This window comes from Streptomyces daqingensis (assembly GCF_014645895.1).
Taxonomy (GTDB): domain Bacteria; phylum Actinomycetota; class Actinomycetes; order Streptomycetales; family Streptomycetaceae; genus Streptomyces; species Streptomyces daqingensis.
Map to the genome: position 1 here is coordinate 1 of NZ_BMMP01000025.1, position 57,671 is coordinate 57,671.

The window sequence follows — 57,671 nt, forward strand, 5'->3', positions numbered from 1 at the left end:
CTTGCACCCGCACGCACCAGACGACGCGAGCCCCGCCCTCCGGGCGAACGGCGCCATTTGTCAGACAGCCCCTAGCGCGTGCGTTTGGATCTTCGTTGATCAGCCCGGGACGCCGGATGCGGTGCATCACAAGGCGGAGGGATCGTCCTCGTACTCGGGGTCCCCCATGCCGAAGGCCAGGGGGTACTCGGATGACTCCGACAACGCAGCAGATGGGCGTGCTGGGCGTCGCGAGCCCGCGAAGATCCAAACGACGTGCGCTAGTCCCCCGCCGAGGCGGCCGCGGCCGTCGACGTGGCCGGTGCCGCGGCCGTCGTCCCGGCGGCCCGCGCCGCGTCCCGTACGGCTCCTGCGACGGCGCCGGAGACCTTCTCGTTGAAGACGCTCGGAATGATGTAGTTCGGGTTGAGCTCGTCCTCCAGCACGACGTCGGCGAGGGCGCGCGCGGCGGCCAGCATCATGTCGTCGTTGACCGTGCGGGACTGGGCGTCCAGCAGGCCGCGGAAGACACCGGGGAAGACGAGAACGTTGTTGATCTGGTTCGGGAAGTCGGAGCGCCCCGTCGCGACCACCGCGGCCGTCTCCCGCGCCACGGCGGGATCGACCTCCGGATCGGGATTGGCGAGCGCGAAGACGATGGCGCCCTCTGCCATCCGTGCGACGTCCGGGCCGGCGAGCACGTTCGGCGCGGAGACGCCGATGAAGACGTCCGCACCGACGACGGCGTCCTTCAACGTGCCCGTCATGCCCTCGGGGTTGGTGTTGTCCGCGATCCACCTCAGCGGCGAGCCCTCGGCCTCCCCCTGCAGATCGGTCCGCCCCTCGTGCACGACGCCGTGGATGTCGGCGACGACGGCGTGCTTGACGCCCGCCTCCAGCAGCAGCTTCAGGATGGCCGTTCCGGCGGCGCCCGCGCCCGACATGACCACGCGGATGTCCTCGATCCGCTTGTCCACGACGCGCAGCGCGTTGTAGAGCGACGCGAGCACCACGATCGCCGTTCCGTGCTGGTCGTCGTGGAAGACGGGGATGTCGACGGCCTCGCGGAGCCGGGCCTCGATCTCGAAGCAGCGGGGCGCGGAGATGTCCTCGAGGTTGATGCCGGCGAAGCCGGGGGCCAGGGCGCGGACGATCTCCACGATCGTGTCGGTGTCCTGCGTGTCCAGGCAGATCGGCCAGGCGTCGATGCCGGCGAAGCGCTTGAAGAGGGCCGCCTTGCCCTCCATCACGGGAAGGGCTGCCTGCGGGCCGATGTTCCCCAGGCCCAGCACCGCGGAACCGTCCGTGACGACGGCGACGCTGTTGCGCTTGATCGTCAATCGCCGGGCGTCCTCGGGGTTTTCGGCGATCTGCGTGCACACACGGGCGACGCCCGGGGTGTAGATCATGGAAAGGTCGTCGCGATTGCGAATGGGATGCTTCGACGACATCTCGATCTTGCCGCCCAGGTGCATCAGGAACGTACGGTCCGAGACCTTGCCCAGGGCGACGCCCTCGATCTCGCGCAGCTGGGCGACGATCTCGTCCGCGTGCGCGGTCGAGGAGGCCGCGATAGTGACGTCTATGCGCAGGCGCTCGTGGCCCGAGGCGGTGACGTCGAGGCCGGTGACCGAGCCGCCCGACGACTCCACGACCGTGGTGATCTGGCTGACCGCGGACCCCCCGGCGGGGACCTCCAACCGGACAGTCATCGAGTAGGAGACGCTTGGCGCCGTCATTGCCGACTTCCCTCTGCTTTCGCTTGTCCCGAGTACCGCGCACGACCCGCGGCGCCGAAGTATCGGCTCCCAGGGGCGGGGCACGTCAACAGATCGTCCCACCTACCCCCCGGTACGCGTTAACGCCGATGGAGTCGGCCGCCGGAGGGCGGAAAGAGCTTTCCACAGTACGAGACGGCCGCAAAGGGCCGTCTACCGGCCCCGTTCTCCACCCCCGGCGCGAAAATCTGTGTCTACGCCCCAAATCACTTCAAAGCGCCCCATCTCATCCTAGGATCACCCCGCAAACGCCATATGCATACAGGGAGACCAGGAATGGCTCAGGGCACCGTCAAGTGGTTCAACGCCGAGAAGGGCTACGGCTTCATCGCCCAGGAGGACGGCGGACCGGACGTCTTCGTCCACTACAGCTCGATCCACGGGGAGGGCTACCGCAGTCTGCAGGACACCCAGCGCGTCGAGTTCGAGATCGCGCAAGGCCGCAAGGGCCCGCAAGCGGAAGGGGTCCGCATCATCGGCTGAACGCCGGGACGCGAACCCCTGCGCGGAACCTCGAAGAGTCTCGGAGAGAACCGCGTTGCTCGTGAAGACTTAGTGACACCGACCCGCCAGCTCGCCTCGCGGCAAGTGGTCGCTCGTAGCGACAATGGTTGGGCCCGGGGGCATGGATCGGGCCGGTGCCACATCCAAGGTAACAAACAGCCCCAGGAAGCGATTCCCCTCCCAGTCGGCCGGTCAGGTCAGTCCCTGAGCAGATGCGGGACATCCCCGGCATCCGGCAGGTCCCCCTCAGCCGACAGCACCGTCAACCGCTGCGTCGCCCGCGTCAGGGCCACGTACAGCACCCTCAGTCCCGCCGGCGACGCCTCCTCCAGCGCGTCGTCCAAGGAAGCGCCCTCACCGGCGGATTCGCCGCCGGTGGGGGGCTCCCCGGCGATCTGGGCGGGAGCGACGACCACTGTCGCGTCGTACTCCAGGCCCTTCGCCTCCAGGCTCCCCAGCGGCACGACGCGGCCGCCCAGGCCGGCGAGCCACTCCCGTGCCTCCTCGCGGCGGCGCATGGGGACCACCACGCCCACCGTGCCGTCCACCTCCTCCAGCGCCCGTTCCGCCTCCGCGCGCACCGCCGCGCCCAAGTCACCCCGCGCGACGGCGAAGCGGGGGCGCAGCCCCGTCGAGCGCACCGCCTTCGGCGGCACCACGCCGGGCATCGCCCTTGCCAGAACGCGGTCGGCGAGCTCCGCGATCTCCGCGGGATTGCGGTAGTTGACGGTCAGTTCGAAACGGCGGCGGGGGCGGCTGCCCAGGGCCTCGGCGCGTGCCTCGGCCGCTTCCTCCGGGGCGGGCCACGAGCTCTGCGCCGGATCGCCGACGACCGTCCAGGTGGCGTGCCGGCCGCGGCGCCCGACCATCCGCCACTGCATGGGCGTCAGATCCTGCGCCTCGTCGACGATGACGTGCGCGTAGTCCGTGCGCTCCTCCGCCAGCCGTTCGGCCCGTCCCCGACGGGCCGTCTCGCGGTCGGCCGCGGTGGTCAGCTCCTCCAGTCCGGTCAGCTGGTCCAGCGGGTCTCCGAGCGAGGGGTCCGCGGCGCGGCGGGGCTTCGCGAGGGTGCCGAGCTGTACGCGCAGCTCGTCCAGCAGCGCGACGTCGTGCACGGAGAGCGGGCCCTCGCCGCCGGGGCCGAGCCTGCTCAGGGACCGTGCGATCGCCCGCACCTCGCCGGGTGTGAGCAACTGCCCGCGGCGGGACCGTCCGCGACGGCTCCTCCCGGACCGGTCCGGCCCGCCCGCGGCGCCCCTGCCGCGGGCGGCTCCCGCGAAGACCGACAGCCGGTCCTCGTCGGCGAGCGACGCCAGTACCTGGCGCGGGGTCAGCTCCGGCCACCACGCGTCGAGGAAGTCGGTGAAGGCGTCCTCCGCGGAGACGTCCTCGTCGAAGCCCTCCCGGGCCTCGGCCGCCAGTTCCGGGTCGGTGTAGTGGCGCAGGGCGCCGGACTTCTCCCACAGGGCGTCGAGGAGGAACTTGCGGGCGCGCGGGCGCATGAGGTTGACGGGCGCCGTGCCTCCGAGCACCTGCTGCCGGATGTGGCGCAGCTCCTCGCCGTCGAGTTCGACGCGGTTGCGGAAGGCGACGACGCGCAGCCGCTGCGGCACCTCCCCCGCCTCCAGCCCGCCGCGCGCCGCCCGGTGCAGCACCTTGACCATCCGGCCCGACCCCTTGACGCGGGCGACGCCCTGCTCGTCGTACGTGCCGGCCTCGGCGCCCTCCACCAGGGAGCCCAGGGCGCGGATCGCGACCTGGCCCTCCTCTCCCAGCGACGGCAGCACGCCCTCCGTGTAGGACACCAGCAGGGGCGTCGGGCTGACGATGAGGATGCCGCCCGCGTATCTGCGCCTGTCCTGGTAGAGCAGGTATGCGGCGCGGTGCAGCGCCACCGCCGTCTTGCCGGTGCCGGGGCCGCCCTCGACCTCCGTGACCGACGCGGCGGGCGCGCGGATGACGAGGTCCTGCTCGGCCTGGATCGAGGAGACGATGTCGCGCATCGTGTGGCTGCGGGCCTGGCCGAGCGCCGCCATCAGGGCGCCGTCCCCGATGACGGGCAGCTCCTCGCCGTCGAGCCGTGCGGTGATCTGCGGACGCAGCAGGTCGTCCTCGACTCCGAGGACCCTGCGGCCCTTGCTGCGGATCACCCGACGCCGCACGACGCGCCCCGGCGCGACGGGTGTCGCGCGGTAGAAGGGTGCGGCGGCCGGTGCGCGCCAGTCGATGACGAGCGGGGAGTAGCCGGCGTCCAGCACGCCGATGCGGCCGATGTGCAGCGTCTCGGCGATGTCCGCGGTGCCGTCGGGGCGGACGGCGCCTTCGGCGGGTTCGGAGGAGATGTACGCGCCGTCGGGGCCGCGCTCGGCGTCCGCGCCCTCGAGGAGGTCGATGCGCCCGAAGAGGAAGTCCTCGAACTCGCTGTTGAGGCGGTTCAGATGGACACCGGCGCGGAAGACCTGCGCGTCCCGCTCCGCGAGCGCTCCGGGAGTGCCCACCTGCGCCCGCTTGGACGCGTCGTCCATGAGGAACTCGGCCTCGTGGATCTTCTCCTCGAGCCTGCGGTAGACGCCGTCCAGGTGCGCCTGCTCCCTGCGGATCTCCCGCTCACGGGCACTGTCGTGCTGCGCAGCCAACGCCGCGGCCCCCTTCTGCTCGTCAAGGCCCCCTGCCTGCACAGGGCAGCCGTCAACCGTACGCGACCCGCGGCCTGCGGCGCACTCGCCGCGACCCCCGCGCGCCCGCGGATCCGGCCGGGGCGCACGCCGGAGGAGTAACGACCCGGAAGCGGGGCAGGCACTGCCTGCTGACGACAGCGGAGCCGGGAAGGCGGAGGACGGCCAATGACATCGCCCCAGAGCTGGGACCAGGCGCACTACGGGTCGGCAGGCCCGGGAGGCCCCTACGGGACGGGAGGTCAGCAGGGACCGCCGCGCAACGGCATGGGCGTCGCCGCCCTCACGCTGGGGCTGATCGGCGCCGTGCTGTTCTGGACGCTGATCGGCGGCATCGTGCTGGGGCTGCTGGCACTGATCTTCGGCATCGTCGGATACCGCCGGGGCAAGCGGGGAGAGGCGACCAACGGCACCCTCGCGATGGTCGGCGCGGTCATCGGCGGTCTCGCCCTGGTCGGGTCGACGATCGTGCTCGCGCTGGTCGCCTCCGTGGTCAGCTCCGGCGACTACGGCGAGCTCGAGGACTGCTTGAACAGGGCCGGCACGCAGAGCGAACAGCAGCAGTGCGAGGACGACTTCGTGGACAGCCTCGTCGGCTGACCGGCGGCGCCGAACGGTGGGCTGCCCCTGACGGGAGCCGCAGCCGCGGCGGGCCGGCTGAGCGGCCGGTCGCGGTCGCCTCCGCGTCTCACTCCGCTCCGGACGTTCCTCCCGCGTCGTACTTGCTCCCCTGCGGGGCGGGGTCGAGGGAGAGCCGGTACCCCCGCTTGACGACCGTCTGGATCAGCTTCGGGACGCCGAGGGCCGCGCGCAGCCGCGCCATCGCCGTCTCGACGGCGTGTTCGTCGCGTCCGTCGCCCGGGAGGGCGCGCAGCAGATCCGCGCGGGAGACGACCCGGCCCGGGCGACGCGCGAGGGCCCTCAGGAGGGCCATGCCGGCCGGGCTGACGCCGCGCAGCCCGCCGTCGACGACGGCCGCGCGGCCCCGGACCTCCAGCCGGTGACCCGCGACGGGCAACGTCCGTGTCCGCTGCGGGAGTTCGGCGCAGAGCACCTGCACGAGAGGGCCGAGACGGAACCTCTCCGGCTGCACGGTCGGGACGTCGTGCCCCTCCAGGGGGAGGGCCGTGACGGGGCCGACGCACGCGACCAGGAGGTCCTGCCGCATGGTGTGCAGCAACTCCCGCCCGAGGCCGCGGTGTTCGGCACGGCTGAGCAGCGACGCCGCGGCGGGGGCGCTGGTGAAGGTCAGAGCGTCCAGCCCGCCGGCGAGCGTCACGTCGATCAGCCGGTCCAGGGGCGCGACGTCCTCCGGCGGCATCCACCGGTAGACCGGTACTCCCACGACCTCGGCGCCCGCCTGGCGCAGCGACTCGATGAACCCGGGGAGCGGTTCGCCGTGGAGTTGCAGTGCGATGCGGCGGCCGTCGACGCCCTGCTCCAGGAGGCGGTCGAGCACCTCTGCCATCGACTCCGACGCGGGCGACCAGCTCTCCTTCAGCCCGGCGGCCCGTACGGCGCCGCGCACCTTGGGACCGCGGGCCAGGACCTCCACCTCACTGAGGCGTTCGCGCAGGTCGCTGCCGTGGCCCCAGCCCTCGGCGGCCTCGATCCAGCCGCGGAAGCCGATGGCCGTCGTGGCGATCACGGTGTCCGGCGGCTGCTGGATCAGGGCCCTGGTGGCATCGAGGAGTTCGGTGTCGTCGGCGAGCGGGACGATGCGGAGTGCCGGCGCGTGCAGCACCTGCGCGCCGCGGCGTTCGAGAAGGGCGCCCAGCTCCTCGGCACGGCGAGCGGCCGTGACGCCGACCGTGAAGCCGGCCAGCGGTTCGACGGGCTGTGCCCGGCGGCGCCGCGCTCCGGCGCGCTCCGCCGGCGCTTCTTCCGCCTGCGGCGCCTCCGCCTGCGGTTCTTCCGCCTGCCCCCTCCGGTTCGCCTGCTCCATCGGCCCTCTCGCTCCGCCCGCGCTCATTCGAGGAGCCGAGCCTGCCAGCAGCGGGTGACGGGCCCGGTTCCCGGGGGTTTCCCCGGTGTTACGCCGTAGGGCCGGCGGCGCGCGGCGCCTCGGCTCACACCCCGGCGTGCGCCGAGGGCCTGTCCGCGCTCTGTGCCTCCCGGGAGGGTTCCGTCCCGCCCGGACGCGGCGCGGGCGACGCCGCGCCCCTCAGATACACGGCCCATGTCACCGCGCAGCACAACCCGTAGAAGGCCAGGAAGGTGAGGTACGCCGCCGTCCCTGACCCCACCGTCTCAAACGACTGCCGGAAGGCGACGTTGACTCCGAGGCCGCCGAGGGCTCCCACCGCACCGATCAGGCCCATCGACGCACCCGAGAGCCGCCGGGCGGACGCGGCGGCGGCCTCTCCGCGCAGGCCGCTCGCCTCTGCCCTGCGCTGGAAGACGGCGGGGATCATCCTGTACGTCGAGCCGTTGCCGACCCCGCTCAGCAGGAACAGCGCGATGAAGCCCGACACGAAGAGCGGCAGGGACTCGCCGCGTGAGGCCGCGACCACCAGCAGCGTCGCGCCGCCCATCGCCGCGAACGTCCACAGGGTGATGCGCGCCCCGCCGTACACGTCGGCCAGCCGTCCGCCCACCGGCCGGACGAGCGAGCCCAGCAGCGGGCCGAGGAAGGTGAGAGAGGCGGCCTCCAGGGGTGTGCGGGCGAACTGCGTCTGGAGGACCAGTCCGAAGGCGAAGCCGAACCCGATGAAGGAGCCGAAGGTGCCGACGTAGAGCAGCGACATGATCCAGGTGTGCGGGTCCCGCGCGGCCGCTCCCGCCGCACCGGTGTCGTTCCGTACGGGGGCCAGGTTGTCCATCCAGCGGGCCGAGCAGACCGCGGCGAGCACGACGAGCGGGATGTAGAGACCCAGCAGCACGCGCGGATGCCCGGCTCCGGCAGTGCCGATGACCGCGAGGCCGGCCAGCTGCACCACCGGGACGCCGATGTTGCCGCCGCCGGCGTTCACACCGAGGGCCCAGCCTTTGCGGCTCAGCGGGAAGAAGGAGTTGACGTTGGTCATGGACGAGGCGAAGTTGCCGCCTCCGAGGCCGGTGCAGAGCGCCACCGCCATGAACGTCGCGTAGGACGTTCCCGGCTCCATGACCACCCATGCCGCGACGGTCGGCACGAGAAGCACCGCGGCGCTGACGACCGTCCAGTTGCGGCCGCCGAAGCGGGCGACGGCGAAGGTGTACGGCACGCGTGCGACGGCGCCGGTCAGCGTCGCCGCCGAGATCAGCAGGAACTTGCCGGCCGGGTCGACGCCGTACTCCGGACCCATGAAGAGGACCAGGACCGGCCACAGCGTCCACACCGAGAATCCGACGTGCTCGGAGAAGACGGAGAGCAGGAGGTTGCGGTGCGCGATGCGCGCTCCGCGCTCCCTCCAGAACGTCTCGTCCTCCGGCTCCCACCTGTCGATCCAGCGTCGTCCTCGGCGCGCGCGTCCTCCTCGGCTTTCGCCGCTCTCGGCGGACGGAGCAGTCATGGCGTCTCCACGGTTCGGGTGTCACGGGCGGGTGCCACCTGAAGGTAGGGACGCCGGGTTTCAACGCTGTGGCGCGAGGTGTCCTCCGCGAAACTCTCCGCTCACCCGGGGGTGCGGGGTGCGGTGAGCGCCACCGGGGAATCCGGGGCACCGCCCTGCGCGGCTCCGGGCGCGGACGGTTCCGAAGTGGCGGGGTCCTCGGGCGCGTTGCGGGGATTCGGAGGCTTCGGCGGCGCCGTGCGCGGCCACAGGCGGGGCCTGCGGCGGGCGGCGGCGTCCTCGGCCCAGCCGAACACCGCGATCAGCAGCGCGACCAGCGGCCACACCGCCAGGAACATCAGCACGTCGTACGAGCTCTCCGCGGCCTCCGACAGCCACGCCGAGTCCTCGACGGCGGGGATGCGCCACAGCAGGTCGAGCAGCGGCACGGCCGCGATCAGCGCCGGCTGGTGCCACAGGTAGAGCGTGACGGCGCGGGAGTTGGCGAGCGTCACGGGCCTCTCCAGACGCGCCACCGGCCGGGGCAGGCGCTCCCATGACGGGCTGACGCGCAGCAGCGCCAGGCAGAAGCCGAAGGACCACATCGCCTGTGCGAGCGGGATGCCGTTGAGGTCCCAGCCGTCCTCGCCGGGGTGGCCGCTCGCCCACCAGAAGCCGGCGCCCGCTGCCGTCGAGGAGACCACCGCGACGGACCAGGCGGGCAGCCGCCGCAGGAGGCCGTCGTGGTGGGCGAAGCCGAGCACCCAGCAGGACCCGTAGACGGCGAAGTCGACGACAGCTTCCCCCGTTTCGCCCGGCACGGCGGCGACTCCCGTCCCCACGACGGCGGTCAGCGCCATCGGAGCGGCGAGCACCGCCCAGGGAAGCCGCCGGAACGCGCGCAGCAGAAGCGGGGAGAGCAGCACGAACCACAGGTAGGCACGCAGGTACCACAGCGGGCCCGCCGCCTCGACGGCCCAGCCCTGCTCCAGCAGGCCGCCCTCACTGCCGGCGCTCTCGGGGTACGGAGGGCTGCCGACGGGGAACAGCCAGCACGCCAGGCGCAGCCAGCCGCCGGAGCCGGGGCGCCACCCCTGTGCGAAGAGGACCGTCAGCAGTACGGCCCCGTACAGCCAGAGCGGCAGCAGCAGGCGGCGGATCCGGCTGCGCACGACGCCCGGGGCGGGACGTCCCAGCGAGCGCGCCATCAGCGATCCGGCGAGCGCGAACATCACGCCCATGGACGGGAAGACGAACGTCAGCCAGGCCCAGTTGAAGGTGTGGTAGACGACGACGCGCAGCAGGGCCACCGCCCGCAGGAGGTCGAGATAGCGGTCCCGCACGGGCCCGGGGCCCCGGGGCGCCGGGCCCCGGGGCGCCGGAGTGCGCGCCGCCGCGCGGCGCCCGGTCATGTCGCCGTCCGCCCGCTGCTGCTGTCCGGGCGGCGCGGATCGGCCCGTGGTCCCGCGTGCACGCGCGTGGTGTGGTGCGGCGACGCGATCGTCGCGCTGAGCGGCGCGCCGGGAGGAGTGAGAGCGCGGGTGTCCGACGGTGCTCCGGGCGGCGCCGCCCCCAACTGGCCGGTGCGGCGCAGCTTCTGCCACTTGAGGCGTCCGCCCGTCAGTGCCGTGATCCACGACTGCATCAGCACCATGTACATCAGCTGCCGGTACCACAGCTGCTGCAGCGGCAGCGTGAGCAGCGGCGTCAGGCGCTCCCCGTCCAGGCGGAACGCGTACGCCGCGCACAGCCCCTGCACCGCCAGCACGGCCAGCCAGGCCCCCGCGGTACGCAGAGTCGGCCCGAACAGCAGCCCGTAGACCAGGAACACGTCGATCAGCGGGGCCAGGAGCGGCGCGAAGACGGTGAACAGCGACACCAGCGGCAGTCCTACCCGCCCGAAGTGCCCGGACGGACCGCGCTCCACCACGGCCCGCCGGTGCTTCCAGATGGCCTGCATCGTGCCGTAACTCCAGCGGTAGCGCTGCGACCAGAGCTGCCGCGCGGTCTGCGGGGCCTCCGTCCAGGCGCGGGCCCGCTCCGCGTAGACGACCTGCCAGCCGTCGCGGTGGAGCGCCATGGTGACGTCGGTGTCCTCGGCGAGGGTGTCGTCGCTCATCCCGCCGACCCGCCACAGGGCGGAGCGCCTGAACGCGCCGACCGCGCCGGGGATGGTGGGCATGCAGCGCAGGACGTCGTACATGCGCCGGTCGAGGTTGAAGCCCATGACGTACTCGATGTGCTGCCACGCGCCGATCAGCTTCTGCCTGTTGCCGACCTTCGCGTTGCCTGCGACGGCGCCGACGCGCGGATCGGCGAAGGGCTGCACGAGCTCCCGCACGGTGGAGGGTTCGAAGACCGTGTCGCCGTCCATCATCACGATCAGCTCGTGAGAGGCGTGCTGCAGCCCGTAGTTGAGGGCCACCGGCTTGCCCGAGTTGGGCTGCCGCAGCACCCGTACGCCCGGCAGGCCGAGGGATTCGACGATCTGGGCGGTGCCGTCCGAGGAGCCGTCGTCGATGACGATGACTTCGAGCGGGTGGTCGCTCGCGGCGAGGGAGCGCACCGTGTTCTCGATGCACTCGCGTTCGTCGAACGCGGGGACGAGGACCGTGACGGGCTCGGTGACCGGCGGTGCGTGCGGGTGCGCTCCGCCCCGCCGCGCTCCGCGGTGCCGGCGTCGCGCCCGCCCCGCGTGCACGGCGGACAGCGCGAGCATCAGCGCGAACCGCGCTATGACCAGCACCCCGGCCACCACGAGCGCCCAGACGAGGACGCCCGTGACGCCCTCGGAGACGCCGACGGCCGCGACGAACGCCTTGCCCTTCCACAACCGCGCGCCGTACACGGCGGAGTGGGGGCTCGGCGCGCCGAGCGCCTCGGTCAGGCGCGGGAACGCGTAACCCTGCTCCTGCAGCCGGGGGATCATCCGGTCCAGCGCCGCGACGGTCTGCGAGCGGTCGCCGCCGGAGTCGTGCATGAGGACGACGGCGCCCTCGCCCGGCTGCCGGGGCATGGAGCGGCGGACGATCTCGTCGACACCCGGTCTGGCCCAGTCCTCGCTGTCGTTGTCGATGAACGCCGTGATGTAGCCGCGCCGCGCCACCTCGCGTACGACGGGCCAGGACTGGTCGTCTAGTGCGTCGGCGGTCGAGGAGTACGGCGGCCGGAACAGCGACGTGTGGACGCCCGCGGCCCCCGCCAGCGCGAGCTGGCTCTGGGCCAGTTCGCGCTGGACGCGGTCCGGCGGCTGGTAGGAGAGGTCGGGGTGGTTGAAGGTGTGCAGCCCGACCTCGTGGCCCTCCTCGACCATCCGCCGCACGAGGTCCGGATGGCGGGCGGTCATGGTGCCGGTGACGAAGAAGACGGCGTGGGCGCCGTGCTGGGCGAGCTTGTCGAGGATCTTCGGCGTCCACTCCGGGTCGGGGCCGTCGTCGAAGGTCAGCACGATGTTGCGGTCGGGGACGCGGTGGCTGACGGGTTCGGAGCCTCGGGCGTCCAGCACCGGCCCTCCGTCGAGGACCTTCTGCGGAACGGTGCCGGTGGCGGCCGGCGGCCGCACCCGGTGGTCGGCGAGGAATTCGCTGTGCACGTAGCCGCGCAGCAGCAGCATCACGACGACGACGGCGAGCAGCACCGACGGAAGCAGGTAACGGAGCGGCAGCCGGGGCCGCTTGGGCCGCCGGGCGCCCGCGGGGCCCCGCCTCACTCGGCACCCGTCGCGGATGCGCCGCCGCCGAGGACGGGGCCGAGGATGTCTTCGAGCAGCCCGCCGCCGGAGGGCGGTTCGGAGGGTTCCTGCCCGCCCTGGCCGTCGCCGGGCTCGTCCGGGGTGCCGCCGTCCGCGGAGCCCGCGGCTCCTCCGGCGCCCGCTTCGGCGGGCGGGCTGTCCGGGGTGGGCGCGGACCCGCCCTGGCCGCCGGACGTGCCGCCGGAGCCGGCCGAACCGCCGGAGGTGCCCGAAGCGGCTTTGCCGCGCGTCGCGGACGTCTTCCCCTCCGCCGCGGTGGCCGGGCCGTCCGCAGGCTGTTCCTTGTCCGGACTTCCCTGCGTACGGGGCCTGTCGGCGCCCGCGGGGGCGGACGGGGCGGAGGCGCTCGCCTCCGGCGCGGCCGTGCCCGCCGACGCCCCCGGCGCCTGCTCCCGCGCGTCCTCTTCCCGCTCCGGGACGACGCGCACGGCGCCGGATCCGCCGTCGCCCGACCCCGGGATCAGCACGCCCCAGGGTGCGTCGGAGCTCCCGCCGATCACGCTCACCGCGACGACGAGGGCGTAGCCGCCGCCGGCCATCCCCATCGCGAGGCCGAGCCGTCGCCAAGTGCGGCGCCGTCCGCCGCTGTTGTCCACGAAGACCGGGGCCGCGCCGCCGGCCTGCTGCCCCTCGGAGTGCTCTGCCATCTTCCGCTCCGCGCCCTGCCACCCTGGCGAGCGCGCCCCCTCCTGGTTGAAGGTGAAAATGTAGCGGAAATGTGAAGGCATAAATGTGATTAGTCCACTTTTTTACGTACTCATTGGACAGTGTTGTGACGAGGTAGTGACAGGGACCGCTCAACCTCGTCCTCGGCGACGGGAGTTACCGCAGTAGCTCTCCGTGAAGGGAGTGCCGGGAGGGACAAGCCGGCGACTCCACGGAGCGACCGTCCCGACAGCAACCGCAACAGCCCGTGATGTCGGCGACCGGGAAGCCACACCGGCCGAAAGTCCGGGCCTCACGGCGTGGTTGGCCGCATCCAGGGGTGGACCGCTCGACGCTCCGAGGACACGTTCGGCACGGCGCACCACCCCGCGCAGGGTCGCTCCGGGTAGCAGCACGCGGTCACGGAGAGCAGCAGCGGACGCCGGCCCATCGAGCGGACCGTCGCCATCCGCTTGTGCGCGGCTCGTCGGGCCTGCGACCGGGCGCGGCGAGCCGGTTCACGTGAGGGCACTCGTAACGGTCTCGCGGAGCGCTGCCCTCCGGCATAGCCTGGACCGTCGCGCGTAGCGTCCGCTCGACGGAGGAGCATCCGGCATGGCCGTCATCCACCGCACGACCGTCGAGCCGTCCATGCTCGAACTCCTCACCTCCTGGCTGCCCTCACGTCCGTGGTACCGCGGCGGGACGAGCGGTCCGGAGCTGTCCCGAGTCGGCGGCTTCCGGCTGGACGATCCGCGAGGCGAGGTGGGGATCGAGTTCATGGTCATCACCGACACCTCGGGCGCGGCCCCGGTGCCCTACCTCGTACCGCTCACTTATCGCGGCGCCCCGCTCGACGGGGCGGACGGCGCTCTCGTCGGCACCGCACAGCACGGTGTGCTGGGGCAGCGGTGGGCGTACGACGGCTGCCACGACCCCGTGCTCGTCACGCAGCTGCTCGCGCTGATCGGCGGCCGCGCCGAGGCCCAGGCCCAGAGCGTCAGCGACACTCCCGACACCGAGATCAGCCGCTCCTTCGCCGGCACCCGCGTGCCCGAGGGCGTCGCGACGACGGTCACCGACCACCAGGGCGGCACCGACCTGGTGATGACCTCCGGGGCGAGCCTCCGCGTACGGCGGGAGCTGTGGGCCGACCCGGACGGCGGGCCCCGGTTGCCCGAGGGGGCGAGCGGCCATGTCGGCGGCCCCTGGGACATGCCGGACGGCACCCGCCCGCGGGGGCTGTTCGCCGTACTGCACACCGAGCCCCCGGCGTGAACGGGCCGGCGGACCCCGGCAGCAGCGCGGCGGCCCGTCCCCGTGCGTGAGCCGCGACGAAAAGGACGTGCGGTCCTGGGGGCCGGTTGACAGGCTGAGCCCCATGAATGCCCCATACGACGACTCCGCCGGCTCCTCCAGCTCCCGGACGCGCCTGATCACGACGCCCCTCACTCCGGAGCTGTTGCGCGGCGCGCTCGAACTGGAGCGTACCGAGCACGGGTTGCTGCCGCACCGGCTCCCGGCCCGTGCCCGCGCCCAGAGCGAGGACGGGCAGCTCGCCGCGGCGGAGGCGAAGCCGTCCGGGGTGCGGCTCGTCCTGCGCACCCGGGCGACCACCGTCGAGCTGGACACGCTCCCCACGAAGACGGACTACCGGGGCGCCCCTCCACGCCCCGACGGCGTGTACGACCTGATCGTCGACGGCGTTCTCGCCGCGCAGGCGAACGCGTCCGGCGGAAACGTCATGACCGTGGACATCTCCACCGGCGCCTCGGAGTTCCGGCCCGGCCCGGCCGGCACCGTACGCTTCACCGGCCTGGACGACCGCATGAAGCACGTCGAACTCTGGCTGCCGCACAACGAGATGACCGAGCTGGTCGCCCTGCGCACCGACGCTCCCGTCGAGCCCGTCCCGCCCGGTGGCCGCAAGGTGTGGCTGCACCACGGCAGTTCGATCAGCCACGGCTCGGACGCCGCGAGTCCGAGCACGACCTGGCCCGCCCTGGCCTCTGCGCTCGGCGGCGTGGACCTCGTCAACCTCGGCCTGGGCGGAAGCGCCATGCTGGACGCCTTCACCGCCCGCGCGATGCGGGACACCCCCGCGGACCTGATCAGCGTCAAGATCGGCATCAACCTGGTCAACGGCGACGTGATGCGGCTGCGGGCCTTCACGCCCGCCGTGCACGGCTTCCTCGACACCATCCGCGAGGGGCATCCCGAGGTGCCGCTGCTGGTCGTCTCGCCCATCCTGTGCCCCATGCACGAGGACACGCCCGGCCCCGGCGCGTTCGACTTCGCCGCTCTCGGCGAGGGCCGGCTGCGGTTCCGGGCGACGGGCGACCCGGCGGAACGCGCCGCCGGGAAGCTGACGCTCAACGTCATCCGGGACGAACTCTCCCGCATCGTCGAGCAGCGCTCCGCCGACGACCCCCGGCTGCACCTCCTCGACGGACGCGAGCTGTACGGCCGGGCGGACTTCGAGACGTATCCCCTGCCCGACGAGCTCCACCCCGACGCGGCCGCGCACCGCCTCATCGGCGAACGCTTCGCCGAACGGGCCTTCGGCGCAGGCGGCCCGTTCGCCGCGGACGACTAGTCAGGTACGGGCGCTTACAGGCAGGGGCCCCTGCTCGAAGGCCCGGCCCGGGCCGGGGCACGGCCGCCGCACCGCTGCTCGGCGCCGCTGCTCCGGGCCGGCGGCGGGGCGGCGACCGTCCCGTTCCCTACTTCTCGGCCGCCTGCTTCAGCGCCTCCGCGCCGGCCTTGTAGGCGGCTTCGAGGGCCGTCCGGTGCTCGGCGAGCACGGCCTCGGCCATGGAGCCCTCGAAGGTCTCCTCGTCGGTGAAGTCGGTGCCCTCCGCTGCCTGGGCGAGGGTGAAGCGGTGGCGTCCGAAGAAGTGCTCGGGGTCGCCGCCTTCCCACGCGAGCACGGTGGGGGCCGTCAACTCGGTGACGGTGACGTCGAATTCGCGCTCCGCCGGAGTGCCGCGATCGGCCCGCAGCCGCAGGACGCTCCCCTTGGCCATCTCCGCGGCGGGCGGCCCGTCGACCAGTTCGACGCTGGGGTGCCACTGCTCGTAGCCGTGGAGATCGGTGAGGACCTGCCACACCCGTTCCACGGGAGCGGCGACGTTGGCCGTGGCGCGCACGGCGAGATTATTTTCCTGCATGGTCATTCAAGTGTAATGACGGAGCCGCCGTCCCGGGCCCCAATAGACTGGATTCATCGCTGGGATCAAAGGTCAGGTGCAGAAGCGCGGCGAGCAGCGCCGTCGCGCCATCGTCGATGCCGCGACGGAGCTCTTCGGCCGGCACGGATACCGGGGCACGGGGCTGGCCGTGATCGCGGAGCAGGCCGGCATCACGCCGTCGGCGGTCATCCACCACTTCGGCAGCAAGGAGGGGCTGCTGCGGGCGGTCCTCGACGCGCACGACGCCCGCGCGGCGGCGCGGCTCTCGCGCCACGTCGGCAAGGGCGTCCGGGGACTCGTCGACGCCCTCCTCGACGACGCCGAGGACACGCAGCGCCACATGCACCTCTCCACCCTGCACGCCACCCTGCAGGCGGAACACCTCACGGCCGGCCCCGGCGACGAGGTGCGCGAACGGTTCCTGCAGCGCAGCAGGATCCTGCGGCAGGCCATGGCCGACGTGCTCCGCGGCGGCATCGACAGCGGGGAGATCACCGACTGCCCCGATCCGGACGCCACGGCCGCCGAACTGCTCGCCTTCCAGGAAGGCGCGCTGATCGTCTGGCGGCTCGACCCGGAGAGGACGGATCTCCGCGCCCTCTACGAGACGCACCTGCGGCATCTCATCGCGCAGACCGGCGGCTGACGCGCCGCGTCCCGCCGGTACCGGGCGACGCCGGGGACGCGGCGGCGGGGCACCGCCGGAGAAAACGGGTGGCCGAGCGTGCCGTCCGACGGGAAGGCTGGCCCGCATGCCCAGCGCCGCCGCTCCCCGACCGCACCCCGTGCGGAGCCGACTCGCCCCCTACAGGCGGCTGTTCGCCGAACCGGGAACGGGTGCGTTCACCGCCGGCAGCATGCTCGCGCGGCTGCCCATGGGCATGTTCACGGTCTCCGCCGTCATCATGATCGCCTCCGCTCGCGGCTCGTACGCGCTGGCGGGAGCCGTCACTGCGACGGGACTTGCCGCCACCGCCGTGGTGGGACCGCTGACGGCGCGGCTCATCGACCGGTACGGGCAGTCACGGATCGCTCTGCCCGCGACACTGATCGCCGCGGGAGGCGCCGTGTCGCTCGCGGCGTGCGTGCGGTTCGGGGCACCCGACTGGACCCTGTTCGCCTCGTACGCCGCCACGGCGACGACGCCCAACACCGGCGGCATGTCCCGGGCACGCTGGGCGCACCTCTTCCGGCACGACTCCGGGCCCCGGCACACCGCCAACTCCTTCGAACAAGCCGCCGACGAGCTGTGCTTCATGACCGGGCCGCCCGTCGCCGCAGTCCTGTGCACGCAGCTCCTCCCGGAGTCGGGCACGTTAACGGCGGCTGGGCTGCTGCTCCTGGGCATGCTGATCTTCCTGCGGGAGCGCCGCACCGAGCCGCCGGTGACGGCGAGGGCGGCGGGAGGGCGCCCCGCCCCTCTGAGGCTGCCCGCCCTCGCCCCGCTGCTGGCGTCGTTCCTGTGCATCGGCGCGGTCTTCGGCTCGATGGAGATCGCGACGATCGCCTTCGCCGGCGACCGCGGGCAGCAGGCGGCGGCCGGCGTGGTGCTGGCCTTCCACGCGGCGGGCTCGGCGGTCGCCGGGCTCCTCGTCGGCACCGTACGTCCCCCGTCGGGCCCGCTCGTCCGGCGGTTCGCGCTGTGCGTGTGCGTGATGGCCCTCCTGGCGCTGGTGTCGTTCGCCGCCGCGAGCACGGGGAGTCTCGTGCTTCTCGCGGCGGCCCTGCTCGTCGCGGGCATGGGAACGGCACCCGCGATGGTGACGGGCATGACGCTCATCCAGGAGACCGTCCCGCCGGTCCGCCTGAACGAGGGCATGACGTGGGCCGTCACGGCCCTGCTGACCGGCATCGCCGGCGGTTCGGCCGCGGCGGGCTGGACCGCCGAACACCTGCCGGGCCAGGCCCCGTTCGCGCTGCCGCCGGCCGCGGCCGTTCTGGCCGCGGCGGCGGCCTCCTCCGCGGCGCTCCGCTTCGCGTGGGCGCGGCGTACGGAGCGGAGGGCCGGGCTCCCGAAGGTGCCGCTCCGCGGCTGACCGTCCCCCGGCACCGGCGCGGGTCTCGGCACCGGCACCGGCACGCGCGGACGGCGAGGCACCCGGGAGAACTGCGCCCCGCCGTCAGACCACGGACGGGGCCGCCCGGGCCGCGTAGCGGCTGCCGGGACGGGGCAGTCCGTAGTGCTCCCGCAGGGTGCTGCCGGTGTAGGCGTGGCGGAACAGCCCGCGCCGCCGCAGGATGGGGACGACCTCGTCCGCGAACACCTCGAACCCGCCCGGCAGCCAGGGCGGCATGACGTTGAAGCCGTCGGCCGCTCCCTGCTCGAACCACTGCGAGAGCTGATCGGCGACCTGCTCGGGCGTGCCGGCGATGACGCGGTGTCCCCGGGCGCCCGCCAGCCGGTGGAGCAGCTGCCGGACGGTGAGCTCCTCACGCTCGATGATGCCGAGGACGAGGCGGAAACGGCTGTGGTCGCCGCGTTCGCCCTCCGTCCCGATCAGCTCGCGCGGTACCGGACCGTCCAGCTCCTCCTGCGAGAGCCGGATTCCCAGCAGCCGGTGCAGCAGCTCCAGCGAATACTCGGGCTGCGTCAGCGAGTTGAACTGCTCGTGCAGACGCCTCGCCTCAGCCTCCGTGGAAGCGACGAACGGGCTGATACCGGGCAGCACCAGCAACTGCCCCGGATCGCGGCCGAGTCGGGCCGCGCGCCGCTTCAGGTCGGCGTAGAACTCCTGGGCGCTCTCCAGCGTCTGATGCGCGGTGAAGACGGTCTCCGCGTACCGCGCCGCCAGCGCACGCCCGTCCGGAGACGATCCCGCCTGTACGTATACGGGCCTCCCCTGCGGCGATCGGGGGATGTTGAGAGGCCCCTTCACGCTCAGCAGGGGCCCCTCGTGGTCGACGGCGTGGATCCTGTCGGTGTCGGCGAAGAGGCCGCCTGCCTGGTCCGCGACGAGGGCGCCGTCCTCCCAGCTGTCCCAGAGCTTGGTGACGGCTTCGAGGAAGTCGCGGGCGCGCTCGTACCGTTCGGCGTGCACGGGGTGGGCGTCGAGGCCGAAGTTCGCCGCGGCCTGCGGAGCACCCGTGGTGACGATGTTCCACCCCGCCCTGCCCGCGCTCAGATGGTCGAGCGAGGCGAACTGCCGGGCCAGGTTGTAGGGCTCCGTGTACGTGGTGGACGCGGTGCCGATGAGGCCGATCCGCTCCGTCGCCGCGGCGACGGCCGACAGCCACGTCAGGGGCTCCAGCCGGAACCTGCTGGCGTAGCGCACGTTGTCCGCGAGAGCCGGACCGTCCGCGAGGAAGATTCCGTCGAAAGCGGCGGCCTCCGCACGGCGCGCGAGGTCCTGGTAGAAGCGGATGTCCAGAAGCCGCGCGGTGTCCGAACTCCCGTGCCGCCGGGCTGCCTCGTGATGGCCTCCCGGGTAGATGAACAGGTTCAGGTGGAGTTCACGGGCGCCGGTCATACGAGCACCTCCTCCCGCTTGGATGCCGCTGCCGCCCCGAGACCGAGCCGGGCCAGCAACTCGCCGCGCAGTGCGGCGTGTTCCGGCGTGCCGGGGCGCGGCGGCCCGTCGGTCACGCTGGGGAGGTCCGCGATGAGGCGTCCCTGCTCCAGCACTACGACGCGGTCGGCGAGTTCGATCGCCTCGTCGACGTCGTGCGTCACGAGGAGCACGGCCGGGCGGTGTGCCGCGCACAGCTTCCGCAGCAACTCGTGCATGCGGATACGGGTCAGTGCGTCGAGTGCGCCGAACGGCTCGTCCGCCAGCAGGAGTCGAGGCTCGCGCACGAGCGACCGGGCGAGGGACACCCGCTGCTGCTCGCCGCCCGACAGCTCCACGGGCCACGCCGACTCCCGCTCGGCGAGGCCGACTTCGGCCAGAGCCGCACGTCCGCGCTCCCTGGCGCCGGGACCGTCGAGTCCGAGGACGACGTTGTCCAGCACCGGCTTCCAGGGCAGCAGCCGGGCGTCCTGGAAGACGACCGAGACATCGTCGGGCGCGTCCGGCACGCCCTTGCCCGTCACGTCGTGGTCCAGACCCGCCAAGGCCCGCAGCAGCGTCGACTTGCCCGAACCGCTGCGTCCGAGGAGCGCCACGAACTCCCCCGGTGCGATGTCGAGTTCGAGCCCGTCGAGGATCTTCCGCGGCCCGAAGGAGCGCTCCAGCCCCCTGATGCGGACGGCTGCCCGCCCTCGTCCCGCCGCGCTCAGTTCGCGAGTGTCCGTCGCCATGACAGCACCCTCCTCTCGGTGTACCGCACCAGCCCGTCGGAGAGGAGACCCAGCAGCCCGTACACGACCAGTCCGACGATGATGATCTCGGTCTGCCCGTACGTACGCGCCAGCTCCATCATGTAGCCGAGTCCGCTGGTGGCGTTGACTTGTTCCACGACGACGAGCGCCAGCCAGGCCGCCGTCACGGCGAACCGCATCCCCAGCAGGAAGCCGGGGAGCGCGCCGGGCAGCACCACGTGGCGTACGAACCGCCGGCGGCTGAGCCGCACCGTCTCCGACAGTTCGACGTAGCGGCTGTCGATGGTGCGCAGGCCGTTGTGCGTGTGGATGTAGACGGGCACGAAGACGGCGAGCGCGACGGTGACGACCTTCATCGTCTCGCCGATGCCGAACCACAGGACCAGCAGCGGCACGAGCGCCAGCGACGGCAGCGCCCGCTTCATCTGCACCGGCCCGTCGATGAGCCCCTCACCGATGCGGCTGAGCCCGGCGGCGACCGCGAGCAGCAGGCCCGCAGCCGTTCCGAAGACCAGGCCCAGCAGGGCCCGTTGGGCCGAGGCAGCGAGATGCCCCTGGAGCCTGCCGTCGGCGATGAGGTCTCCCGCCGTGGCCACGACGGTCCAGGGCGGCGACAGCAGACGCGGCTCTATGAGGCCCGCCGCGGACCCGGCCGACCAGAGGGCGACCAGCACCACGGGCCCGAGCGCCTTGCCGAAGCGGCGCGGACGGCCCGGAGCGAGACGCGGGCCCCGCGTCCCGGGCGCGCGCCCCGGCCGGTCCGCGCCGGCGGCGCGCTCCGGGGCGGGTTTCTTCGTCAGGGTGCTCACGGCGTCAACTCCCCTTTCGCGCGCAGGGCGTTCGCCGCCACGGGCTCGAAACGACGGTCGTAGAGCGTCGCCGCGTCGAAGCTGTCCTGGCCGGTCTCCCGCGCCAGCAGGTCGATCGTCTTCTGGTGCCGTCCGATGACCTCGTCCCAGCCGGCGGGAATCTCCGGGGCACCGTTGTGCTTGTGCAGGTAGGCACCGTCGGCACGGCTCAGGCCCTGGTCCCGCACCGCGTACTCCTCGACCCACTCCCCGGGGTGCTCGTAGGCCCACACCTGGGCCCGCGCCCAGTGCTTGACGAACTCCCGTACGGCCGCGGCCTTCCGGGGATCGGAGACGGTCTCCGTCGGCGCCCACAGGTGCGAGGCGTCGTCACGTATCCCGTGCGGGATCGTCCTGCCTCCCTCTCTGCCGTACTTGGCCGGGTAGCGCTTGAGGTTGACCGCGCCCAGCGGCGCGGCGTCGACCTGGCGCTCGCCGAGAGCTGTGGAGTAGACGTCGCCGGTGCTGGGAATCTCGACGAGCTTCACGTCACTCTTCTCCAGACCGGCCTTCGCGAGGATGCGCAGCACCAGCGCGCCCTGGGCCTGGCCCGGGCTGAACGCGATCTTCTTCCCGCGCAGGTCCTTCAGCGAGTCGATGCCCGCTCCCGGGGCGATCCCCAGCCGGTAGACGGGGTTCCGCAGAGGGTGCTTCCGTACCTCCGCGGCGACGAGTTTCGTGTCCAGTCCGGTCCAGCGGGCGTGTACGGACGGCACTTCGGCGGACGCGCACAGGTCGAGCGAGTGCGCCCGGAAGGCCTCGGAGCACTGCGGGCCGCCGCTGATGTTCGCCCACTTCACCTTGAAGCCGAGCTTCTTCACGGCTCCGGTGAGCCGGAGGAGGACGCGGTCCTCGGGCGCTCCGACGGTGAGTGTCGTCCTGGGCGAGACCTTCGGGGGGATCTCGGTCTTCGCGAGCTTCGCGTCGCTGACGCCGCCGTCCTCCTGCTGGGCGCAACTGACGAGCGCGGCAGGGAGGGTGAGAGCGGCGAGCAGTACGAGAGGACGCCGTACGCGGGTCTGTTCACGGCGACGGCGCTGTCGGCGGGCAGAGGGAGGCCTGGGCATGTCGATGTCCCGGTTCGTTCTGGTGCGGCTGATCGGGGAACGCGCTCGATCCGCCCCGGTCACGGGAAGGAGAACGCGCGAACTACCTGCGGAACGGCAGGAGTTGGACGCAGAAGACGCGGAGGCACGGCGAAAGGCGTGCCTCCGGGAAGAGATCAGCTACACAGCGCCGAGGCGACGCGCCGGAGATCCACAGCGCGCCGCTGTGTGAGACGGGATCTGCGCATGGCGTCGAAGCTAACGACGCCCCTGACCAGGGTCAACAGCCCGCACCCCAGGCTGATGTAACGCAACGCGGACTTCGTACGCAGGCCATCCGCCCGCAACAGAGCAGCCTCAGCGCACCTACTGCTGCCGGCGCCCGGCCCGCCAACCTCCCGGCGGCGCATAGTGCTTGGGCGAGTCACGTTCGTCCGGGAGCGGCGCGTACCGCTCAGGGGACTCGACGCGAGGCGCGTCCGCTGACCGCCGTCCCGCCTCGCGCTCCCAGCCCGCCCTGGCCCGCGGGTGGTAGCGGAACCTGAAGGGCACCAGCCGCCACACGTGGTGCACGGCCCGGCCGATACGCCGCAGCCGGCGCTCGTCCCGCACGGTCCACCGGTAACCGAGGCGCTCCCGCACCGCGGGCGGGAAGAGACCGACCGTGAACCAGACGGTGAAGCGTGCCTGCGGCCCGCGAAGCGCCCGCCACACCAAGTGCGGCATCCACGACAGGGCCGGGGGCCTGGCGATACGGCGGATGTCGAGGACGTCACGCGCGGGCTGGTTGTCCTCCAGCACCTCGGACGCCATCCGGTCCCAGTACGCGAGGAAGCCGGGCCAGCTCTCCGGCACCGGGCGCGTGCTCATCCCGTAGAGCCGCCACCACGTGACGTGCTCGTCGAAGAGCCGGCTCTTCTCTGCTTCGCTCAGGCCTGGGCCGAAACGGTCGGCCACGAGCAGCGTGAGCATGAAGAACGTGGAGTGCGCCCAGTAGAAGGTGTCGGGGTCGAGCGCGTGGTACGGACGCCCCCGGTCGTCCACGCCCTTGATCGCGTCGTGGTACCCGCGGACCTGCCGCGCGGTCTCCGCGGCCCCCGGACCGTCGTAGACGACGCCGCCGATCGGATAGAGCGAGCGGAAGAGCCGCTGCCACCGCTCCTCGAAGAAGCGCGAGTGCCCGGCAACGCCGGCGCCCAGACCGGGGTGCATGTTCTGCATCGCACCCGCCCAGGGCGCGAGCAGCACCCCGCGCCAGTCCCCGAAGTACTTCCACGTCAGCGACCCGGGGCCGAGCGGCTCCACGTCCGCCGCGCGGGAGACCGGCCGGGCGCGCGGCTCGTCGGCCATACGGCTCCTCCCGCCCCCGTCAGCTGGAACCCGCGGAGATGGCGGCACCCACGGCGATCATGGTGGCCACCTGCATGTCGTTCAGCGCCTTCTTCAGCGCGGGACCCGCCTCTCCGGCGCGCTCCGTCAGCGCCTTGATGCGCTCCTTGTACTTGCGCTGGTCCTTGCCGGAGATGACGGTCGGGAACTGACCGGCGGCGGCGAGCGCGGCCAGCGCGGCCTGGCGAGTGCTGTAGTCCTTCACGGGCCGCCCGCTCGTCAGCGTCTCGCCGACCTCCGCTTGCAGCCGCTTCACGAGGGCCTGGTCCTTGACCACGATCCGGTCGTACCGCCAGGTGCGGCGCTCGATGGCGATGAGACGCGCGCGTTCGAGCTGCTCCTCGACGGTCTTGAAATGGTGCTTGCGTTGCAGCTGCACCTGGGCCTTCCACTTGCGGGGCTTGTCTTCCGCTATCCCGCGCAGGGCCGCGTCGAGCAACGGGTCGCCGGTGCGCCGGTCACCGACTGGGCGGGCCTTGCCCCCGTCGTCGGTGAGGCATCCGCGGTCGGTCAGTTCCACGAGCACCGCCGCACGCAGGACGTTCCCCATGACGTCCCGCTTCGTGAGCTTCTCGGTCTCCATATCGCAGGCGAGGAGGTAGAGCTCCTCCGGGAGGGTGAGCTGGCTGTTGCTGTCCGTACGTTCCATGAGCCCATCACAGCACGAAAGCCGTGACGACCGAAGGGCCAAGTCCCGTCCTTCCGTCCCGGCCCCTTCGACGAACGCCGCTCAAGCGACAACCGCCCCGTTCCGCCCAAGAGTTACCCACCCGGCCCACCGGAGCCAATCCCTGCAAATGGGGATGCCAGAAGCCCAACTCAGCTCAAAATTCCCGCGCAGGGGCAAATCCCGATAAACAGAAAGCAGAGAACAAACCCCTCCACCCACGGGCCAGTAGAGGGCGCAGCCCCACAACTAGAGAGCCGCAACGACCCGGGAGCGTAGGGGCCCCACAAACGGAGACCCACAAACCAACCCCACCCACCACGGGGCCGTAGGGGGCGCAGCCCCCACAAACAGAGACCCACAAACCAACCCCACCCACCACGGGGCCGTAGGGGGCGCAGCCCCCACAAACAGAGAGCCACAAACCAACCCCACCCACCACGGGGCCGTAGGGGGCGCAGCCCCCACAAGGGGGGTGCCGGGGGCGCAGCCCCCGCGGGGGGTGCGGGTGGCGAAGCCCCCGCCCCGCGAGGCGAAGCCTCGCAAAACACGAAGAGGGCGACCCGGTCCGCGCTTTCCGCGGACACACGTCGCCCTCGACCTCGTGGAGATGGCGGGAATCGAACCCGCGTCCAACGGAGGGGAAGCAGGGCTTCTCCGAGCGCAGTCCACTTCGATTTTCTCGGCCCCGGAGATCACGTGGACAAGTCTCCGACGGGCCCAGTCACTGTTTGATGTCCCGGCAGGCCCCGTGACCGGGCCTACGCGGTGAGTTCCCTAGCTGATGCCAGGATCCGGGGCGGGAACGCACCCGGGCTGACACTTCACGCTCGCTGCTTAGGCAGCGAGGGCGAAGGAATCGCGCTTCTGATTGGCGATTATTTTTTTGCGGCACATGGTTAACGAGATCATTGCCGCGTTCCTCGGCTCGCTTCACCTACTTCGACATCCGCTGTCGAAACCGATCATCCCCATGTTGAGTTGACAAACCGCGCACCCTCACGGGCTGCGCTGCTGACCATGGTACGTGACCCGGCCGTGACGGTGCCAACTGTTAACGCCCGGCAGTTGTTCCCGCGAGCCCTCGCCCGCCGCACGCCACCGCCTCACGGAGGCCCCGGAACCGGCTCGGCGCCCCGCCCGGCGCGAAGCGCCTCCCGCGGGGAGCGCGCACCGTGTTCAGGCCTGCACTCTCTGTCTCCGGCGGGCTGCCGACATCGCCCGCTCCGACTCGCGGCGGTCCTGCTTCTCGCGCAGGGTCTGGCGCTTGTCGTACTCCTTCTTGCCCTTCGCGAGGGCGAGCTCGACCTTGGCCCGCCCGTTCAGGAAGTACAGGACGAGCGGGACCAGGGTGTGGCCCGTCTCCTGGGTCTTCCCGATCAGCTTGTCGATCTCGTACCGGTGCAGCAGCAGCTTCCGCTTACGCCGGGCCGTGTGGTTCGTCCACGTGCCCTGCGCGTATTCGGGGATGTGGACGTTGTGCAGCCAGACCTCGCCGCCGTCGATCTGGCCGAAGCCGTCGACGAGCGATGCGCGCCCTTGCCGCAGTGACTTGACCTCCGTTCCCGTCAGGACGATCCCGCACTCGAAGGTGTCCAGGATGAGGTAGTCGTGCCGCGCCTTCTTGTTCTGCGCGATGACCTGCCGGCCCTGTGCGTCCTTGGCCTTGCCCTTGCCCTTGTTCTTGCCGTCCTTCTTCGCCATAGCCAGGCCATTCTTCCACTACGGACGGGGCTGGAGGCCACTCAATACTGTGCGGGCCCGCTCGGCGGCGTTCCCGGACGTGGCCACGGACAGGTCCGGGGTGATGCCCTCCCCGTCCAGGGTGCGCCCCGACGGCGTCTCGTAGTGCCCGACCGTCAGCTCGGCGACGGAACCGTCGGAGAGCTTCCGCGGCATCTGGACGGAGCCCTTGCCGAAGGTCCGCGAACCGACGACGACGGCCCGCCCCCTGTCCTGCAGGGCTCCCGTGAGCAGCTCGGCGGCGCTCATCGTGCCGCTGTCCACCAGCACCACCAGCGGGTGGGCGGCCGATCCTCCCGACGACGCCCGCACGGCATGGGCGCTGCCGCCCGGGCCGCCGTCCGCATACAGGGCCCGCTGGGTGCCGTTCTCCTCGTACGTGGCGACGAGACCGCCGTCGAGGAACGCGGAGGCCGCCTCGACCGCCTCGCTGACCAGGCCGCCCGCGTTGCCGCGCAGGTCGAGCAGGATGCCCCCGCCGTCCGGTACCTCTTCGGCCACCGCGCGGTGGATCTGCCGCGCGGAGCCCTTGGTGAAGGAGGAGACCTTGATCCGCGTCGCGCCGCCGGCCGTGGGCCCGACCGTGACGGCGTCGGCTGTGAGCCGCTCGCGCTTCAGCTTCTCCGTACGGTGCACTCCGTCGCGGTCGAGCCGGAGTTCGACGGAGCTGCCGGGCTCGGCGGGCTTGGCGTCCCGCCCCTTTCCGGCGGAGCCCCGCAGGCGGGCCACGACGTCCGTGACGGGCCGCTCCGCGACGCCCTCGCCGTCGACGGCGACGAGCCGGTCGCCGCGCCTGATGCCGGCACGGTCGGCCGGGCTCCCGGGCAGGACCCGGGCCACGGTCACGGAGAGCGTCGCCCGGGGGCCGCGCTCGCGCCGGACGGAGATGCCGATGCCGACGTACTCGCCGTCGAGCGTCTGCTTGAGGCCCTCGTACTCCCGGGCCGTATAGGCGGCGGACCAGCGGTCGCCGCTGCGGCTCACCAGTTCCTCGGCCTCCGCGTGGCCGTCGGGGGCGCGGCCGTCGTCGTGCGTGCCGCCCGCCTTGCCGTGAGCTGCCCGCGCGCCGTCCCCACCGAAGTGCGCGCTCGCGGGAACAGAGCCCGCAGCACCCTCGTTCGAGCCGGCGACGGGCTGAACTCCCTCGCCCCAGGCGCCGGTTGCGGCGCCCGTCGCGAGAACGCCCGCGAAAACCAGTGCCAGACCCGTCCCTCGGCGCAACTGCTGCCGGGGACTCCCCCTTCGTTTGTCGGGGGATGGTCCGGAATACCACGAGTCCGACATGATTCGGAGTCTAAGCCAGACTGCGGGCGCCGTACGGGCCGTTGGCCGTAAGGCGCCCGCGTCGTGCGTCACACCTTGAGGTACTTGCGCAGCGTGAAGAACGCTGCCACGGCCGGCATGAGGACACCGACGGCGATCAGCAGCGGCAGCACCTTGAACACGGCGTCCCAGCCGATGAAGTTGATCAGCGCGATCTTGTCGGCAAGCCAGCTGTCGATGAGGAAGAACTTGCCGCCGAGGAGGAGGACGCACGCGAAACCCGCGCCGATCAGGCCCGCGATGGCGGCCTCGAGGATGAACGGCATCTGGATGTAGAAGCTGGACGCGCCCACGAGGCGCATGATCCCCGTCTCCCGCCGCCTGCTGAACGCGGAGACCCTGACCGTGTTGACGATCAGCAGCAGCGCCACGACGAGCATCAGCCCCATCACGAAGAGGGCTGCGATGTTCATGCCGTTGAGCAGGTTGAAGAGGTTCTCCAGCAGATTCCGCTGGTCCTGGACCTCCTGCACACCTGGTCTTTCACTGAACGCGGTCTGCACCACCCGGTACTTGGTGGGGTCCTTGAGCTTGACCCGGTACGACTCCTGCATCTGGTCCGGGGTGAGGGAGTCCGCGAGCGGGGAGTCCTTGAACTGCTCCTGGTAGTGCTTGAACGCCTCGTCGGCGGACTCGTGGTAGACCTTGTCGACCACGCGCAGCTTCTTCAGCTCCGCCTGGATCTGCTGCTTCTGCTCCTCGGTGACGGCGCCCTTGGCGCAGTTGGGATCGGACTCCGCGTCGTTCTCGTTGCAGAGGTAGACCGACACCTGGACCTTGTCGTACCAGTAGCCCTTCATCGTGCTGACCTGCTCCCGGGCGAGCAGGGAACCGCCCGCGAGCGCCAGCGACAAGGCGACCGACACGATCACCGCGAAGGTCATCGTGAGATTGCGGCGGAGACCGACGCTGATCTCCGACAGTACGAACTGGGCGCGCATGGCGTCCTTTCAGTGTTTGCTGCCTCAACTGCTCAGACTGCTCAGACCGTTGCCTCACGGGCGCCCCGGCCGCACCGGGAAGCGCCCGTGCCCGGCTCAGTGCTGGTAGCCGTAGACGCCACGCGACTGGTCACGCACGAGCCGCCCGCGCTCCAGCTCGATGACGCGCTTGCGCATCTGGTCCACGATCTGCTGGTCGTGCGTGGCCATGACGACCGTCGTGCCGGTCCGGTTGATCCGGTCCAGCAGCTTCATGATTCCCACGGAGGTCTGCGGGTCGAGGTTGCCGGTCGGCTCGTCCGCGATCAGCAGCATCGGACGGTTCGCGAAGGCGCGGGCGATGGCCACCCGCTGCTGCTCGCCGCCGGAGAGCTCCCCTGGCATGCGGTCCTCTTTGCCGCCCAGGCCGACCAGGTCGAGGACCTCGGGCACGGTCTTGCGGATCTGTCCGCGGGACTTGCCGATGACCTCGAGCGCGAAGGCGACGTTCTCGGCGACCGTCTTGTTGGCCAGCAGCCTGAAGTCCTGGAACACCGTTCCGAGCTGGCGGCGCATCTGCGGCACCTTCCAGTTGGACAGCCGCGCGAGGTCCTTGCCCAGGACGTGCACCTGGCCTTGGCTGGCCCTCTCCTCGCGGAGGATCAGCCGCAGGAAGGTGGACTTGCCGGAGCCGGACGAACCCACCAGGAAGACGAACTCACCGCGCTCGACCTCCAGCGAGACGTCATGGAGGGCCGGGCGGTTCTGCTTGGGGTAGGACTTGGAGACGCTGTCGAATCGGATCACGGATACACCACGTCGGCCTGGGGTAGGGGCTGCGGGAGCCGCGGGCGCGGCTCCCTCGGGGACCTCCCAGCGTCAGCTGGGTGGGGTGTGGCGACCTTACGCGAACGGGCGGAGGGTGCGCAGTCGGCGTCCGTCGTTGGTGGGTTCGGTCACGGTGCCTATAGGTACAAACCCGGCAGAGGGGGCACTCGAAGCGCCCGGGAACCCCGCACGGGATGCCTCTGCGTCCGGCCGCGGAGCCTGGCACAGTGGAACGAGGAGCCCCGGGGAACCAAAGCCTCCGGGGCCTCGTTGGCAGACAGAGGAGGATCTCGCATGACATGCGACCGACTGGTGTGTGCCAACTGCGCAGGCCCCGTGAGTGAGGGGCGCTGCCCCGTCTGCCGCGCCCACCGCGAGCGGGTGCACAGGGAGTCCCCCCTCGGCGGCCTCTCGCCGGCGACGCTCTTCACTCTCGTTCTCGCCCTGCTGGCCGTGGCCTTCCTGGCGCAGCGGGTGGCCGTCGCGTAACCGTGCGCAGCGGGGGCGCCCGGCAGCAGCCGCAGGTCTCTTTGCGTAGCCGGACCGCCACGGAACGTCTCCCGCCCGCGGACGCGTGACGACGGGGGCGTGATCACGAACCGGCCGCAGTAGCACCGCGATCCAGAACGTACGAGGGGCCCGGAACGGCGCTGTGCGCTGTTCCGGGCCCCTCGCTCTGCTCGCGTGCGCGTGCGTTGATCACGCGCGCTGCGGCCTACCGCTCATGTACGGACGTCAGGCGGCCGTACGGCGGTTGATCATGCGCGGCATCATGCGGAAGGCGACGCCGCCCGCGATCATCGTCGCGGCACCGACCAGCAGGAAGGCGGTCTCGGACGAACCGGTGTCCGCCAGCTCCTCCTTCGGGGCCTGCGGCTGCTGCTCGACCGGCTGGCTGTCGGTGCTGTCCGGCTGCGTGTTGCTGCCTTCGCACTCGACGCTGTCGTCGTTCAGGTCGCAGGTGTCGTCGCCGCCGCCGGAACCGCCGATGGTGGCCGGCTCCTCGCCGCCGCCGGTGTCGCCACCGGTGCTGCCGCCCGTGTCACCACCGGTGTCACCGCCGGTGCTGCCGGTGTCGCCACCGTTGTCGCCGCCCGAGTCACCACCGTTGTCGCCGCCGGTGTCGCCACCGTTGTCGCCACCCGTGTCACCACCGGTGTCGCCACCGGTCACGGTGCCCTCGGTGTCACCACCGGTGTCGTCGCCGCCGGAGACGGTGCCCTCGGTGTCACCGCCCGTGGTGGTGTCACCAGTCGTGCCGCCGTCGGTCTCCCCGCCGGTGCCGCCGCTGTCGCCACCGCCGATCACGCCACCGAGGATTCCGCCGATGAGACCGTCCTGGTGCTTGGCGGCGGACTCGCCGCCGTCCGCGGCCTCCGCGGCGCCCGCGGCCGTGAGCGAGGCGCCGACGGCGAACACAGCACCGGCAGCGACGCGCGCCACACGCAGCCGCGTCTTCGATTTGATCATTGGCCAACTACCCCCAGTAGTTTCATTTTTCAGTGGAGCAGCTGTGTGACGGGCTGCGGAGCCTCAGTAGGGACACGGACTCGTCCGCTCAACCCCCGCACGCGCCCCTGACACAGGCATGCCGAGCGGACAGCTTTCCCAGTTTTCACACCTCCGTCAAGCGAAGACAGTGTGAAATGCCCATGTAGACAGGCCAGTTCGACGGATGGGGCTCAAATCGTTATCTGCGGCAGCGGGATTCCGCCGCGGCCGCTACTGGTCCTGCTGCTTGCGCCAGCGGATACCGGCCTCGAGAAAGCCGTCGATATCGCCGTCGAGAACGCCCTGGGGATTACCGACTTCATGCTCCGTCCGCAGGTCCTTCACCATTTGATAAGGGTGCAGGACGTACGAACGCATCTGGCTGCCCCACGAGTTGCCGCCGTCGCCCTTGAGCGCGTCCATCTTCGCCTGCTCCTCCTGCCGGCGGTGGGCCAGCAGGCGTGACTGCATGACGCGCATGGCGGCGGCACGGTTCTGGATCTGCGACTTCTCGTTCTGGCAGGAGACGACGATGCCGGTCGGGATGTGCGTCATACGGACCGCCGAGTCGGTGGTGTTGACCGACTGGCCGCCCGGACCGGAGGAGCGGAAGACGTCGATCCGCAGTTCGTTCTCGGGGATGTCGATGTGGTCGACCTGCTCCACGACGGGCAGCACCTCGACACCGGCGAAGGAGGTCTGACGGCGCCCCTGGTTGTCGAACGGCGAGATGCGCACCATGCGGTGGGTGCCCTGCTCGACGGAGAGAGTGCCGTACGCGTACGGCGCCTTCACCGTGAACGTCGCGGACTTGATGCCCGCCTCCTCCGCGTAGCTGATGTCGAAGACCTCGGTCGGGTAGCCCTTGCGCTCGCTCCAGCGCAGGTACATCCGCATGAGCTGCTCGGCGAAGTCCGCCGCGTCGACGCCGCCCGCTTCCGCGCGGACGCTGACGACGGCCTCCCGGGGGTCGTACTCGCCGGAGAGCAGGGTGCGGACCTCCATCTCGTCCACAGCCTTGCGGAGAGACTCCAGCTCGGACTGGGCCTCGGTGCGCGCGTCCGTGTCGTCCTCGCTCTCGGCGAGTTCGAAGAGCACCTCGACGTCGTCGATGCGCGAGCGCAGCTCCTCGACCCTGCGCAGCTGACCCTGCAGATACGACAACCTGCTGGTGACCTGCTGCGCGCGATCCACGTCGTCCCACAGGTCGGGGGCCGCCGCCTGCTCCTCGAGCGACGCGATATCGGCCCTCATCCTGTCGAGGTCGATCACTGCCTCGATCGACTCCATGGTGGAGGAGAGGGACTTGAGCTCATCGGAAAAATCGGGGGCTGCCACACCTCCACCCTAACGGCTGGCCCCGGGCAGCGTTCGCCGCCCGGGTAGCGCACCGGCCCGCCCCCGGGGCGCCCGCCCCGTCACGGCTCCTCCGGCTGCTCGACCGCGGGCGCGGGCTGCGTGGTGTCGCCGTCGTCGCCCGACGTCGCCAGCCAGCTTCCCAGGACGGCGGCCACGGCGACCGCCGTCGCGGTGGCGCCCAGCTTGATCCTGCGGCGCCGTGCCGCTGCGGCCGTGACGCGGTTGCGCGCCGAACCCGCCCGCGGCGTCCCCGCGGCGCGGGGAGCCCGCGCCGTGCCGTGAGCGCCGCCCGCCAGCTCGTCGGCGCCGGGCACGCGCATGCTCGTGTGGGTGTCGCGGTTGGAGTCGGGACGGGCGCCGCCGTGGACGAGCGGCACGGCGCCGCGGCTGCCGCCCGCCGGCACGGCACGGCCGCCGCCCGCGGCGTGGGGGTGCTGCTCGTGGTCGGTGAGCGTCGGCGCGTGGCCGCCCGGGGCCGCCTCGTCCGCGTCGCCCTGGCCGTCGTACAGCTCGTAGGGCTCCTCGGCCTGCTCGTCGATGTCCAGGGGCGGGAGGTCCACGAGGTCCGGCAGCAGTTCGCGCAGCCCGGACGCGACCTCCTCGGCCCGGAGCCTGGAGGCGGGCGCCTTCGCGAGGCACTGGTGGATGAGCTGCCACAGCTCGTCGGGGATGCCCGGCAGCGGAGCCACGGACTCGGTGACGTGCCTGCGCAGCACCGCGCCCGGATGGCCGCCGCCGAACGGCGTGAATCCGGCGAGGAGTTCGTAGAGCACGGTGGCGAGGGCGTATATGTCGACGGAGGCGCGGGGCGGCAGCCCCTCGACGATCTCCGGGGCGAGGTAGTCGGGCGTGCCGATGATCGACGTGGCCCGGGTCGTGCGCGGCGAGTCGATCAGCTTGGCGACGCCGAAGTCCGTGAGCAGGGCGGGCGGCGCGCCTCCCGGGCCGGGCGGGGCCAGCGCGTCCAGCAGGACGTTCTCGGGCTTGACGTCCCGGTGCACGATGCCCGCCGTGTGGGCCGCCGCGAGCGCGTCGGCGACGTCCGCCGCGATGGCCACGGCGGCTTGCGGTGCGAGCCTGCGGTCGTGCTCCAGGCGGGTGCGCAGGTCCGTGCCGCGCACCAACTGCATGACGAGGGCGAGGTCGTTGCCGTCCACGACCAGGTCCCGGACGCCGACCACACGGGGGTGGTCGAGGCAGAGCAGCGCACTGCGCTCCCGTACGAACCGCTCCACCAGGTCCTGGTCCGAGGCCAGGTCCTCGCGCAGGAGTTTGACCGCGACGGGGCCGTCGGGGCCCTCGCCGAGCCACACCGTGCCGGCGCTGCCGCGTCCCAGGATCTGGTGAGCCGTGTAGCGACTGCCGATCTTCCGTGCCATAGCGACAAAACTACGCGGCGGAAGGGCCGTTGAGGGCCAAGGAAGCCGCAACCGTCACTTTCGAGCGGGAATTCCCACCCAGGAAGTCGACAAATCTCCGAACTCGCCTGTCCGCAGGGCTAATTCTGAGCATTGTCGATCAAGGCGCCGATCTCGGCGAAGACGTTCTCGACCGACTGCCAGAAATCCTTGCCCGCTTCCCACCACTCGGGAAGCGGAGTGAAGTTCCACACCAGCACCGCCGCCAGGACCATCAGCAGGATCATGAACAGGCAGCCCTTGAGGCAGCCCAGCCCCGGAATGTGCATCGGGTTCGCGCTGCGCTGCCGAGGCTCACGCGGCGGACGGGGCTCCCGCGCCGGGGGACGCTGCGGCTCGTACCGGCGCTGCGGCGGCTGCTGCGCGGGCCTGCGCTGCGGCTGCGCGTACTGCTGGGGCGGCGGCCCCTGCTGCTGGCGCCGCTGCGGCTGCTGCGGCGGCTGCTGGGGCTGGCGCGGGGGACGCCGCCGGAGCGGGTCCATGCTCGGGTCGAGCGGCTGCACCTGCGTCTGCTCGTTGCGGTCGCGCGCCGCGCGCATCTGGCTCTGCCAGGGGTGGGCGCCGTCGGGCGTGGCACCCTCCGGCGACTGCTGCGGGGGCCCGCCCGGCACGGGCGGCATGACCTGGGTCGGGTCCGCGTTCGGGCCCTGCGCCCCCTGGTTCAGCCCGCCGGCCCCGGCGCCCGCCCCGCCGTTCTGCGGCAGGACGCTGGTCGCCGCGTTCGGGTCGTAACCGCCCTGGCCCTGGGCGGACGCGGAGTGCGGCAGCACCTGGGTGGGATCGGCGTCGCCCGCTCCCCCGCCGGGAGCCCCGGACGAGGCGGTCTGGTCCGGCACCGGCGCCGGCGCCGGGTCGGGTGCCAGCAGCGCGGCCACGCCCATGGCCGCCGTCGCCTGCTCGGGGGTCGCCTGTGCTCCTATGCCGGCGGCGACCGTGCGGAGGGCGTTGGCGAGGTTGACGGCGCTGGGCCGCTCCTCGGGCCGCTTGCTCAGGCACCGCTGCACCACCGTCCACAGCGGGTCCGGCATGCTCGGCGGACGCTGCGGCTCCTCGGAGAGGTGGCGGTGCAGCACCTCGAGTGCGGTGGCGCCCGCGAAGGGCGGACGGCCGGTCGCGAGCTCATAGAGCAGGATGCCCGCGCCGTAGATGTCGACCGCGGAAGTCTGCGGGCGGCCCTCGGCGGATTCGGGGGCCACGTAGGCCGGCGTCCCCACGAACTCCTGGGTGCGCGTCAGGCCGGGCGAGTCCGCGAGCCGCGCGATGCCGAAGTCGGTGAGCATGGGGCGCATGCCCTCCGGCCCGTCGGCGAGCAGCACGTTCGCGGGCTTCAGGTCGCGGTGCACGACGCCGTCGGCGTGGCTCGCGGCGAGCGCGTCGGCCACCTGCGCGGTCACCAGGGCGGCGGCCACGGGCGAGAACGGACCGTTCTCGCGCAGGTAGCGGTGCAGGTCCGGACCGTCGACGAGGTCCATGACGAGGGCGAGCATGTCGCCCTCCACCACGAGGTCCCGGGTGCGGACGATGTTGTGGTGGGTGAGCCGGAGCAGGACGGAGCGCTCCCGCAGGAAGCGCATGACCACGTCCGGGTCGTTGGCGAGCTCCTCCTTGAGGACCTTGATCGCCACCGTCTCGCCGGGCTGCCCTGCCACGGCCGCCTCGGCGCCCGCGGTCTCCCGCTGCTGCGCCCGCCACACGGTGCCAGTGGCGCCGCGGCCCATCGGCTCCTCGAGCAGGTATTTGCTGCCTACAGGCCGCACGTCATGAGCTCCCTGGTGTCGTACTGCAATCCCGCCCACAATAGTGCCGTCTCGCGAACGGTCGAACTGCCGTATGTGAACAGAGGCACGATTCTCAGGGAAGACGCGCGGCACCACTGCCCCGGTTGCGTCAGGACGCTGTGCGGCGCATGCCGCGGCAGTCCGTCGCCGGCCTCCTGCGATCGGATTCGGACGTATGCGGGCGGACCCGGGCGGGGCGGGAGCCGGGGACGGCGGCGGACCAACGGGGGCGGCGGGAGCCCGCGACCTGCGCATCCGGTGGACGAGGCGGCCACGCCCCCTTGCGCGCCGGGCGCATCCGTCAAGATCATTGGGCGACGCGAGCGGGACGCTGTGTCAGTGACGGGTGCGAAGATGCATCCGGCATCGGCAGCACTGTGCGCGGAGCGCGAGCGCGGAAGTGTTGTCCGTTGCGACATGTGTGCCGGGCGCAGCGCGCGGCGGGGCCGACCACCTCGCCGCAAGCCGCAGCAGGCCGGCACACCGGTGTTCTGGACCGGGAGGGCCGATGCAGATCCGGCTGACTGTCACCCTCGGACCGCGCGGTGGCGGCCCAGGAGCGGGGGAGGCGGCGGCGGTGCCGGGCGCGGCCCCGTCCTGCGACGTCGTCGTCAGCGCGCCGTCGGGCACGCCTCTGTCCGCGGTGACCGGCGTCCTGGTCACGACGGCCGCCTCGGCCGCGGGCGCCTCCGGTGCGGGCGGCGCGCAGGGCACCGCCTCCGCCGACTCCTCTCCTGACTCCTCCGCCGCGGTCTACGTGGGCACGGAGCGGCTCGATCCGCACCGCCAGATGCTCGGCGAGCCCCCGCTGGTCGACGGCGCCGTGGTCTCGCTGCACGGCCCCGCCCCCGTCACCACGGCCCCGGCCCTCGCGGCGTACGGCTCGGCGAAGGCGCGGCTGCACGTGACGGCCGGCCCGGACGCCGGCGGCATACACCTCCTGCAGGGCGGCAGGGTCCAGCTCGGCCGCGCGGCGGACGTGGACGTACCGCTCGACGACCCGGACGTCTCGCGGCTGCACTGCGCGGTCACCGTCTCCGACGGCGGAGCCGTCACTGTCACGGACCTCGGCTCCACGAACGGCACCTCGCTGGACGGCGCGCCCGTCGGCACGCAGCCCGTGCTCTTCCGCCCCGGATCGACGCTCCGGATCGGCGAGTCGGTGCTCCGGCTGGAGACCTCCGCGAGCGGAACGCAGGCGCAGTACGGCGCTCAGGGCCCCGGCTCCCGCACCGGCGGGGCGTCCCCGGGCCCGCTCCGCACGGTGCCCGACGGTGACGGACAGCTGCGCCTGGTCGAAGGCGGCCCCCACAGCGGCGGACCGGGCTCACCCGGCGGTGAGGCCGTACCGTCCGCTGCCCCGGCACCGGCCGTCGCCCCCGACAGCTCGCACGGCTACGCGCGCGGCGACGGACCGTTCCCGGACGCCGGCGGACCGGACGGCGGGACCACGCACGGCGCCGGACTCGCCCAGCACGCCCGGTACGCCGAGCAGTTCCCCCCGGCCGGGCCGGCGGCTCAGGCGGCGGCCGGATCCGCGCCGGCGGGCCCGCATCCGGGCGTACCGGCTGCGCGGGAGCCGGAGCGGTCCCGTCCGCGCGGGCTGGGAGCCTGGGCGCGCCGCTTCGCGGGCGCGCGCCCGGAGGACGATGCGGTGGGGCGCTCCGGCCCGCCCGGCTCCGGCGCAGCCGTCCCCGGAGGCGCTGCGGCCCAGGTGCCGTGGGGCGACGAGCGCTGCCCCGATCCGGCCACCGTGCTGCTCACCTCGCTCGGCCCGGGGCTCCGCCTCTGGGAGCGCGAACCGGATCATCCCGATGCGCTGACCGTCCGGATCGGCACCGCGCACCACAGCGGACCGGGCCCCGACGGGCTGCTCACCGTCGGCCTGCGCCGGGCGGGCTCGCTCGGCCTCGCGGGCCCCCGGCCGCGGCTGACGGGGCTGGCACGCTCCGTGGTGGCGCAGCTCGCCGCGCTGCACGGCCCGAGCACGCTGGAGATCGTGCTCCTCTCCGCCGACCGCTCGCGCGTGAGGGAGGAGCGCGCCGCGGAGTGGTCGTGGCTCGGCTGGCTGCCGCATCTCCGGCCGGTGCACGGCCAGGACTGCCGTCTGCTCATGGCCTTCGACCGGGATCAGGCGGCGGCCCGCACCGCGGAGCTGGTCCGGCGGCTCGACGAGGAGGCGCAGGGCAACGCCGCTGAGGGCCGTGCCGCCGGGCAGCAGGGGGCTCCCGGACGGGACACGTCCCGGCACTCCGGGCCGTACACGCTGCTCGTCGTGGACGGCGACCCCGGCTCGGCGGAGCTGCGCACCTCGGTCGCCAGGCTCGCAGCGGAAGGGCCCGCCGCGGGGATCCATCTGCTGTGCCTCGCCGAGACTCCGGCGGCGACTCCCTCGTCGCCTCTCTCCGAGACGGTGGAGACGGCGTGCGAGACGTCCGCGGCGTTCCGGGAGTGCGGTGCGCTGGCCCTGCTCAGCGGTGCCGTCGCGACAGCGGTGCGGGTGGTGCACCGTCAGCCCGGCGCGCAGGCCGCACCGCGCGCTCCCGGCGCGCTCGGGACGGTCGGCACCGTCGACGCGGTCTCCGCGGCCTGGGCGGAGCGCTTCGCCCGCGCCCTGGCACCGCTCCGCGAGCCGGAGGGCACGGCCGTCCGCACGGGCACGGCCTCCCGCGCCGCGGTGACGCTGCCCCGGTCGTCCCGCCTGCTGGACGAGCTGGGGCTGGCCCGCGCCACGCCCGCCGCGCTCCTGTCCCGCTGGGCGGGCTCCGCGCAGCCGGGCCCCGGTCACGCCCGGCTGGTGTTCGGCGCCGGACCTCGCGGGCCGCTGGAGGCCGAGCTGAACGGCGCCCGGGGGCACTGCCTCGTCACGGGGCCCTCCGGTTCGGGCAAGACGGAGCTGCTCCGCTCCCTCGCCGCCGCGCTCTCCGCGGGCGAGCGGCCCGACCGCCTGCAGCTGATGCTGGTGGAGGGGGACGGCGCGGCCCGCGAGGATCTGCGGAGCTGTCTGGATCTCCCCCATGTCCGGCGGCACTTGGCGGCCAGCGACCCGGTGCGGATGCGGGAGTTCGCTCAGGCGCTGAGCGGCGAGCTGAAGCGCCGGGCAGAGCTGATCGGGTCCGAGGGCGACTACGAGAGCTTCGCGGGCGGACCGGTCCGCGCCGTCCGCGGTGCGACGCCCCGTCCGCTCTCCGGGCAGGAGGAGGCCGGCAGGAGCACCGAGCGGGCAAGCGCCGCCTCCGCGGACACCGGACGCGGGGCGTCCCGCGCTGCCGCCGGGGCGTTCGCACCGTCAGCCGCGCGGACGGGCAGTGATCCCGTCCTGCACGAGCCGGGCGGCGGCACCCCCGGCGCGGAGGCCGGTTCCGCGCCGGCGACTCTGCGGCTCCGGGTGCCTGACGGCGAGGAGTTCGGCGGGCCCGGGTCCGGGGCGGCCCCGTCACCCGGCGAGCCGTCCGGACCGCAAGGCGGGGCCGGGAGCGGAGGACGCGGCCCGGCCGGCGCGTCCCCGTCACCCGACGCCCCGCAGGCGGCCGGGAGGCCGGGCCGGCCGAGGGCCGAGCAGCCTCCGGTGCCCGCGTCGGTTCCGCAGGGCCGGGCGGCCGCGCACGAGGCCACGACCGGCGAAGATGACACCTCGGTCGTTCAACACTTGGAAACATCAACGGGCTCACTTCCTCGAATCGTCGTTCTCGTGGACGACTTCGACACCCTCGTCGACCCCGCACTCGGCAACCCCGGCCGGCCGGCGGCCGGTTCCGTCGTGCGCGCGCTCGAGGCCGTCGCGCGTGACGGTGCGCGGCTCGGTGTGCACCTCGTGGCGGTGAGCGGCCGCGCGGAGCGCACGGTCCAGACGGCGGTGGCCCGATCCGCCTCGCTGCGCGTCGAGTTGTCCTGGGCGGGCGGCGGGGGCGGTGCCGGCGAGGAGAAGGCGAGTCCGGGGCGGGGAGCCCTTGTGCACGCTGACGGCAGTGTCACGGCCTTCCAGGCAGGCCGGGTGACAGGCCGTATCCCGCGCACCTCGACGCAGCGCCCCACGGTCGTCCCGCTGGAGTGGGCGAGGGCCGGGGACCCGCCCGCGCGGCGTCCCGTGAGGGAGCTCGGGAACGGCCCGACGGACCTCGCTCTGCTCGCCAGCGCGGTGGGCCGGGCCGCGCGCTCGCTCGGGGTGGACCCACAGGAATCGGACGCCCCCGCGACGAACAGATCACGGAGTGGTCAAGATGAGGTTCTTGAAAGCTGACAACGTATTGCGAGCCGTCCGCGTTCAGGCGTAGGACTTTGCGCACGGGACTGTGGGATAGAACTGATGCCCTCATGCCCAGTGACCAAAACGGCGCGGCGGACCGGCTCTCCGGGACTCGCGCCTCCGATGGGGACGGCGGGAGCTATGCGTAATACGGTTCGTGCGACTGGTACGTCGAGTACCGGGAGCAACACCAGCATCTTCAACACCAGGGCGACTGCACGTGGCGCTGTGGCGCTCTGCGCCGTCGCAGCCCTGTCACTGACGGCCGCATGCGGCGGCGGCAGCGACAAGGGGGAGGACAAGGGCGGTTCCTCGCAGACTGAGCAGGAGACCGTCAAACTGCCCAAGCTCAAGGGCGAGAAGCTCCAGGTCGCCGCCGTCTGGACGGGCGACGAGGGCAAGAACTTCGGGAAGGTCATCGAGGCGTTCAAGAAGCGCACCGGCGCCGACGTCGAGGTCACGCCCACCGGCGACAACGTCGCCACCTACCTGGGCTCCAAGATCGAGGGCGGCGCGCCGCCGGACGTGGCGATGCTGCCGCAGGTCGGCGTGCTGAACCAGTTCGCGGAGAAGGGCTGGCTCAAGCCCCTCGACGACGCCACCAAGAAGCAGCTCAACAAGAACTTCTCCAAGGGCTGGCAGGATCTCGGCTCCAACAAGGGCAAGCAGTACGGCGTCTACTTCAAGGCCGCCAGCAAGTCGCTGATCTGGTACAACGCCAAGGCCTACGAGAACGCGGGCGTCAGCGAGGCGAAGACCTGGAAGGAATTCCTCACCAACGCGCAGACGATCGCCGACTCCGGCGTGGAGCCCGTCTCCGTCGGCGGTGGCGACGGCTGGGTGCTCACGGACTGGTTCGAGAACATCTACCTCTCGCAGGCCGGCCCCGAGAAGTACGACCAGCTCGCCAAGCACGAGATCAAGTGGACCGATCCTTCCGTGAAGAAGGCCCTCACCACGCTCGGCCAGCTCTTCGGCAAGAAGGAACTGCTCGCGGGCGGCAACAAGGGCGCGCTGCAGACCGACTTCCCGACGTCCGTGACCAAGGCGTTCGACGACCCCGAGTCGCCGAGCGCTGCCAGCGTCTTCGAGGGTGACTTCGTCGGCATCAACGTCGCGAACGACACCAAGGCGAAGATCGGCAAGGACGCGAAGGTCTACCCGTTCCCGGCCGTCGGCAGCGACGCCCCGGTCGTCACGGGTGGCGACGCCGCTGTCGCCCTGAAGGACAGCAAGGCCGCCCACGCCCTGCTCACCTTCCTCGCCTCTCCCGAGGCCGCGGCTGTCTGGGCCCAGGAGGGCGGGTTCGTCTCGCCGAACAAGAACCTGGACGGCAAGGCGTACCCGGACGACGTCCAGCGCAAGATCGCCAAGGCGATGATCGACGCCGGCGACGACTTCCGCTTCGACATGTCCGACCAGGCCCCGGCCGCCTTCGGCGGTACCAAGGGCAAGGGTGAGTGGAAGGCCCTGCAGGACTTCCTGAAGAACCCGAAGGACGTGGCGGGCGCCCAGAGCGCTCTCGAGGCCGCTGCCACCAAGGCGTACAAGAAGGACTGACAGCCCGGCGGCACCACCGCCGGTGCCGGGCCCGTCCGATGGGACGGGCCCGGCGCCGTCGGCGCCGCAGGCTCTGCGCCCGGCGAAGCCGGAGGCCCTCGGCCCTACCTCGCCCTGCACTAACCCGGACCCGGACAAGGGACACCATCGTCATGCCCACCCCCACCCCCACTCCACCGACTGACGAACCGCCAGGGGGCGAAACCCGTCCCACTGCCGTCACCGGCACGGATCTCAAGGCTTCCGCCGCTCCGGCAGGCAAGCCCACTCCGCCGCGCGCCTCAGTGATGCGCTCACGGCCCTGGATAGCCTTCACGTTCCTGCTGCCCGCGCTGGTGCTGCTGGGAGCCCTGGTCGTCTACCCGATCGTGTACTCGATCTTCCGCAGCACCCTCGACGCCTCCGGAACGGGCTTCGTCGGACTCGGCAACTACGTCGAGGTCTTCACCGACGACGACATCCTGACGGCGTTCAAGAACAACATCATCTGGGTCATCGTCGTCCCGTCCGTCTGCACCGCCCTCGGTCTGATCTTCGCGGTGCTCACCGAACGGGTGCGCTGGGGCACAGCGTTCAAGCTCATCATCTTCATGCCGATGGCGATCTCCATGCTCGCCTCCGGCATCATCTTCCGGCTCGTGTACGAGGAGAACCCGAAGCAGGGCGTCGCCAACGCCATCTGGGTCGGGGTCCACGACACGTTCGCCGAGTCCTCCGCCTGGCCCGGCGCGAACCCGCGCCCGAACTCGGAGCTGGCCAAGTCCGGCGGCGGCGACTACACGACCAAGTCGACGGTCTCCGCCTCCGACCCGGCGCACCTCCCGCTGGTCGGCCTCCCGCCCAAGGATGTGGCGGACGCCGCTCCGGCCAAGGCGGCGACGCCCGGCAAGAGCGGTGAGGTCACCGGCACAGTCTGGCTGGACTTCGCGCCCGGCGGCGCCGGCAAGCCGGACGTCATCGACCAGAAGGAGAAGGCCCTCAGCGGCATCAAGGTCGAGGCGGTGAAGGGCGGCAAGGTCGTCGCCACCGCGGAGACCGGCGGGGACGGTACGTTCTCGCTCCCCAAGTCCGCCGAAGGTTCCAAGCTCCGGCTGCCTGCCGCGAACTTCGCGGAGCCCTACGGCGGCATCGAGTGGCTCGGCTCGACTCTGGTGACGCCCTCCATCATCGGTTCCTACATCTGGATGTGGGCGGGCTTCGCCATGGTGCTCATCGCGGCCGGACTCGCGGGAGTGCCCCGTGAGTTGCTGGAAGCGGCACGGGTCGACGGCGCGAACGAGTGGCAGGTCTTCCGCAAGATCACGGTGCCGGTGCTGGCCCCGGTCCTCGGGGTCGTCGTCGTCACTCTGATGATCAATGTGCTGAAGATCTTCGACCTCGTCTACATCATCGCTCCGAGCCAGAGCCAGAGCGATGCCAACGTGCTCGCCCTTCAGCTGTATCTGTCGTCCTTCGGCGCGGGATCGAACCAGGGCGTGGGCAGTGCCATCGCCGTCATCCTGCTGCTGCTCGTCCTGCCGGTGATGGTCGTCAACATCCGTCGCCTGCGAAGGGAGGCACGCCGATGACCGCGGTCAGTGCGGCAAAGCCCGATCCCACCGCCGCCCTCAAGTCGTCGAAGACTTCGCCTCCCCAGCAGGAGAAGAAGACCTCGATCGCTTCACGGCTGGTCACCGTCACGGGTCACTGGGCCGTCCGGCTCGGCCTCGTCGTGGTCGCGCTCATATGGCTCACGCCGACGGCGGGGCTGCTGAGTTCGTCGCTGCGCAGCCCTGAGGACATCTCCCTCTCCGGCTGGTGGCAGATCTTCGACCTCAACTCCAGCTTCCCGTGGGTGATCGACGCGAGCCAGCTCACCGGCTCGAACTACGAGTCGCTGTTCGCCAACGAGCTGGTGACCGGCTCGCTGGTCACGACGATGCTGATCACGATCCCGTCCACCGTGGCGGTCGTCATCATCGGCGCGCTCGCCGGTTACGCCTTCGCGTGGCTGGAGTTCCCGGGCAAGGACTGGTTCTTCCTGATCGTCGTCGGGCTGCTGGTGGTGCCCGTCCAGGTGGCTCTCATCCCGGTCGCGAAGCTCTTCAACGTCGTGGGGCTCTTCGAGACGACGCCGGGTGTGGTCATCTTCCACTGCGCCTTCGGCCTGCCGTTCGCGATCTTCCTCCTCCGCAACTTCTTCGCGGAGATCCCGCGCGAGCTGCTGGAGGCCGCCCGTCTGGACGGCGCCGGCGAGGTCCGGCTGTTCACCCGGGTCGTGCTGCCGCTGGGCGGCCCCGCCGTCGCCTCGCTGGGAATCTTCCAGTTCCTGTGGGTGTGGAACGACATGCTGGTCGCTCTGATCTTCTCGGACGCGAGCAGCCCGCCGATCACGGTGGCCCTGCAGCAGCAGGTCCGCCAGTTCGGGAACAACATCGACGTCCTGGCTCCCGGAGCCTTCATGTCGATGGTGATCCCGCTGATCGTCTTCTTCGCGTTCCAGCGCCAGTTCGTCTCCGGCATGATGGCCGGCGCCGTGAAGTAGCGCCGGCAGGCGGAACAACTGCACAACGGTCGACGCGGAGGCAGCCGCCTCCTCACCTGGCCCGGGCGCGCAGCGCCCGGGCCAGGTGCCGGGCCACCACCGGCGGCAGCACCTCCCGGGCCATCCGGCGGGTGCGGGCCCCGGCCCGGAAACCGGACGCACCGCCCGCCTCCGCGCCGTCCTTCTCCCAGTGGTCCCGGGCTCCGGCCCGGGATTTCGCATGCCGGGACACCGGAAGGCGCGGAGGCGCGGCCTTGCCCGCCCCGACGAGCAGCAGGCGGTGCCCGGCGACGTCCTGCCACTGGAGCCAGCAGTCGCCCCGTTCACGCAGCCGCGCGTACAGCTCGTCCTGCACGGGGCGGGGGTCGCCCCACGTCCCGTAGAACTTCTGGCCGCTGACGCAGACCGGCCGCAGCCCGCCCTCCAGCACCGCCTGCCACGTCGCGCAGGCGACGCCGGGCGTATGGGACGAGCGGTAGTCGTCCAGTACGACCGTCCCGTCGGGTGTGAGCGCCCCTCGGGCGGCGCTGATGTCGGGCCGCACGTGCTCGTACAGGTGCGAGGCGTCGACGTGGACGAACCGGCAGCTCTCCGGGGCCACTTGCTCCGGGACGGCAGTGGTCGGGCCGTGCAGGACGCGCGGCAACTCGTCGTGGAACGAGAGGTAGTTGGTCTCGAAGGCCGTGCGGGTCAGCGTCGCGTAGGAGCCTCGCATCTCGCGCTCGTTCCGCTCAGTGGGCGCCTCGGAGCCGAAGAGATCGCACACCGTGAACGTCTCGCCCTCCCCGAGGTACGCCCCGAGGACGATGGCGCTCCTGCCCATGTAGGCACCCATCTCCAGCAGGTCACCGCGCTGTTCCAGGCGCTGCTGCCGCCGGAGGAACCAGTCGAACAGGACGGCGTCGGTGGTGTGGAACCACCCGGGCACGTCGTGGAGGGATCGGGGCCGGGGCAACTCCTCGCCGGGAGTTGAGGTGCGCCCTCCCGGTACTGCCGAGGTCGCCGTCGCGGCTTCGTTCGCGGTGCCCTTCATCGCACTTCTCCCTCGTGGCGCGGAGACGGAAAGCATCAAGAATCCAACTCACCCGGGACGCAGGCGCCCCGGGTCCTGAAGCCCTGTATACGAGCCGCGCACCCCCGCACGCACTCCTTCACGCCCCCTCCGAGCAGGGCTTCCGCAAGCCGACCGCTCCTGGTCACCGGCGGTTCAGCTGCTGTTGGCGGCGGGCTCCCCCGCCACGGTGACAAGTCCGGGAGAGGGGCGGGACGCGGCATCAGGCCGCGTAACACGTCGACTTCACGCCCTGCTGGCAATATTCACACAGTATATGGACAATACAGGCGCTATGGTGCAATAAGGATCAGATGCCTTCCGCATGGATCCAGTGAGGAACGGGCCGCATGAAGATCGTCTTTCTGCTGGACAACGCCTACGGGATCGGCGGAACGATCCGCTCCACGGTGAACCTCTCCCGGGCGCTCGCCGACCGCCACGACGTCGAGGTCGTCAGCCTCCGCCGCACCGTGCGCGAGACCGCCCTCCAGTTCGATCCGCGCGTGACGATGACCCACCTGCTGGAGCTGCGCCGGGACGCCCGCGGATTCGACGGCGACGACCCCCGCTTCCACCAGCCGAGCGTCCGCTTCACCGAGGGCCCCGACCACCTGGAACGCGGCGTCGCGACCCGTCTGGGCGACGTGCGCGTCGAGGAGTTCCTGCAGAACACGGACGCCGACGTCGTCATCGCCACCCGCCCCAAGATCAACGACTACCTCGCGGCATACGGCAGCGACCGCTACCTGCGCATCGGCCAGGAGCACCTGACCCACGCCATGCACAGCGACCACGTCCGCGGCCACCAGGACGCCGCCATTCCCCGGCTCGACGCGTTCGTCACCGTCTCCTACGCCGACGCCGAGAACTACCGGGCCGCCATCACCGGCTCCGGCACCGCGACCGCCCGCGACGACGCCCTCATCACCTGCATCCCCAACGCCGTCCCCGCGGTCGACGTCGAGCCGTCCGACGGCGACAGCAAGCTGATCGTCGCCGCCGGGCGGCTCATCAAGGTCAAGCGCTACGACCGGTTGATCAACGCGTTCGCCCTCGTCTCCGAACGCCACCCGGACTGGCGGCTCCGGCTCTACGGGCGCGGCCGCCAGCAGGCCGCCCTGCGCAAGAGGATCGACGACCTCGACCTCTACGACCGCGCCTTCCTGATGGGCCCCCACGCCCCGATCGAGGCGGAGTGGGCGAAGGGAGCGATCGCCGCCGTCTCCTCCGACGCCGAGTCGTTCGGAATGACCCTCGTCGAGGCCATGCACTGCGGGGTCCCCGTCGTCAGCACGGACTGCCCCTACGGCCCGGGGGAGATCATCGGCAACGGGCAGGACGGACTGCTCTCCCCCCTCGGCCCGACCGAGAAGACGAACGTGCGGGCGTACGCCGACGCCCTGATGCAGCTCATCGAGAACCCCGAGCTGCGGTACCGGATGAGCCGCGCGGCGCTGCAGAAGGCGGAACGCTACGCGCCGGACCGCATCGCCCGCGAATACGAGCAGTTGTTCGACAAGCTGGCGTCCCAGCGCCGGACCCGCACCGCCGGACGCCCCGTACAGGACGCGCCCGGCATCGGGACCGCTGAGGCCCCCGCGGTTCCCGCGCCCGCTCCCGCGTCCCTGACTCCGCCCGCCGCCGGCGGAAAGCAGGCGGGCACGAAACCCTCCGGCGCCGGAAACCCCGTCGCGGCGAACGCCGCCACGGCGAAGTCCCCCGCGGGCACGACGCCCCCCGCCAAGGCGGGCGGAGCAGCCGCCCCCCAGCGCAACTCCCGGCCCATGCGCCGCCTCGCGCTCCGCACGCTCGGCCCCGTGCTCCGCCCGGCGCTGCGCGTGTGGCGGGCCCACCGCAACGCGTCCCGTCCCGCCGCCAAGCTGCGGCGCCCCCTCGGCCGCGCCCGTGTCGCCACCGACGGCTCGGTGGCGATCCGGCTGCTGGCGTCGCGGCTGCCGAAGACCTCGTCCGTGCTGCTCGTGCGGTCGCGCCGCGACAGCGGGGCGCCGCACCGCATCCCGATCCCTCCCCGCGACGAGGCCGTCGACGGGTGGGTCGAGGTACGGCTGGAGCGTGCCGCGCACCCGCTCGCCGAGGACCGCTGGGACACGTACGTGGAGCGCGTGACGGACGGCAAGCGCAAGAGGGTCCAGTCGGAACTCGTCGAGACCGCCCGCCTGCTGACGATGCCCCCGCCCCTCGACGCGGACGGCGTGCTCGGCCCCCACGTGCCCTACACCACCCTCGACGGCTACCTCGCCGTGCGTGCCTGGCACCGGCCGGGGCACGCCGAGGTCACCTCCGTGGAGCTCGGCCGGCAGGCCGGAACCGTACGCGCCGAGCTGTACGGAGCCGCCGCACGCGCGGCGAAGGACGGCGAAGGCGCGGTCGTCGCCGTCTCCCGTACGAAGACCGAGCCGGACTTCGAACTGCCCTTCCAGCTCTCCGCCGGGTCCCGGCCCTCCGGGACGCCTGCCTCGGCGGCACCGGACGGGTCCGCCCCCGCGGCAGCACCCGCGGGCGAGGTACCGGTCCTCTCCTTCGAGCTTCCCTACGACCTGCCGGCCGCACTCGACTCGGGAGATGCGAAGGGCGTCTGGGATCTGTGGTTCCGGCCCGGCCCCCAAGACACGCCGCGCATCCGCTTCGCCCGTCTGCTGGGCGACCTGGCCGACCGCAAGAAGACCGATCTGGTGCCACGCGTCAGGCTCGGCGAGAGCGAGACCGGCCTGTGGTTCTACTTCTCCCTCGCCAACGACCTCGTGTGCGCGCTGCAGCCCCTTCCGGCCGACGAGCCCGCCAGGGTCGCCGCAGCGGTACCGGCCGCCACGGACGCGCAGAGCCCGGGCACCGGCGCAGCCACCGCGTCAGGCGGAACGCCTGCCGGCACCGGGGCTCAAAGCGCCTCCTCGTCGCCGGACGCGTCGGCCGGCAGTTGACCGGCGGCCCCTGACGACGGCGGCGCCGCCTCGGGACGCGGCAGGGGCCCGGACCCGGCCACCTCGAACTGCCCGCCGCCGAAACGCTCCTCGACGGCCGCCGCGACTGCGGACGGTTCCGCCGCTCCTCCAGCGAGTCCCTGCGCGACGCCGTCGCCGACACTTTCCGTGACGCCGTCCGCGAGCCCTTCCGCGGCTGCCCGCTGCCGTGCGTCACGGCGCGCCCTGCTGGCCGCCGCGGATGCCCGCAGCTCCTCCACCGCACGGCTGAACCGCGTCAGCGCGGGCGGATCGTCAGGGCCCAGCAGATGTGCCCTGAGTTCGGCGCGCGCCTCCCGCATGGTGTCCGCTTCCGGGTTCCGCGCCGCCTCCAGCAGGGCGGGCAGCCCGTCCGCGGCCGGCGTGAGGACCGTGGCCGCCCGTACCGTCGGGAACGCCGTCCTGAAGCTCTCCTCGGGGAGGCCGGTGGTGTTGACGACGGCGTAGGGCTTTCCGCTGGTCAGGTAGTCCGACACCACGCTGGAGACGTCCGAGACGAGCACGTCGGCCTGGTTGAAGCACGCGTAGACGCCCGGACGCGGCCCCGCGAGGACCAGATGCTCGTCCGGGGCGTGAGCCCTCCAGAAGCACTCCTCCCAGGCCTCGACGGCTTCGAGGACCCTCGCGGCGGGCGGATCCACCGGAGCCCGCTGCCTGCCCATGCGTTCGGCCTCGTCCTCGCTGCGGCGGGCACCCGTCCCCGCGAGACTCCTCAACTCGGCGGTACACCGCTCCAGTTCGGCCGCAGTTGCGTCGACCTCCGCGGACCTGGCACGCCCCGCCGGGTTCCGTCGTACGGCCTCCTCGATCATCACGCGGATGCGCCGGTCGGCCTCTCCCGCCGCCTGATCCACCGAACCGGTCATCGGGTGGGGCTTGTACAGCAGCCGCACCCCCGGATCGTCCAGGAGCGCACGGACGATCCGCTCCCCCGCCAGGGGCAGCGAGGTGTTCCCGGGATCGTCCGTCCACCCCTCCCACGTCGGGGCGTACAGAACGGTCGTACGCGTGCCCGGAGCGGGCGGCCCCGCGTAGGGCCTGATCGGTGCGAGCTGCGGGCGGCCCACCTCCACGACGTCCGCGTCGAGTACGCCGATGTCGGCGAGCTGGTAGCGCTCGCGGGCAGCGGGACCGGCGACCCACACCTCGTCGTAGGCCTTGGCGTAGGGATTGCAGGAGGAGAGCTTGTCGCTCTCGCCGTGGTTGATGAAGGCGTGCTTGATCGTCGGGATGCGCAGCACCTGCGAGGTCTTGCCGGAGTTCGCCGGGTGCAGCATCACCGGCAGCGACGAACGCTCCAGGCGCATCAGATGCGCGACCTTCGGGACGCAGACGATCGGCACGTCGGTGACGTCGATCTGCTGCACCATGAACCGCTCCCGCAGCACGATGATCGGCCGCCCGCCCAGCTGCTCCAGCGTCGAGAGCCACATGTTCGCCTGGTACGCGGAGGAGGCCCCTCCGGAGAAGTACATGCCGACGGTCGGCCTGTACGCGTCCAGCCAGCCGTCCAGCCAGGCCAGCGCCTCCTCCTCCCCCGCCGGACGGCGCCCGGGCAGCAGGCGCACCACCAGCAGCGCGACGCCGCATGCGAGAACGGCCCAGCAGCCGAGCGCCGCCCCGGCTCCCCACGCCGCCGAGCCCGTCACGGCGGTCGCCGCCAGCCCCGCCGTGACGAGGACGGAGCAGGACAGCAGGCGCAGCGCACCGTGGCGCCCGAAGATCGCGGGAGGAGCGGTGCCGAGGCGCAGCGAGGACGCGTCGATGTTGCGCGTGACGATCGGCAGCCGCCTGGAATGCCGGACCCGCGCGGCCGCCGCCTGGCACACGAAGTGCCCCGCCCAGCAGCCCAGCACCGCGACCAGCAGCAGCGTGGCCTGCGGCGAGGGGCCCAGTACGTCCAGCCGGGCGAGCCCGGCCAGGAGCAGGGCGTCCCTCAGCAGCTGCCGCACGGGGTGGTAGAGCTGCGCACGTCCCAGGCCCCGGGCGAGCGTCCGCCATCTGCCCAGCAGCCACGCCTCGGTGGCGACGCCGAGGGCGGCTCCGGCGACGACGAGAGCCGCCGAGGCGAGTACGAGGCCCAGCAGCTGGCCGAGGTAGCCGGCAGCCAGCAGTCCCAGCAGGGTCAGGGCGGTCGCCGTACGGCGTGAGAGCCGGCGGCCGCGCGGGGCTGCGTTCAAGTCGGTTCGCATGATGCTCCCCTTGACGGTCTCTTCCACTTAAGACCGTCGGAGAGCACGCAGCGCCCTGGGCAGGGCCGAACGCGTGCCCCGGGCACCCCGAAGGCGGTGGTACCGGGCCGGGGACACGTACGGCGGCCCTCGTACGGGTGGACCGCACGGGACCGCCGTCGCTGACGTCCGCGAGCGGGAGCTCCGGGCCCCGGCAGCAACAGGACGGGCGGCGACAGGGCGGAAAGCGACGGGACGGGCGGTCCGGCCGGCGACGAAACACCGGCCGGACCGCCCGTCGGCGTCAGCGGTTGCTGCGCAGCAGTGTGCGCATCGTCCTCATCGCGACCGAGAGATTGGCCAGGTCGAAGGTCTCCGACGACTGGATCTCGTCGAGCGTGGCCCGCGCACGCGTGAGGATGGTGTGGTTCTTCGCCTCCCACTTCTCGTACCGCTGCTCGGGCGTCGCCTTGCCGCCGCCTTCCGAGAGGACGTCCGCCGCGATCAGCTGGTGCGCGGCGTAGAGGTCCTCACGGATGGCCGCCCGGGCCATCGACTGCCAGCGGTCCGCGCGCGGCAGTTCGCTGACGCGCTCCTGGAGCTGGGTGATGCCCAGCCGGTCCGCGAGGTCGTAGTAGACGGCGGCGACGTCGAGGAGCTGCACCCCGGTGCGGTCCGTCACGGCCACCACGTCCAGCGCGGAGAAGGCCGCGGAGAACCCGGCGACGCGCACGGCCAGTTCGGACGGCACCCCCGCCTCGTCGAGCCGGTCCAGGATCGTCTGGTGCCAGTCGCGGTCGTCGCCCTTGAGCAGCTTGGGCAGCTCCTCCCAGACCTCCGCGACCCGCTCCCTGAAGAGGTCGATGGTCTCGGCGATCAGCAGCGGCTGCGGACGGTTGTTGAGCAGCCAGCGGGTGCCGCGCTCGACGAGCCGCCGCGACTGGAGCCGGATGCTGGTGAGGACGTCCGCGCTGACGATGTTGTCCAGCGCCTCCGCCTCGTCCCAGATCTCCCCGAGCCGGAAGATGGCGCGGGCGGCGGTGTGCGCCCGGACGATCTCCTCCGTGGAGGCGCCGGTCTCCTCCTTCATGCGGTGCACGAGCGTCGAACCGCCCGTGTTGACCGTGTCGTTGACGAGCAGCGTCGTGACGATCTCCCGGCGCAGCGCGTGCTGGCCGATCTCGTCGGGGAACCGCTCGCGCAGGGCCTTCGGGAAGTACTCGTACGCCAGCCGACGCAGGTACGGGTCGTCGGGCAGTTCGGTCCTGAACAGCTCGTCCGTCACCGTGATCTTGGTGTACGCGAGGAGGACGGCGAGTTCGGGCTGCGTGAGGCCCTGCCCGGCCGCGAGGCGCTCGCGGATCTGCTTGTCGCTGGGGAGGAACTCCAGGCTCCGGTCCAGGCGCCCCTCCTTGCCGAGGCTGCGCATGTACCGGTTGTGCGCCTGCAGCAGGCTGGCCGCGCCCTCGATCGCGTTGGCCAGCGCCGTGTTCTGCGCGTAGTTGTTGCGCAGCACCAACGCGCCGACCTCGTCGGTCATCTCGGCCAGCAGGCTGTTGCGCTGCTTGACCGTCATGTCGCCGCCCGCGACGACCGCGTTGAGCAGGATCTTGATGTTCACCTCGTGGTCGGAGGTGTCCACGCCCGCGCTGTTGTCGATCGCGTCGGTGTTCACCCGGCCGCCGTGGAGCGCGAACTCGATCCGGCCGAGCTGCGTCAGGCCGAGGTTGCCGCCCTCGCCGACGACCTTCACCCGCAGGTCCTCGCCGTTGACGCGGATCGCGTCGTTCGCCTTGTCGCCGACCTGCGCGTCGGTCTCCGCCGACGCCTTCACGTACGTGCCGATGCCGCCGTTCCACAGCAGGTCGACAGGCGCGCTCAGGATGGCCCGCATCAGCTCGGCGGGGGTCATCTTCGTGGCCTTCGACTCGATGCCCAGCGCCTCCCGCATCTGCGGGGTGACGGGCACGGACTTCGCGCTGCGCGGATAGACGCCGCCGCCCGCGGAGATCAGCGACGAGTCGTAGTCCTCCCAGGAGGAGCGGGGCAGTTCGAACAGCCGGCGCCGCTCGGCGTACGAAGTCGCCGCGTCCGGCTGGGGATCGATGAAGATGTGCCGGTGGTCGAAGGCGGCCACGAGGCGGATGTGCTCCGAGAGAAGCATGCCGTTGCCGAAGACGTCTCCCGACATGTCGCCGACGCCCACGACGGTGAAGTCCTGCGTCTGGGTGTCGTGGCCCAGCTCCCGGAAGTGCCGTTTGACCGACTCCCAGGCGCCGCGGGCGGTGATGCCCATGCCCTTGTGGTCGTAGCCGGCGGAGCCGCCGGAGGCGAAGGCGTCGCCGAGCCAGAAGCCGTAGGCCTCGGCCACCTCGTTGGCGATGTCGGAGAACGTGGCGGTGCCCTTGTCGGCGGCGACGACGAGGTACGTGTCGTCGCCGTCGTGGCGGACCACGTCCTGCGGGTGGACGACCTCGCCGCCCACCAGGTTGTCGGTGATGTCGAGCAGCCCGGAGATGAAGGTCTTGTAGCAGGCGATGCCCTCGGCCAGCCAGGCGTCCCGGTCCGCCGCAGGATCGGGGAGCTGCTTGCACACGAAGCCGCCCTTGGCGCCGACCGGCACGATGACCGTGTTCTTGACCTCCTGCGCCTTCACCAGCCCGAGGATCTCCGTACGGAAGTCCTCACGCCGGTCCGACCAGCGCAGACCGCCGCGCGCGACCTTGCCGAAACGCAGGTGCACGCCCTCGACGCGAGGCGAGTACACCCAGATCTCGTACTCCGGACGCGGCGCGGGCAGGTCGGGGATCGCCTGCGGGTCCAGCTTGATCGAGAGGTACTCGTGCGGCTGTGCCGACTCGTCCTTCCCCCCGCCGGTCCTGGTGCCCGCGTCCGCGTTCTGGAAGTAGTTGGTGCGCAGCGTCGCCTTGATGACGGTGAGGAAGGAGCGCAGGATGCGGTCCTCGTCCAGGCTGGCGACCTGGTCCAGCGCCCCGTCCAGCTCCTCCAGCAGCCCGTCGGTCAGTTCGTGCCCGGCCTGCGAGCGGCCCGGGTCGAGGCGTGCCTCGAAGAGGTTCACCAGCAGCCGCGTGGTGTGCACGTTGCGGCCGAGCGTGTCCTCCATGTAGCTCGGGCTGAAGGTCGCCCCCGCCTGCCGCAGGTACTTCGCGTACGCCCGCAGCACCATCGCCTGGCGCCACGTCAGCCCCGCCGACAGGACGAGGGAGTTGAGCGCGTCGTTCTCGGCGCGGCCCGTCCACACGGCGGCGAACGCGTCCTGGAAGCGCTCACGTGCGTCCTCACCGAGGCCGTGCACGTGGGAGCCGGGCAGCCGGAGGCCGAAGTCGTAGATCCACGCCTTCGTGCGGTCGCTGCAGCGCAGTTCGTACGGCCGTTCGTCGACGACCTCCACGCCCATCGCCTGCAGCGCGGGAAGCACGGCGGAGAGGGAGACCGGCTGGCCGATGCGGAAGATCTTGAAGCGGCGCTCGCCGGGGCTCGCCCCGACCGGCTCGTACAGGCTGAGCGAGAAGTCCGACGTGCCGTTCTCGCCGCGGGCGAGCCTGTTGAGGTGCTGCAGGTCGGCGACGGCGGCGCGCGGCGGGAAGTCGGCCTTGTACCCCTCGGGGAAGGCGTTCGCGCTGTACTGATGGCCCAGTTCGGCGGCCTGCTCCTCGCCGAACTCCGCGTTCAGCGCCTCCAAGTAGCCGTCCGCCCAGTTCCGGGCGGCCTCCGCGAGGCGCGCCTCGATGCGGTCGGCCTCGTCGTCCGTCAGTTCGGGAAGCTGCGTGCCCGGCTTGAGGCGGATGACGAAGTGCAGCCTGGTGAGCACCGATTCGGTGTTCCAGACGCTGAAGTCCACATTGCTGCCGCCCAGTTCCTCGGTGAGGATCTCCGTCAGGCGCAGCCGTACCGCCGTGGTGTAGCGGTCCCGCGGGAGGTAGACGAGCGCCGAGTAGTAGCGCCCGTACTCGTCCTTTCGCAGGTACAGCCGCAGCTTGCGGCGCTCCTGCAGGTAGAGCACGGAGGTCGCGATGGAGCGCAGCTCGTCGACGGGGATCTGGAACAGCTCGTCCCTCGGATATGTCTCGAGAATCTGCAGCAGGTCGCGGCCCGCGTGGCTGTCCGGCGCGAAACCGGCCGAGCTCAGCACCTCGGATACCTTGCGGCGGATCACGGGGACCCGGCGCACCGACTCCGTGTAGGCGGCCGAGGAGAACAGCCCGAGGAAGCGCCGCTCCCCCACCACGTTGCCCTCGGCGTCGAACTTCTTCACGCCCACGTAGTCGAGGTAGGACGAACGGTGCACCGTGGCACGGCTGTTGGCCTTGGTGAGCACCAGCACCTGGTGCTCACGGGCCTTCGCGCGCGCGTCCGCCGGAAGCCGGCTGAAGGACGGCGACGCCGGGTGGCCGTCGTCACCGCTGCTGTGCTGCGGATCGGAGCGCAGGATGCCCAGACCCGTGCCCGGGAGGGACTTCAGCGTCAACTCCCGCTCCCCGTCTTCGGCTTCGTCGGAGAGCTCGTATTCGCGGTATCCCAGGAAGGTGAAGTGGTCGTCGGCGAGCCAGCGCAGCAGCTCCTGCGACTCCTCGACCTCCTCCTCGCGCACGTCGTGCGCGACGGGCTCCGACTCCAGCTCGTCGGCGATGTTCAGCGCCGCCTCGCGCATCTTGCGCCAGTCCTCGACCGCCTCGCGCACGTCGGACAGGACGCGCAGCAGATCGTCCGTGATCTGCTTCAGGTCTTCGCGTTCGGTCTCGCGGTCGATCTCGACGTGGATCCAGGACTCGGTGACCGCGTCGTGCGGCAGTTCCCGCTTCTCCTCCACGGACGCGCCGCCGGGGCCGGGGACGAGCTTGTCCCGGCCCGCGTCGAGCACCTCGAGGAGCTTCCCCGTCACGTCGCGGCGGACGATCATCTGAGGGTGGATCACCAGGTGGATCCCGCGCTTCTCGCGGGAGAGCAGGTTGGTGACGGAGTCCACGAGGAACGGCATGTCGTCGTTCACTACTTCAACGACGGTGTGCGTGCTGCACGTCCACCCGTTCTCGTCGACCGACGGGGTGTGCACGCGCACGTTGGCCGTGCCCTGGGGCCGGTTCTGCGCCAGCCGGTAGTGCGAGAAGGCCGCGCCGAGGATGTCCACGGGGTCGCGGTCGGCGAGGTCCTCAGGAGCGGTGTGCAGGTAGTAGCGCTGGAGGAACGCCCGCAGTGCGCCGTTCTCGAGGCCCCGCGCCGGATGCTCTCCCCCGGCGGGGCTCTCTTCAGCTACCCGGGCGGCCTCTTCCAGCCGCTCGGCCTTTGCTTCATCCAGCTTGGTCTGCATGTCCTGACTCCTGTCGCGCGCCGTTGCGTGACGTCGGTATGGCGGAGGCACGGCATCGGAGCACGGGATGTCCGTTCAGGCTCGACGCGCGCCGTGAGAGACGACCAGCGGAGGCCCCGGCGCTGTCGCGCGGGGGGCACGGGGCGAGGGCGACGATGCCCGCGCGAGATATAGCGCTGATCACGTGCGTAGGCTATCGCCCCCACGCCCGGGGCCGTCATGGACCTTATGTGTACAAAATCAGTGGAGACTCTTGGACGAAGTGGACAGCAGACAGCTCGTTCCGTCTCATCTCCGTGCGCCGGCTGCCCAGTCGGCCGCCTCGATCGCCTCCTTCAGAGTGTCCACCACCGGCACCCCCGCTGTCTCCAGACTGGCCCGGCTGTGCGAACCGCCCGTGTAGAGCACTGCTCGCGCCCCCACGTGCGCCGCGGCCACCGCGTCGTCGACGGCGTCGCCGATGACCACGGTGTTCTCCGCCTGCACCTCGTCCAGAGCGAGCAGATGACGCGCCATCTGCTCGGCCTTCACCCCGCCCGACGGGCCCGTCGCTCCGTCGACGCGGACGAAGTGGCCGTCGATCCCGTGCGTCTTGACGAGCGGAATCAGCCGGTCGTGCGGAGCGAGCGAGCACAGCGACTGCGTACGCCCCTCGGCCTTCTGCGCCGCCAGCAGCTCCGCCGCCCCCTCGGCGAGACCGGCGTCCTGCGCCCGCAGCCAGTAGTGGCGGTGGAAGGACTCGTCCATGACCTCCCACTCCCGCTCGCTCGGCATCCGCCCGATGAGCCGCTCGTAGAACCGGGGCACCGGTACGCAGTACAGCTCCCGGTAGCGATCGAGCGTGATCGACGGAAGGCCGAGCTCCGCGAAGGCGGCGTTCGTCGCGCTGATGACAGCGTGGATGTCGTGCAGCAGCGTGCCGTTCCAGTCCCACACGATGTGGGCGGTGCGCCCGCCCGAATGTCCCGGTTTCATGGAGAAGACCGTACGTCGGGGGTCTGACATTCCGACACCGGATTCCAGGACGGCCGGGGGCGTCGGCAGCGTCACCCGAGGCGGCTTCATCCGAGGATGTGCGGGATCTCCTGCGTGGCGTACCAGAGCAGTTCGTGGTCCTCGGCGCCGTCCACCGTGAACCGTGCGTCCTCGTCGCCCATGTCGGCGGCGCCCAGTGCGTCTGCCGCCGCGGTGACGTCCTCCGCCGCGTCGTCCGCGTCGATGTGGACGGCCGCCGCCTTCGACAGCGCCACAGGCCGGCCGATCCGCACCTGCCCCAGCGATTCGCGGTCCAGGACCTGGTCGGGGTCGAAGCTCACCTCGCCGTCGGGGATGTCGGCGGCGAGGACGACCCGGCGCCGAGGCGCGTCGGGGCGTGCCGCCAGAAGACGCAGCGACGCCTGCGCGGCGCGGTTGAGAGCCGCGTACTCCAACTCCTCGCTGTCGTCGGAGACATACCACTCGCGCAGGCCGGGAGTGACGGCGTAGGCGAGGATCGCTCCGGGCTCCGGCACCAGTTCCCCGGCGGCGTGCGCGTCCCGCAGGGCTGGCAGAGTCAGAGGCACATAGACACGCATCGATGCCGCTTTCGTGTATCGCCGGACGGTCTGTCAGGTCAGGATACGGCCCGGGCAGCGGCCGTTCCCCGTGCGGACGTTGATTCAAAGCCGCAGGTGGAGAGGGACATCCGTCACCTTCGCTCCGCGCGGCCCCACTGATAGGTGAATCACTTTTCGCAGCCGACCCGCCGCCCGTCACGCGTTGCGACCACCCGAACCGTGTCGGTACAACCGACCCGAAAGCTACTGCCGGGTACAAACCCGTTCCCGGCCTCTCGGACGCACCACTCATCGGGGGACCCATGCACGCCGCACCCATCCCGTCCGCGCAGTTCGACGACGCCCTGGTCCGGGCCCCGCGCACCGCCGCGGCCTCCGGACCGAACCTCCCGCAGCCCGTGTCGGACGCCGCTCCACGCACCCCGGGAAACACCCGTGGAGCCGCCGCAGAGGGCGCCCCCGGGCCCGCAGCGCCTCCTCACGGCCATGCCGGGACGAACGCGGCCGCACAGGTGCGCGGTCCCAAGCCGTACGGCCCCAGGCCCTCCTCGCGCTCGGGCCCGCCCGGCCGCCGTGACTCCCGCCGCCCCGGGACGCACGTGACGTCACGCCCCGGCGCCGCTCCCGGCCGTCCCTCGGCGTCCGCCCTCCGCGCTGCGGCAGCACGGGAACGCGAACGTCAGCCGCCCTACTGGTTCGCCAGCCGCCTCCTCCTCGTACTCAGCGGGCAGCGTCCCGTCCACACGCTCCTGCAGCACACCCGCGGACCCGCCTACGAGGAACTCACCAGCCTCGCCTCCCACGCTCCGCTGCGCCCCCGCGGAGCCGACCGCACCAGCCCCGAAGTCCTCGACGCCCGCGGCAGCCGGCCCCGCGACGGAGTGATCGAGGCGTTCGCGCGCATCGTCACAGGCGACCGCCAGCGCGCCATCGCTTTCCGGCTGGAGCTGTGCGCCGACCACCGGTGGCGGTGCTCGGCCGTCGAACTCGACGGTCAGTCCACGGGCCGCAGCCGTCCGTGAGCCGCCCGGAACAGCGTGACGGGCTGGTGCCCGCCACCCCACAGAGGGCGGCGGGCGCCAGCCCGTACACGTCAGCGCGCGAAGGTCACTTCTTGCGGCGCTTGCCCTTCTGCGCCTTGCGCCGCTCGGCCCGCGTCAGGCCGTCGGCCGCCGAACGGACGGGCTCG

At 71.9% G+C, this 57,671-nt stretch carries 42 protein-coding genes and 1 other RNA gene (1 of these 43 running past the window's edge); 13 read left to right on the forward strand and 30 right to left on the reverse strand.

Features of this window, described 5'->3' with window-relative positions:
* Positions 1-260: 260 nt before the first annotated feature.
* Positions 261-1,718: an NAD-dependent malic enzyme gene (locus tag IEY56_RS26300; RefSeq protein ID WP_189039773.1), complete on the reverse strand. Its 1,458-nt coding sequence runs from the start codon at positions 1,716-1,718 to the stop codon at positions 261-263.
* Between the two features lie 315 nt (positions 1,719-2,033).
* Here IEY56_RS26300 and IEY56_RS26305 point away from each other — a divergent pair, with 315 nt between their 5' ends.
* Positions 2,034-2,240, forward strand: coding sequence for a cold-shock protein (locus IEY56_RS26305; protein WP_189039774.1), 207 nt, complete (start codon positions 2,034-2,036; stop codon positions 2,238-2,240).
* 218 nt (positions 2,241-2,458) lie between these two features.
* Here the strand turns inward: IEY56_RS26305 and IEY56_RS26310 are convergent, their stop codons facing one another.
* Positions 2,459-4,897, reverse strand: coding sequence for a HelD family protein (locus IEY56_RS26310; RefSeq protein WP_189039775.1), 2,439 nt, complete (start codon positions 4,895-4,897; stop codon positions 2,459-2,461).
* Positions 4,898-5,104: 207 nt separating this feature from the next.
* On the opposite strand from IEY56_RS26310, the gene IEY56_RS26315 reads away from it, so the two are divergent.
* Positions 5,105-5,536 carry a DUF4190 domain-containing protein gene (locus IEY56_RS26315; protein WP_189039776.1) on the forward strand — a complete coding sequence of 144 codons (432 nt, stop codon included), beginning with the start codon at positions 5,105-5,107 and terminating at the stop codon, positions 5,534-5,536.
* 88 nt (positions 5,537-5,624) lie between these two features.
* Here IEY56_RS26315 and IEY56_RS26320 read toward each other — a convergent pair whose 3' ends face one another.
* The 5 genes from IEY56_RS26320 to IEY56_RS26340 form a co-directional block, all read right to left on the reverse strand.
* Entirely contained in the window at positions 5,625-6,881 is a 1,257-nt protein-coding gene (locus tag IEY56_RS26320) for a uroporphyrinogen-III synthase (RefSeq protein ID WP_189039777.1), read from the reverse strand.
* 124 nt (positions 6,882-7,005) lie between these two features.
* Positions 7,006-8,430, reverse strand: coding sequence for a nitrate/nitrite transporter (locus tag IEY56_RS26325; protein ID WP_189039778.1), 1,425 nt, complete (start codon positions 8,428-8,430; stop codon positions 7,006-7,008).
* 101 nt (positions 8,431-8,531) lie between these two features.
* Complete coding sequence (locus tag IEY56_RS26330; RefSeq protein ID WP_189039779.1) at positions 8,532-9,821, reverse strand: acyltransferase family protein; 1,290 nt, start codon at positions 9,819-9,821, stop codon at positions 8,532-8,534.
* Entirely contained in the window at positions 9,818-12,022 is a 2,205-nt protein-coding gene (locus IEY56_RS26335; protein WP_189039822.1) for a bifunctional polysaccharide deacetylase/glycosyltransferase family 2 protein, read from the reverse strand. The genes IEY56_RS26330 and IEY56_RS26335 overlap by 4 nt, the downstream gene beginning before the upstream one ends.
* A 92-nt stretch (positions 12,023-12,114) precedes the next feature.
* Positions 12,115-12,807, reverse strand: coding sequence for a hypothetical protein (locus IEY56_RS26340; RefSeq protein WP_189039780.1), 693 nt, complete (start codon positions 12,805-12,807; stop codon positions 12,115-12,117).
* 613 nt (positions 12,808-13,420) lie between these two features.
* On the opposite strand from IEY56_RS26340, the gene IEY56_RS26345 reads away from it, so the two are divergent.
* Both IEY56_RS26345 and IEY56_RS26350 read left to right on the forward strand, forming a co-directional pair.
* Positions 13,421-14,083: a maltokinase N-terminal cap-like domain-containing protein gene (locus tag IEY56_RS26345; RefSeq protein ID WP_189039781.1), complete on the forward strand. Its 663-nt coding sequence runs from the start codon at positions 13,421-13,423 to the stop codon at positions 14,081-14,083.
* Positions 14,084-14,186: 103 nt separating this feature from the next.
* Positions 14,187-15,401 (forward strand): GDSL-type esterase/lipase family protein, encoded by a 1,215-nt coding sequence (locus IEY56_RS26350; protein WP_189039782.1) that lies wholly within the window; start codon positions 14,187-14,189, stop codon positions 15,399-15,401.
* 127 nt (positions 15,402-15,528) lie between these two features.
* On the opposite strand, the gene IEY56_RS26355 is transcribed toward IEY56_RS26350, so the two are convergent.
* Positions 15,529-15,981 carry an SRPBCC domain-containing protein gene (locus IEY56_RS26355; RefSeq protein WP_189039783.1) on the reverse strand — a complete coding sequence of 151 codons (453 nt, stop codon included), beginning with the start codon at positions 15,979-15,981 and terminating at the stop codon, positions 15,529-15,531.
* A 70-nt stretch (positions 15,982-16,051) separates the two neighbouring features.
* Between IEY56_RS26355 and IEY56_RS26360 the strand changes: the two genes are divergently transcribed.
* Together IEY56_RS26360 and IEY56_RS26365 are read left to right on the forward strand one after the other, a co-directional pair.
* On the forward strand, positions 16,052-16,642 hold the full coding sequence (locus tag IEY56_RS26360; protein ID WP_229712224.1) for a TetR/AcrR family transcriptional regulator: 591 nt from the start codon (positions 16,052-16,054) through the stop codon (positions 16,640-16,642).
* A 106-nt stretch (positions 16,643-16,748) separates the two neighbouring features.
* Positions 16,749-18,032, forward strand: coding sequence for an MFS transporter (locus IEY56_RS26365; RefSeq protein ID WP_189039784.1), 1,284 nt, complete (start codon positions 16,749-16,751; stop codon positions 18,030-18,032).
* A gap of 84 nt (positions 18,033-18,116) precedes the next feature.
* Here IEY56_RS26365 and IEY56_RS26370 read toward each other — a convergent pair whose 3' ends face one another.
* The 12 genes from IEY56_RS26370 to ftsE all read right to left on the reverse strand — a co-directional run bounded on the left by IEY56_RS26370 (position 18,117) and on the right by ftsE (position 28,997).
* A complete protein-coding gene (locus IEY56_RS26370) occupies positions 18,117-19,463 on the reverse strand; it encodes an LLM class flavin-dependent oxidoreductase (RefSeq protein ID WP_189039785.1) in 1,347 nt (448 codons plus the stop codon).
* Positions 19,460-20,233: an ABC transporter ATP-binding protein gene (locus tag IEY56_RS26375; RefSeq protein ID WP_189039786.1), complete on the reverse strand. Its 774-nt coding sequence runs from the start codon at positions 20,231-20,233 to the stop codon at positions 19,460-19,462. Before IEY56_RS26375 ends, IEY56_RS26370 begins: the two co-directional genes overlap by 4 nt.
* Complete coding sequence (locus IEY56_RS26380; protein WP_189039787.1) at positions 20,209-21,063, reverse strand: ABC transporter permease; 855 nt, start codon at positions 21,061-21,063, stop codon at positions 20,209-20,211. Before IEY56_RS26380 ends, IEY56_RS26375 begins: the two co-directional genes overlap by 25 nt.
* On the reverse strand, positions 21,060-22,169 hold the full coding sequence (locus IEY56_RS26385; protein ID WP_189039788.1) for an ABC transporter substrate-binding protein: 1,110 nt from the start codon (positions 22,167-22,169) through the stop codon (positions 21,060-21,062). The genes IEY56_RS26380 and IEY56_RS26385 overlap by 4 nt, the downstream gene beginning before the upstream one ends.
* Before the next feature lie 155 nt (positions 22,170-22,324).
* Entirely contained in the window at positions 22,325-22,558 is a 234-nt protein-coding gene (locus IEY56_RS29150; protein WP_373292194.1) for a putative leader peptide, read from the reverse strand.
* The gene (locus IEY56_RS26390; protein WP_189039789.1) at positions 22,515-23,498 is read right to left on the reverse strand and encodes an oxygenase MpaB family protein; all 984 of its coding nucleotides are present in this window, start codon (positions 23,496-23,498) and stop codon (positions 22,515-22,517) included. The genes IEY56_RS29150 and IEY56_RS26390 overlap by 44 nt, the downstream gene beginning before the upstream one ends.
* Before the next feature lie 19 nt (positions 23,499-23,517).
* Positions 23,518-24,186, reverse strand: a complete 669-nt coding sequence (locus tag IEY56_RS26395) for a GOLPH3/VPS74 family protein (RefSeq protein ID WP_189039790.1) — start codon at positions 24,184-24,186, stop codon at positions 23,518-23,520.
* Between the two features lie 620 nt (positions 24,187-24,806).
* Positions 24,807-25,177, reverse strand: a transfer-messenger RNA (tmRNA) gene (gene ssrA / locus IEY56_RS26400).
* Between the two features lie 206 nt (positions 25,178-25,383).
* Positions 25,384-25,908, reverse strand: coding sequence for an SsrA-binding protein SmpB (gene smpB, locus IEY56_RS26405; RefSeq protein WP_189039791.1), 525 nt, complete (start codon positions 25,906-25,908; stop codon positions 25,384-25,386).
* An 18-nt stretch (positions 25,909-25,926) separates the two neighbouring features.
* Entirely contained in the window at positions 25,927-27,231 is a 1,305-nt protein-coding gene (locus IEY56_RS26410; RefSeq protein WP_189039792.1) for a S41 family peptidase, read from the reverse strand.
* 68 nt (positions 27,232-27,299) lie between these two features.
* On the reverse strand, positions 27,300-28,211 hold the full coding sequence (gene ftsX, locus IEY56_RS26415) for a permease-like cell division protein FtsX (RefSeq protein WP_189039793.1): 912 nt from the start codon (positions 28,209-28,211) through the stop codon (positions 27,300-27,302).
* A gap of 96 nt (positions 28,212-28,307) precedes the next feature.
* Positions 28,308-28,997 carry a cell division ATP-binding protein FtsE gene (gene ftsE / locus IEY56_RS26420; protein WP_189039794.1) on the reverse strand — a complete coding sequence of 230 codons (690 nt, stop codon included), beginning with the start codon at positions 28,995-28,997 and terminating at the stop codon, positions 28,308-28,310.
* Between the two features lie 315 nt (positions 28,998-29,312).
* Here ftsE and IEY56_RS26425 point away from each other — a divergent pair, with 315 nt between their 5' ends.
* Positions 29,313-29,507: a hypothetical protein gene (locus tag IEY56_RS26425; protein WP_189039795.1), complete on the forward strand. Its 195-nt coding sequence runs from the start codon at positions 29,313-29,315 to the stop codon at positions 29,505-29,507.
* A gap of 246 nt (positions 29,508-29,753) precedes the next feature.
* Here the strand turns inward: IEY56_RS26425 and IEY56_RS26430 are convergent, their stop codons facing one another.
* From IEY56_RS26430 to IEY56_RS26445, 4 genes are all read right to left on the reverse strand, one after another.
* A complete protein-coding gene (locus IEY56_RS26430; RefSeq protein WP_189039796.1) occupies positions 29,754-30,488 on the reverse strand; it encodes an LPXTG cell wall anchor domain-containing protein in 735 nt (244 codons plus the stop codon).
* 252 nt (positions 30,489-30,740) lie between these two features.
* Positions 30,741-31,847, reverse strand: coding sequence for a peptide chain release factor 2 (prfB, locus tag IEY56_RS26435; RefSeq protein WP_189039797.1), 1,107 nt, complete (start codon positions 31,845-31,847; stop codon positions 30,741-30,743).
* Positions 31,848-31,927: 80 nt separating this feature from the next.
* Positions 31,928-33,247 (reverse strand): serine/threonine-protein kinase, encoded by a 1,320-nt coding sequence (locus IEY56_RS26440; RefSeq protein WP_189039798.1) that lies wholly within the window; start codon positions 33,245-33,247, stop codon positions 31,928-31,930.
* Positions 33,248-33,366: 119 nt separating this feature from the next.
* A complete protein-coding gene (locus tag IEY56_RS26445) occupies positions 33,367-35,043 on the reverse strand; it encodes a serine/threonine-protein kinase (protein WP_189039799.1) in 1,677 nt (558 codons plus the stop codon).
* A gap of 529 nt (positions 35,044-35,572) precedes the next feature.
* Here IEY56_RS26445 and IEY56_RS26450 point away from each other — a divergent pair.
* The 4 genes from IEY56_RS26450 (at position 35,573) to IEY56_RS26465 (ending at position 43,394) form a co-directional block, all read left to right on the forward strand.
* A complete protein-coding gene (locus IEY56_RS26450; RefSeq protein ID WP_189039800.1) occupies positions 35,573-39,304 on the forward strand; it encodes an FHA domain-containing protein in 3,732 nt (1,243 codons plus the stop codon).
* 147 nt (positions 39,305-39,451) lie between these two features.
* The gene (locus tag IEY56_RS26455) at positions 39,452-40,870 is read left to right on the forward strand and encodes an ABC transporter substrate-binding protein (RefSeq protein WP_189039801.1); all 1,419 of its coding nucleotides are present in this window, start codon (positions 39,452-39,454) and stop codon (positions 40,868-40,870) included.
* 152 nt (positions 40,871-41,022) lie between these two features.
* Positions 41,023-42,438, forward strand: a complete 1,416-nt coding sequence (locus IEY56_RS26460; protein WP_373292195.1) for a carbohydrate ABC transporter permease — start codon at positions 41,023-41,025, stop codon at positions 42,436-42,438.
* The gene (locus IEY56_RS26465; protein ID WP_189039802.1) at positions 42,435-43,394 is read left to right on the forward strand and encodes a carbohydrate ABC transporter permease; all 960 of its coding nucleotides are present in this window, start codon (positions 42,435-42,437) and stop codon (positions 43,392-43,394) included. The genes IEY56_RS26460 and IEY56_RS26465 overlap by 4 nt, the downstream gene beginning before the upstream one ends.
* A gap of 52 nt (positions 43,395-43,446) precedes the next feature.
* Here the strand turns inward: IEY56_RS26465 and IEY56_RS26470 are convergent, their stop codons facing one another.
* Complete coding sequence (locus tag IEY56_RS26470) at positions 43,447-44,427, reverse strand: class I SAM-dependent methyltransferase (protein ID WP_189039803.1); 981 nt, start codon at positions 44,425-44,427, stop codon at positions 43,447-43,449.
* Between the two features lie 368 nt (positions 44,428-44,795).
* Between IEY56_RS26470 and IEY56_RS26475 the strand changes: the two genes are divergently transcribed.
* Positions 44,796-47,387, forward strand: a complete 2,592-nt coding sequence (locus IEY56_RS26475) for a glycosyltransferase family 4 protein (RefSeq protein WP_189039804.1) — start codon at positions 44,796-44,798, stop codon at positions 47,385-47,387.
* On the opposite strand, the gene IEY56_RS26480 is transcribed toward IEY56_RS26475, so the two are convergent.
* The 4 genes from IEY56_RS26480 to IEY56_RS26495 all read right to left on the reverse strand — a co-directional run bounded on the left by IEY56_RS26480 (position 47,345) and on the right by IEY56_RS26495 (position 56,500).
* The gene (locus IEY56_RS26480; protein WP_189039805.1) at positions 47,345-49,618 is read right to left on the reverse strand and encodes a hypothetical protein; all 2,274 of its coding nucleotides are present in this window, start codon (positions 49,616-49,618) and stop codon (positions 47,345-47,347) included. The two genes, IEY56_RS26475 and IEY56_RS26480, sit on opposite strands and share 43 nt — an antisense overlap.
* A 283-nt stretch (positions 49,619-49,901) precedes the next feature.
* Complete coding sequence (locus IEY56_RS26485) at positions 49,902-54,926, reverse strand: NAD-glutamate dehydrogenase (protein ID WP_189039806.1); 5,025 nt, start codon at positions 54,924-54,926, stop codon at positions 49,902-49,904.
* A 288-nt stretch (positions 54,927-55,214) separates the two neighbouring features.
* Positions 55,215-55,901, reverse strand: a complete 687-nt coding sequence (locus IEY56_RS26490; RefSeq protein WP_189039807.1) for an HAD family hydrolase — start codon at positions 55,899-55,901, stop codon at positions 55,215-55,217.
* A gap of 86 nt (positions 55,902-55,987) precedes the next feature.
* Complete coding sequence (locus IEY56_RS26495) at positions 55,988-56,500, reverse strand: DUF6912 family protein (protein WP_189039808.1); 513 nt, start codon at positions 56,498-56,500, stop codon at positions 55,988-55,990.
* Between the two features lie 581 nt (positions 56,501-57,081).
* Here IEY56_RS26495 and IEY56_RS26500 point away from each other — a divergent pair.
* Positions 57,082-57,504, forward strand: coding sequence for an Rv3235 family protein (locus tag IEY56_RS26500; protein WP_189039809.1), 423 nt, complete (start codon positions 57,082-57,084; stop codon positions 57,502-57,504).
* Between the two features lie 85 nt (positions 57,505-57,589).
* Here IEY56_RS26500 and secA read toward each other — a convergent pair whose 3' ends face one another.
* On the reverse strand, positions 57,590-57,671 hold the end of the coding sequence (gene secA / locus IEY56_RS26505) for a preprotein translocase subunit SecA (RefSeq protein ID WP_189039810.1). The gene runs 2,750 nt beyond the window's last position; the window shows 82 of its 2,832 coding nt (coding positions 2,751-2,832); the start codon falls outside the window, past its right edge; it ends in the stop codon at positions 57,590-57,592.

What these genes read in the sequence shown, in the direction of transcription:
- IEY56_RS26425 (WP_189039795.1), top strand. Translation starts at nt 29,313, where the DNA reads ATGACATGCGACCGACTGGTGTGTGCCAACTGCGCAGGCCCCGTGAGT.
- IEY56_RS26340 (WP_189039780.1), bottom strand. Translation starts at nt 12,807, where the DNA reads ATGGCAGAGCACTCCGAGGGGCAGCAGGCCGGCGGCGCGGCCCCGGTC.
- IEY56_RS26485 (WP_189039806.1), bottom strand. Translation starts at nt 54,926, where the DNA reads ATGCAGACCAAGCTGGATGAAGCAAAGGCCGAGCGGCTGGAAGAGGCC.
- IEY56_RS26475 (WP_189039804.1), top strand. Translation starts at nt 44,796, where the DNA reads ATGAAGATCGTCTTTCTGCTGGACAACGCCTACGGGATCGGCGGAACG.
- IEY56_RS26480 (WP_189039805.1), bottom strand. Translation starts at nt 49,618, where the DNA reads ATGCGAACCGACTTGAACGCAGCCCCGCGCGGCCGCCGGCTCTCACGC.
- IEY56_RS26320 (WP_189039777.1), bottom strand. Translation starts at nt 6,881, where the DNA reads ATGGAGCAGGCGAACCGGAGGGGGCAGGCGGAAGAACCGCAGGCGGAG.
- IEY56_RS26440 (WP_189039798.1), bottom strand. Translation starts at nt 33,247, where the DNA reads ATGGCACGGAAGATCGGCAGTCGCTACACGGCTCACCAGATCCTGGGA.
- IEY56_RS26365 (WP_189039784.1), top strand. Translation starts at nt 16,749, where the DNA reads ATGCCCAGCGCCGCCGCTCCCCGACCGCACCCCGTGCGGAGCCGACTC.
- IEY56_RS26410 (WP_189039792.1), bottom strand. Translation starts at nt 27,231, where the DNA reads ATGTCGGACTCGTGGTATTCCGGACCATCCCCCGACAAACGAAGGGGG.
- ftsX (WP_189039793.1), bottom strand. Translation starts at nt 28,211, where the DNA reads ATGCGCGCCCAGTTCGTACTGTCGGAGATCAGCGTCGGTCTCCGCCGC.
- IEY56_RS26305 (WP_189039774.1), top strand. Translation starts at nt 2,034, where the DNA reads ATGGCTCAGGGCACCGTCAAGTGGTTCAACGCCGAGAAGGGCTACGGC.
- IEY56_RS26330 (WP_189039779.1), bottom strand. Translation starts at nt 9,821, where the DNA reads ATGACCGGGCGCCGCGCGGCGGCGCGCACTCCGGCGCCCCGGGGCCCG.
- IEY56_RS26430 (WP_189039796.1), bottom strand. Translation starts at nt 30,488, where the DNA reads ATGATCAAATCGAAGACGCGGCTGCGTGTGGCGCGCGTCGCTGCCGGT.
- IEY56_RS26370 (WP_189039785.1), bottom strand. Translation starts at nt 19,463, where the DNA reads ATGACCGGCGCCCGTGAACTCCACCTGAACCTGTTCATCTACCCGGGA.
- IEY56_RS26325 (WP_189039778.1), bottom strand. Translation starts at nt 8,430, where the DNA reads ATGACTGCTCCGTCCGCCGAGAGCGGCGAAAGCCGAGGAGGACGCGCG.
- smpB (WP_189039791.1), bottom strand. Translation starts at nt 25,908, where the DNA reads ATGGCGAAGAAGGACGGCAAGAACAAGGGCAAGGGCAAGGCCAAGGAC.
- IEY56_RS26495 (WP_189039808.1), bottom strand. Translation starts at nt 56,500, where the DNA reads ATGCGTGTCTATGTGCCTCTGACTCTGCCAGCCCTGCGGGACGCGCAC.
- IEY56_RS26390 (WP_189039789.1), bottom strand. Translation starts at nt 23,498, where the DNA reads ATGGCCGACGAGCCGCGCGCCCGGCCGGTCTCCCGCGCGGCGGACGTG.
- IEY56_RS26490 (WP_189039807.1), bottom strand. Translation starts at nt 55,901, where the DNA reads ATGAAACCGGGACATTCGGGCGGGCGCACCGCCCACATCGTGTGGGAC.
- IEY56_RS26385 (WP_189039788.1), bottom strand. Translation starts at nt 22,169, where the DNA reads ATGCCCAGGCCTCCCTCTGCCCGCCGACAGCGCCGTCGCCGTGAACAG.
- IEY56_RS26315 (WP_189039776.1), top strand. Translation starts at nt 5,105, where the DNA reads ATGACATCGCCCCAGAGCTGGGACCAGGCGCACTACGGGTCGGCAGGC.
- IEY56_RS26460 (WP_373292195.1), top strand. Translation starts at nt 41,023, where the DNA reads ATGCCCACCCCCACCCCCACTCCACCGACTGACGAACCGCCAGGGGGC.
- IEY56_RS26350 (WP_189039782.1), top strand. Translation starts at nt 14,187, where the DNA reads ATGAATGCCCCATACGACGACTCCGCCGGCTCCTCCAGCTCCCGGACG.
- IEY56_RS29150 (WP_373292194.1), bottom strand. Translation starts at nt 22,558, where the DNA reads ATGCGCCGCCGGGAGGTTGGCGGGCCGGGCGCCGGCAGCAGTAGGTGC.
- IEY56_RS26455 (WP_189039801.1), top strand. Translation starts at nt 39,452, where the DNA reads ATGCGTAATACGGTTCGTGCGACTGGTACGTCGAGTACCGGGAGCAAC.
- IEY56_RS26345 (WP_189039781.1), top strand. Translation starts at nt 13,421, where the DNA reads ATGGCCGTCATCCACCGCACGACCGTCGAGCCGTCCATGCTCGAACTC.
- IEY56_RS26355 (WP_189039783.1), bottom strand. Translation starts at nt 15,981, where the DNA reads ATGACCATGCAGGAAAATAATCTCGCCGTGCGCGCCACGGCCAACGTC.
- IEY56_RS26470 (WP_189039803.1), bottom strand. Translation starts at nt 44,427, where the DNA reads ATGAAGGGCACCGCGAACGAAGCCGCGACGGCGACCTCGGCAGTACCG.
- IEY56_RS26395 (WP_189039790.1), bottom strand. Translation starts at nt 24,186, where the DNA reads ATGGAACGTACGGACAGCAACAGCCAGCTCACCCTCCCGGAGGAGCTC.
- IEY56_RS26335 (WP_189039822.1), bottom strand. Translation starts at nt 12,022, where the DNA reads ATGCTGCTGCTGCGCGGCTACGTGCACAGCGAATTCCTCGCCGACCAC.
- IEY56_RS26300 (WP_189039773.1), bottom strand. Translation starts at nt 1,718, where the DNA reads ATGACGGCGCCAAGCGTCTCCTACTCGATGACTGTCCGGTTGGAGGTC.
- IEY56_RS26465 (WP_189039802.1), top strand. Translation starts at nt 42,435, where the DNA reads ATGACCGCGGTCAGTGCGGCAAAGCCCGATCCCACCGCCGCCCTCAAG.
- IEY56_RS26450 (WP_189039800.1), top strand. Translation starts at nt 35,573, where the DNA reads ATGCAGATCCGGCTGACTGTCACCCTCGGACCGCGCGGTGGCGGCCCA.
- IEY56_RS26375 (WP_189039786.1), bottom strand. Translation starts at nt 20,233, where the DNA reads ATGGCGACGGACACTCGCGAACTGAGCGCGGCGGGACGAGGGCGGGCA.